Source organism: Candidatus Kryptobacter tengchongensis (assembly GCF_001458555.1).
Classification (GTDB): Bacteria; Bacteroidota; Ignavibacteria; order Kryptoniales; family Kryptoniaceae; genus Kryptonium; species Kryptonium tengchongense.
Genome location: NZ_CZVH01000043.1, coordinates 1 through 50,875 on the forward strand (window position 1 = coordinate 1; position 50,875 = coordinate 50,875).

Annotated in this window: 48 protein-coding genes, 3 tRNA genes and 1 pseudogene; 11 read left to right on the forward strand and 41 right to left on the reverse strand. The window is 35.7% G+C overall.

Annotated elements, in window-relative coordinates; all coding sequences use genetic code 11:
• The 7 genes from AT685_RS03935 to truA form a co-directional block, all read right to left on the reverse strand.
• The coding region (locus AT685_RS03935; RefSeq protein WP_143713114.1) for an AAA family ATPase at positions 1–847 on the reverse strand (847 nt) is incomplete at its 3' end.
• Positions 848–876: 29 nt separating this feature from the next.
• Positions 877–1,440, reverse strand: coding sequence for an ATP-dependent protease subunit HslV (gene hslV, locus AT685_RS03940; RefSeq protein WP_320409068.1), 564 nt, complete (start codon positions 1,438–1,440; stop codon positions 877–879).
• The gene (gene rpoN, locus AT685_RS03945) at positions 1,433–2,920 is read right to left on the reverse strand and encodes an RNA polymerase factor sigma-54 (protein WP_072151645.1); all 1,488 of its coding nucleotides are present in this window, start codon (positions 2,918–2,920) and stop codon (positions 1,433–1,435) included. Before rpoN ends, hslV begins: the two co-directional genes overlap by 8 nt.
• A 6-nt stretch (positions 2,921–2,926) precedes the next feature.
• A complete protein-coding gene (locus tag AT685_RS03950) occupies positions 2,927–3,523 on the reverse strand; it encodes a DUF3109 family protein (RefSeq protein ID WP_072151646.1) in 597 nt (198 codons plus the stop codon).
• Between the two features lie 112 nt (positions 3,524–3,635).
• Positions 3,636–5,378 (reverse strand): glycoside hydrolase family 57 protein, encoded by a 1,743-nt coding sequence (locus tag AT685_RS03955; protein ID WP_072151647.1) that lies wholly within the window; start codon positions 5,376–5,378, stop codon positions 3,636–3,638.
• Between the two features lie 9 nt (positions 5,379–5,387).
• Positions 5,388–5,687 (reverse strand): DUF3467 domain-containing protein, encoded by a 300-nt coding sequence (locus AT685_RS03960; protein WP_072151681.1) that lies wholly within the window; start codon positions 5,685–5,687, stop codon positions 5,388–5,390.
• A gap of 37 nt (positions 5,688–5,724) precedes the next feature.
• Entirely contained in the window at positions 5,725–6,462 is a 738-nt protein-coding gene (truA, locus tag AT685_RS03965) for a tRNA pseudouridine(38-40) synthase TruA (RefSeq protein WP_072151648.1), read from the reverse strand.
• A 113-nt stretch (positions 6,463–6,575) separates the two neighbouring features.
• Here truA and AT685_RS03970 point away from each other — a divergent pair, with 113 nt between their 5' ends.
• Genes AT685_RS03970 through AT685_RS04010 form a run of 9 tightly spaced genes read left to right on the forward strand, consistent with a single transcriptional unit; the run spans position 6,576 to position 16,728 of the window.
• On the forward strand, positions 6,576–7,976 hold the full coding sequence (locus tag AT685_RS03970) for a cation diffusion facilitator family transporter (protein ID WP_072151649.1): 1,401 nt from the start codon (positions 6,576–6,578) through the stop codon (positions 7,974–7,976).
• The gene (locus AT685_RS03975) at positions 7,973–8,860 is read left to right on the forward strand and encodes a DUF4905 domain-containing protein (RefSeq protein ID WP_072151650.1); all 888 of its coding nucleotides are present in this window, start codon (positions 7,973–7,975) and stop codon (positions 8,858–8,860) included. The genes AT685_RS03970 and AT685_RS03975 overlap by 4 nt, the downstream gene beginning before the upstream one ends.
• Positions 8,841–9,260: a secondary thiamine-phosphate synthase enzyme YjbQ gene (locus AT685_RS03980; protein ID WP_072151651.1), complete on the forward strand. Its 420-nt coding sequence runs from the start codon at positions 8,841–8,843 to the stop codon at positions 9,258–9,260. The genes AT685_RS03975 and AT685_RS03980 overlap by 20 nt, the downstream gene beginning before the upstream one ends.
• Positions 9,261–9,262: 2 nt before the next feature.
• Positions 9,263–10,327, forward strand: a complete 1,065-nt coding sequence (thiL, locus tag AT685_RS03985) for a thiamine-phosphate kinase (RefSeq protein ID WP_072151652.1) — start codon at positions 9,263–9,265, stop codon at positions 10,325–10,327.
• Positions 10,328–10,329: 2 nt separating this feature from the next.
• A complete protein-coding gene (locus AT685_RS03990; RefSeq protein ID WP_072151653.1) occupies positions 10,330–12,222 on the forward strand; it encodes a S8 family peptidase in 1,893 nt (630 codons plus the stop codon).
• Complete coding sequence (locus AT685_RS03995; protein WP_072151654.1) at positions 12,219–14,234, forward strand: GAF domain-containing SpoIIE family protein phosphatase; 2,016 nt, start codon at positions 12,219–12,221, stop codon at positions 14,232–14,234. The genes AT685_RS03990 and AT685_RS03995 overlap by 4 nt, the downstream gene beginning before the upstream one ends.
• Before the next feature lie 23 nt (positions 14,235–14,257).
• A complete protein-coding gene (locus AT685_RS04000; protein ID WP_072151682.1) occupies positions 14,258–14,644 on the forward strand; it encodes an STAS domain-containing protein in 387 nt (128 codons plus the stop codon).
• The gene (locus AT685_RS04005) at positions 14,622–15,092 is read left to right on the forward strand and encodes an ATP-binding protein (protein ID WP_072151655.1); all 471 of its coding nucleotides are present in this window, start codon (positions 14,622–14,624) and stop codon (positions 15,090–15,092) included. The genes AT685_RS04000 and AT685_RS04005 overlap by 23 nt, the downstream gene beginning before the upstream one ends.
• Positions 15,061–16,728, forward strand: a complete 1,668-nt coding sequence (locus AT685_RS04010; protein WP_072151656.1) for a PP2C family protein-serine/threonine phosphatase — start codon at positions 15,061–15,063, stop codon at positions 16,726–16,728. Before AT685_RS04005 ends, AT685_RS04010 begins: the two co-directional genes overlap by 32 nt.
• A gap of 76 nt (positions 16,729–16,804) precedes the next feature.
• Here the strand turns inward: AT685_RS04010 and AT685_RS04015 are convergent, their stop codons facing one another.
• The gene (locus tag AT685_RS04015) at positions 16,805–17,935 is read right to left on the reverse strand and encodes a PQQ-dependent sugar dehydrogenase (protein WP_072151657.1); all 1,131 of its coding nucleotides are present in this window, start codon (positions 17,933–17,935) and stop codon (positions 16,805–16,807) included.
• A 191-nt stretch (positions 17,936–18,126) separates the two neighbouring features.
• Between AT685_RS04015 and AT685_RS04020 the strand changes: the two genes are divergently transcribed.
• Positions 18,127–18,200, forward strand: a tRNA-Asp gene (locus AT685_RS04020).
• Between the two features lie 55 nt (positions 18,201–18,255).
• Here AT685_RS04020 and AT685_RS04025 read toward each other — a convergent pair.
• From AT685_RS04025 to rsgA, 5 genes are all read right to left on the reverse strand, one after another.
• Positions 18,256–20,106 carry a T9SS type A sorting domain-containing protein gene (locus AT685_RS04025; protein WP_072151658.1) on the reverse strand — a complete coding sequence of 617 codons (1,851 nt, stop codon included), beginning with the start codon at positions 20,104–20,106 and terminating at the stop codon, positions 18,256–18,258.
• Between the two features lie 144 nt (positions 20,107–20,250).
• Positions 20,251–21,270, reverse strand: a complete 1,020-nt coding sequence (locus AT685_RS04030; RefSeq protein WP_072151659.1) for a lysylphosphatidylglycerol synthase transmembrane domain-containing protein — start codon at positions 21,268–21,270, stop codon at positions 20,251–20,253.
• 19 nt (positions 21,271–21,289) lie between these two features.
• Positions 21,290–21,922 carry an outer membrane lipoprotein periplasmic chaperone LolA1 gene (gene lolA1, locus AT685_RS04035; RefSeq protein ID WP_072151660.1) on the reverse strand — a complete coding sequence of 211 codons (633 nt, stop codon included), beginning with the start codon at positions 21,920–21,922 and terminating at the stop codon, positions 21,290–21,292.
• Between the two features lie 5 nt (positions 21,923–21,927).
• Positions 21,928–24,294: an FtsK/SpoIIIE family DNA translocase gene (locus AT685_RS04040; protein WP_234696232.1), complete on the reverse strand. Its 2,367-nt coding sequence runs from the start codon at positions 24,292–24,294 to the stop codon at positions 21,928–21,930.
• 65 nt (positions 24,295–24,359) lie between these two features.
• The gene (rsgA, locus tag AT685_RS04045) at positions 24,360–25,313 is read right to left on the reverse strand and encodes a ribosome small subunit-dependent GTPase A (RefSeq protein ID WP_234696233.1); all 954 of its coding nucleotides are present in this window, start codon (positions 25,311–25,313) and stop codon (positions 24,360–24,362) included.
• 247 nt (positions 25,314–25,560) lie between these two features.
• On the opposite strand from rsgA, the gene AT685_RS04050 reads away from it, so the two are divergent.
• Complete coding sequence (locus AT685_RS04050) at positions 25,561–26,673, forward strand: T9SS type A sorting domain-containing protein (RefSeq protein WP_072151662.1); 1,113 nt, start codon at positions 25,561–25,563, stop codon at positions 26,671–26,673.
• Between the two features lie 32 nt (positions 26,674–26,705).
• On the opposite strand, the pseudogene AT685_RS04055 reads toward AT685_RS04050, so the two are convergent.
• From AT685_RS04055 to AT685_RS04190, 28 genes and pseudogenes are all read right to left on the reverse strand, one after another.
• Positions 26,706–27,179, reverse strand: a pseudogene (locus AT685_RS04055) (hypothetical protein); the annotation flags it as partial.
• A gap of 18 nt (positions 27,180–27,197) precedes the next feature.
• Positions 27,198–28,289: a caspase family protein gene (locus tag AT685_RS04060; RefSeq protein WP_143713115.1), complete on the reverse strand. Its 1,092-nt coding sequence runs from the start codon at positions 28,287–28,289 to the stop codon at positions 27,198–27,200.
• Positions 28,290–28,322: 33 nt separating this feature from the next.
• Positions 28,323–30,278 (reverse strand): DUF4384 domain-containing protein, encoded by a 1,956-nt coding sequence (locus AT685_RS04065; RefSeq protein ID WP_072151665.1) that lies wholly within the window; start codon positions 30,276–30,278, stop codon positions 28,323–28,325.
• Between the two features lie 2 nt (positions 30,279–30,280).
• On the reverse strand, positions 30,281–31,186 hold the full coding sequence (locus AT685_RS04070; protein ID WP_081040575.1) for a CsgG/HfaB family protein: 906 nt from the start codon (positions 31,184–31,186) through the stop codon (positions 30,281–30,283).
• Positions 31,183–32,160: an LPP20 family lipoprotein gene (locus tag AT685_RS04075; RefSeq protein ID WP_072151667.1), complete on the reverse strand. Its 978-nt coding sequence runs from the start codon at positions 32,158–32,160 to the stop codon at positions 31,183–31,185. The genes AT685_RS04070 and AT685_RS04075 overlap by 4 nt, the downstream gene beginning before the upstream one ends.
• Positions 32,157–32,528 (reverse strand): YbaN family protein, encoded by a 372-nt coding sequence (locus AT685_RS04080; protein ID WP_072150783.1) that lies wholly within the window; start codon positions 32,526–32,528, stop codon positions 32,157–32,159. Before AT685_RS04080 ends, AT685_RS04075 begins: the two co-directional genes overlap by 4 nt.
• 175 nt (positions 32,529–32,703) lie before the next feature.
• Positions 32,704–33,276, reverse strand: a complete 573-nt coding sequence (locus tag AT685_RS04085; RefSeq protein WP_072150784.1) for an LPP20 family lipoprotein — start codon at positions 33,274–33,276, stop codon at positions 32,704–32,706.
• 50 nt (positions 33,277–33,326) lie between these two features.
• Positions 33,327–34,670 (reverse strand): LPP20 family lipoprotein, encoded by a 1,344-nt coding sequence (locus tag AT685_RS04090; protein WP_072151669.1) that lies wholly within the window; start codon positions 34,668–34,670, stop codon positions 33,327–33,329.
• A 22-nt stretch (positions 34,671–34,692) separates the two neighbouring features.
• Complete coding sequence (locus AT685_RS04095) at positions 34,693–35,928, reverse strand: DUF6175 family protein (protein ID WP_072151670.1); 1,236 nt, start codon at positions 35,926–35,928, stop codon at positions 34,693–34,695.
• A 73-nt stretch (positions 35,929–36,001) separates the two neighbouring features.
• Positions 36,002–37,591 carry a hypothetical protein gene (locus AT685_RS04100; protein ID WP_072151671.1) on the reverse strand — a complete coding sequence of 530 codons (1,590 nt, stop codon included), beginning with the start codon at positions 37,589–37,591 and terminating at the stop codon, positions 36,002–36,004.
• A gap of 186 nt (positions 37,592–37,777) precedes the next feature.
• Positions 37,778–37,851, reverse strand: a tRNA-Glu gene (locus AT685_RS04105).
• Positions 37,852–37,865: 14 nt separating this feature from the next.
• Positions 37,866–37,938: transfer RNA gene (locus AT685_RS04110), tRNA-Gly, on the reverse strand.
• A gap of 49 nt (positions 37,939–37,987) precedes the next feature.
• A complete protein-coding gene (locus AT685_RS04115) occupies positions 37,988–38,599 on the reverse strand; it encodes a thioredoxin family protein (RefSeq protein ID WP_072151672.1) in 612 nt (203 codons plus the stop codon).
• Positions 38,600–38,613: 14 nt separating this feature from the next.
• Positions 38,614–39,351, reverse strand: coding sequence for a protein-disulfide reductase DsbD domain-containing protein (locus tag AT685_RS04120; protein WP_072151673.1), 738 nt, complete (start codon positions 39,349–39,351; stop codon positions 38,614–38,616).
• Between the two features lie 34 nt (positions 39,352–39,385).
• Positions 39,386–41,206, reverse strand: coding sequence for an AMP-dependent synthetase/ligase (locus AT685_RS04125; protein WP_072151674.1), 1,821 nt, complete (start codon positions 41,204–41,206; stop codon positions 39,386–39,388).
• A gap of 24 nt (positions 41,207–41,230) precedes the next feature.
• Positions 41,231–41,602, reverse strand: a complete 372-nt coding sequence (gene acpS / locus AT685_RS04130) for a holo-ACP synthase (protein WP_072150202.1) — start codon at positions 41,600–41,602, stop codon at positions 41,231–41,233.
• Positions 41,599–42,291 (reverse strand): TIGR02253 family HAD-type hydrolase, encoded by a 693-nt coding sequence (locus AT685_RS04135; RefSeq protein WP_072151675.1) that lies wholly within the window; start codon positions 42,289–42,291, stop codon positions 41,599–41,601. Before AT685_RS04135 ends, acpS begins: the two co-directional genes overlap by 4 nt.
• Complete coding sequence (gene aroQ, locus AT685_RS04140) at positions 42,288–42,728, reverse strand: type II 3-dehydroquinate dehydratase (protein WP_072150200.1); 441 nt, start codon at positions 42,726–42,728, stop codon at positions 42,288–42,290. The genes AT685_RS04135 and aroQ overlap by 4 nt, the downstream gene beginning before the upstream one ends.
• Positions 42,725–43,006 (reverse strand): hypothetical protein, encoded by a 282-nt coding sequence (locus AT685_RS04145; RefSeq protein ID WP_072150199.1) that lies wholly within the window; start codon positions 43,004–43,006, stop codon positions 42,725–42,727. The genes aroQ and AT685_RS04145 overlap by 4 nt, the downstream gene beginning before the upstream one ends.
• Before the next feature lie 11 nt (positions 43,007–43,017).
• A complete protein-coding gene (locus AT685_RS04150) occupies positions 43,018–44,250 on the reverse strand; it encodes an exo-beta-N-acetylmuramidase NamZ family protein (RefSeq protein ID WP_234696234.1) in 1,233 nt (410 codons plus the stop codon).
• Positions 44,251–44,308: 58 nt separating this feature from the next.
• Positions 44,309–44,737 (reverse strand): nucleoside-diphosphate kinase, encoded by a 429-nt coding sequence (ndk, locus tag AT685_RS04155; RefSeq protein ID WP_072150197.1) that lies wholly within the window; start codon positions 44,735–44,737, stop codon positions 44,309–44,311.
• Positions 44,738–44,747: 10 nt separating this feature from the next.
• Entirely contained in the window at positions 44,748–45,737 is a 990-nt protein-coding gene (sucD, locus tag AT685_RS04160; protein ID WP_072151677.1) for a succinate--CoA ligase subunit alpha, read from the reverse strand.
• Between the two features lie 19 nt (positions 45,738–45,756).
• Entirely contained in the window at positions 45,757–46,662 is a 906-nt protein-coding gene (locus AT685_RS04165) for a DNA-methyltransferase (RefSeq protein ID WP_072151684.1), read from the reverse strand.
• Positions 46,663–46,684: 22 nt separating this feature from the next.
• Entirely contained in the window at positions 46,685–48,130 is a 1,446-nt protein-coding gene (gene gatA, locus AT685_RS04170) for an Asp-tRNA(Asn)/Glu-tRNA(Gln) amidotransferase subunit GatA (RefSeq protein WP_072150194.1), read from the reverse strand.
• Positions 48,127–48,537 (reverse strand): Sec-independent protein translocase subunit TatA/TatB, encoded by a 411-nt coding sequence (locus AT685_RS04175; protein WP_072150193.1) that lies wholly within the window; start codon positions 48,535–48,537, stop codon positions 48,127–48,129. The genes gatA and AT685_RS04175 overlap by 4 nt, the downstream gene beginning before the upstream one ends.
• Positions 48,538–48,570: 33 nt before the next feature.
• Positions 48,571–48,765 carry a twin-arginine translocase TatA/TatE family subunit gene (gene tatA, locus AT685_RS04180; protein ID WP_072150192.1) on the reverse strand — a complete coding sequence of 65 codons (195 nt, stop codon included), beginning with the start codon at positions 48,763–48,765 and terminating at the stop codon, positions 48,571–48,573.
• Between the two features lie 81 nt (positions 48,766–48,846).
• Complete coding sequence (gene purQ, locus AT685_RS04185) at positions 48,847–49,572, reverse strand: phosphoribosylformylglycinamidine synthase subunit PurQ (RefSeq protein WP_072151678.1); 726 nt, start codon at positions 49,570–49,572, stop codon at positions 48,847–48,849.
• Positions 49,573–49,718: 146 nt separating this feature from the next.
• Positions 49,719–50,875 (reverse strand): L-aspartate oxidase (locus AT685_RS04190; protein WP_081040577.1); only part of this gene is annotated, 1,157 nt, incomplete at its 5' end.

The window sequence follows — 50,875 nt, forward strand, 5'->3', positions numbered from 1 at the left end:
CAATTTCATCAATAAATACAATTCCAAGATTTTCAACTCTTTTTATAGCTTCTTTTATTACTGATTCCATGTCAATTAATTTTTGAGCCTCCTCCTGAATTAAATAATTTCTCGCTTCGGCTATCGTCATTCTCCTCTTTTTGTAGCGCTTTGGTATAACTGTCTCAATAAAATCCTGCATTGTCATAGCGAGATCATCCACAGGGATGGGACCGAAAACCTGCATCCCAGGCAATGGCTGTGTTGAAACCTCAATTTCTATCGTCCTTGAATCAAGCTTCCCTTCCTGCAACTGCTTTCTTAATTTTTCCCTTGTCCTCATCATTTCGTCATTTTCATATTCATCAAAAGATCCTTCGTCCTCATCAGGTTTTCTTCTTTTCTTCCTTGGCAAGAGTATATCAAGCAATCTCTCTTCGGCGAGTTCTTTTGCACGGTCTTTAATTTCTTCCATTTTTTCCATTTTGACCATATTCACCGCAATATCAACGAGTTCTCTTATCATTGATTCCACATCTCTTCCAACATATCCAACTTCGGTGAACTTTGATGCTTCAACTTTAACAAATGGTGCATTCGCAAGCTTTGCAAGTCTGCGCGCAATTTCAGTTTTTCCAACCCCTGTTGGACCGATTAAAATTATATTGTTTGGTGTGATTTCCTCCCGCAGATCAGGCGGAACCTGTTGTCTTCTCCACCTGTTGCGAAGCGCAATTGCAACAGCTCTTTTCGCTTGATCTTGACCTATGATATACTTATCAAGTTCTTTAACTATCTCCTCAGGCGTCAAATCTTTTAGATCTTTCCGATGTTTTATTTCAATTTCGTTTTGATCCTTATTTCTCATCTCAACCCTGTGAGCTTTTAATTTTTAAATTAAAGTTCCTCAATGACGATATTATGATTTGTGTAGATGCAAATATCTGCAGCAACTTTTAATGCCTCCTCAACTATTTCCCGCGCAGAAAGGTTTGAATGTTTTACAAGAACCCTTGCAGCAGCAAGGGCATAACTACCTCCTGAACCAATCGCAACTATCTTATCATCTGGCTCAATCACATCACCAGTTCCTGAAATTATAAGAGCGTTTTCTTTATCCATAACTGCAAGTAATGCGTTAAGCTGACGAAGATACTTATCCATTCTCCAATCTTTCGCAAGTTCAGTCGCAGCACGAAGTAGATTTCCTTTGTACTGCTCAAGTTTAGATTCAAATCTCTCCATAAGCGCGAGGGCATCTGCTGAAGCTCCAGCGAAACCAACAAGTATTTTATTGTTATATATTTTTCTCACTTTTCTTGCGCCATGCTTCATTATCGTATCTGATAAAGTCACCTGACCATCTCCACCCATTACATCTTGCCCATTATGAATTAAGCCAAGTATGGTTGTAGATTTTATAAATTTTTCCACAGCTGAATTTAATTTGTTTTTATTCAATTTTTTTCCTCAATCTCGCCGGTAGAATCCCGAGCTGGTCCCTATATTTTGCAACGGTTCGCCTTGCGATATTTATACCCTGGCTCCGTAAGATTTCAGCAATCTGATCATCACTTAAGGGCTTTCGGGGATCTTCTTGGGAAATTATTTCTTTTATTCTTTCTTTTATTTCTTTGTTTGAAACCTCGTTTCCATCAGCAGTGTTAATCTTCTCACTAAAAAGATCTCTAAGTTTGTAAATCCCATAATCTGTTTGAACATATTTTTGATTTACCGCTCTGCTCACCGTTGAGATATCAACCCCTGCTTTTTCAGCAACATCTTTGTAAATCATCGGTTTCAAACCTTCCCCAGTTTCAAAAAATTCCCTTTGCAATTCAACTATAGCTCTCATAATCCTCAAAAGAGTCTCCCTTCGCTGATAGATTGAAGCAATAAACCATTTCGCCCTTGAAAATTGTTTCTTTATCTCCTCTTTTAATTCTGGGTTTAATTTCCTTTGCTTTTTTAAAAGATCGTAATAACTTCTATTTAAACGAATCATTGGAATTGTTTTCTCATTCAGGCTAACAACAAATTCATCCCCAACTCTTTCAACTATAAAATCAGGCACAATGTATTCTTGGATGATGTTTTTTCCCTCACCTGGCTTTGGGTTTAATCTCTGGATAATTTTAAATACTTCCATTAATTTATGCTCGCTTAATCCAAATTTCTTCATCAACTCTGAATATCTTTTTTTCATAAAATCATCATACGCTTCTTTCAATATCCGCATTGCAAGTTCTTTTTTATCTTCCGGTAAATCGCTAACCTCAAGTTGAACAAGAAAACATTCTTTTAAATCCCTTGCTCCTATCCCTGGTGGATCAAGTCGTTGAATTTTTTTAAGAACATTTTCAACCTCTTCTGCAGTAACATCCATTTTCTCACCAAGTCGCAAATCTTCTGCTATTTCTTCAACACTTCTCGTAAGATAGCCATCATCGTCAACATTGCCAAGTATCTCTTCTGCTATTCTTATTTCCTTATCATTTTCGGTTACCTCCATAAATTGATTCATAAGCCTCTCAGAAAGTGATTCAATAGCTGGGGGTTGCCATGGGATCTCATCTTCAAGTTCTTCCCCAATTATATCTTTTTGCTTGGGGACAAACATATCTTCCTCCTGGCTTTTAATGAAATCTTCAAGTGTATATTCTTCGTCCGATTTTGGAAGTTTATCTTCTGTGACCTCCTCATATTCCTCATTAAGTTCTTGCTTTATCACCTGCTCAAGCTCTTCGTTTTCCGATAGCTCAAGTTCAAGCATTTCATCAATGGATGTCTCAAGCCCTTCTTCAAGAAACGGATTTTGTTCAAGTTCCTCTTTGATTTTTTGTTCAAGTTGAATTACTGGAATTTGAAGAAGTTTCAGGTACTGAATTTGCTGTGGGGTTAACTTTGTTTCTATTGTTTGATGTTGTCCATATTTTAACACTTCTTCTCACCTCCAATTGTTTAAAGATTTGAGTTTTTCAAGCATTTTATTATACCAGTTTTGCCCAAAATATCTTATCAATGCTGGTTTCAAGAATTCATAAAGTTTTACATTTTCCTCTTTTCCTTTTTTAATCGCAGGTCTACACTCGTTTATCTTAACATATTTTAAAACTTCGCCCCCGACAAATGATCCATTTATCCCATAATTTCTCAAAGGGAAAAGATGGCATGAGATAGGTTTTCTAAAATTAGTTTCACCTTTTAAAAAAGCTTTTTCAAATGAACATCTGGCAACTCCATTTTCCCAAAAAACAAAGACGCATTCCCTCCTGTCAATGCACAAGGTTGCAAAACCAGTATCGCTTTTCTCATAAAAACCATATTTCTCAATGAACTTAACATTTTTCTCCGGAAGATATTTTTTTACAACGGGAAGAAGGCTCTGAATTGTTTCAATTTCCTCTTTAAGAAGAGGAGCTCCGAAATCACCTTCCATAAAACAACAAGCCCCCTTACATTTCTCAAGATCACACATAAAATATGAATTTGCGATCTCCGGGTCAACATAGATACCGTCTATAAATATCGCTCTTAAACTCATAACATAATGTAAATCAATTTTAAATTAAACTCTTCCTCCCCTAAAACTCGGGGAGGGATAAAAAATCTCTTACAATTTTTGTGCCAAAATTAAATTAATAAAAAAAATCAAATTACAGAAATTCAACATCAGCCCACCATTTAATATCAATTTCATCAAAAATGTTGTCCCTTTCAGCGCACTCAACCACAAAATTCCATTCCTCAAAACTCAATTCCCCAGTGCTTGCATATCTTTCAATCATATCAGCTATTTTTGTAAAGTTCTCATTGTGAAAAACAAATCTCATCTCAGCATAGTCCCTGGCCGATATCGTTGAGATTAAAAATTGCCAATCAGAGGCTTGTAGAAGTAAAAGTTCCCTTGCAAGCTGTTTCAGCATAAAAATTAATTTTTCATCACTTGAGTCCGCAAATTTTCTCGCAAGTTCACGCATTCTCAACTCATTAGCATAAATATGTCTCCAAGTCCACTCGGTATCTTTGTTTAGCCAAATGTAATGATAACCGCCCTCGCCCCATGAACCTTCTGGAAGGGAAATCACAACCGAAGGGTTAAGTTTTTCAATCGCTTCTGAAGCCGTTGCTGGTTTTACGAACCCTGAGCGATTTAGCTTTTGAAATACTTTCTTTAAAAACCGTGGACCTTCAAACCACCAGTGCCCAAAAAGCTCCGTATCGTATGGAGCTGTCAGTACACCTACATTCCCTGTTTGTTCAAAATGTTCTTTTAATGTCATTGTTATCAACTCAACAAAATGTGAAGAGTTTTCTTCAAGCCGAGATTCAACTTTTTCAATTTCATATTCAAGTTTATCCGCAAGGTCAGCTTTTGAATTTGTCACTCGCCAATATCTTAAACCACTTGGAAATTTTTTCTTGTGAAAATCAAGATACCATCCATCCCCTGGATAACCCCATTCACCGCTCCAAACCTGCAATCCTGTCTTTGGGTCTCTTGTTAGGACAGCAACTGGTTTTTTCTCAGGTTTTCCAGAACTTACAAGATAAATTTCATAGGGTGATTTTTCCTCCTCAGGTCTATATTTCACCTGTGATTCAAATTGCTCCCAAAGTTTTCTTAACCCCTCAAATCTTTCAAGATAAACCCCTATGGTTTTCCCACCTTTTAAAGTCGCTGTGTCAATTATAAAAAATTCAATTCCATTTTCAGACAAAAATTCTTCAATCCCCTTCCTCTCATATTCAATAACCTCAGATCCATCCTCAGGTTGAACTGGCATCTTCCATCTATATCCAGGTCTATAGGCACATTCAGGAAGCCATATCCCCTTTGGTTTTCTTCCAAAGTATTTTTCATAAACTTTAACTCCAAGCTTTACCTGCGCTTGAATACTTGTATCAAGAGCAAGTAGCGGAAGATAACCATGAGTTGCTGCACATGTTATTATCTCAACATTCCCAGAATCTTGAAGCTCACGAAAAGCAGAGATTAAATTCTGATTATACCTATTGGTAAAGCTTTCCAAGATGTTTTGATAATACTCCTTCCAAAATTTGGCAACCTTTACGAGATTTTTTCTGCCAGTCCTTGTGAATTCAATTTCATCCCCTTCGGCAAGCCTTATCCTCATTTGAAGATACTGTAAAAATTCTTCAATAAATTCCCTGCTCGCAAGTTGTTCCGCAAGCACAGGAGAAATGTTAATCGTTACTTTAAAATTTACCCCTTCATTTTTCAAATCGTTAAAAGTGTTAAGCAACGGTATATAGCACTCGCTTGCAGCTTCACTTAACCAATCCATCCCATGTGGCCACCTCCCATGCCCTATTACATAAGGAAGGTGCGTGTGAAGAACAAGAACAAAATAACCATACATATAAAATTCCTCCATTTTTGATTTTTATGGCTTAAATCCAAGGGTTCTTTGATCAACTTCACCAAAAATCTTTATCTCACCAAATGTTGCTTCATATTTTCTGATGTTTTCATCAAGAGCTTTGAGCAAAAGTTTCGCATGTTGTGGTGTCATTATAATTCGTGCAAACACCCTCGCTTTTGGAACACCAGGAAGAATTCTTGTGAAATCAATGACAAATTCAGCAGGCGAATGAGTGATAATTGCAAGATTTGAATAAATTCCCTCCGCTTCTTTTTCCCCAAGCTCAATGTTAATTTGCTGTGGAATTGGCTGTTCGTTCATGTTTTTATTTTTAATATAAGTTTTTTTGATCTTGTCTTCAAATGTTACCATATTCAACCCTTTCAAGAACCAAACCACATGCTGGAGCGTGCATTATTTCAATATCCCTGAACTTTTCAAAAAGAATTTTCTGAAAAATCTCAAAGTCAAACCTACCTCTTGCAACATCAATCATAGCCCCAACAAGACCTCTGACCATGCCATAAAGAAACCTATTTGCCGTGATTTCAAAAATTAGCCTTCCGCCCTCATTTTGCCATTCCGCTTTTTTAACATAACAAATATAATTTTTTACATTTGTTCCCTTTTTAGAAAAAATTTCAAAATCGTGCTCCCCAATTATAAGTTCTGCGCATTTCTTCAGTTTTTCAAAATCAACATCATACTTGACAAACCAAAAATAATTTCTACCAATTGCGATCTTATTTCTTGTGATAAAATATCTATAAGTTTTCTCAACCGCATCATATCTTGCGTGAAAGTCCAAGCCAACTTCTTCAATCAGGTGAATCACGATGTCATCTGGGAGAATTGAATTCAAAGCTTTTTTCAAACTTTCGGTTGAGATTTTGCTTTTACATTTAAAGTTTGCAACTTGACCTCTCGCGTGAACCCCAGCATCGGTTCTGCTTGCGCCGATTAGATTTACTTCCTCATTTATTATTTTCTTTATAGCATTCTTAATTTCACCTTGTACACTTCTCCCATTTGGTTGAACTTGCCAGCCTACAAAATTCGTCCCATCATATTCAATTAAAAGTTTAAGATTGCGCATTTATTAATAACTCGTTAATTTTTTAAATCTAATTTCAAAGTTTGCAATTGCACTTTTTCCTGAATAAATTTAAAAAAGTAATTTTAAAGTTTTTAAAGTAAATTCAAAGCGTGATGCAGACCCAAGCAACAGCTGAGAAACAAAAAGCAGCCTTAAGTTCGGTTTTAGCAGCTGTTTTTTTAACTGGAATTAAACTGATCGTTGGTTTAATGACAGGGAGCTTGGGAATCCTCTCCGAAGCTGCACACAGTGGACTTGACCTTGTAGCAGCAGGAATGACTTACCTTGCCGTTAAAATCGCCGATAAACCTGCAGATAGAGAGCATACGTACGGACATGGAAAATTTGAAAATTTATCAGCTCTTTTTGAAACTTTACTTCTTCTTGCCACATGCGCCTGGATTATATACGAAGCCATTGAAAGAATTTTCTTCCATGAGGTTCATATAGAAGTAAATTTCTGGAGTTTCGCCGTTATTATAACTGCGATTATCGTTGATTATTCCCGTTCAAGAATTTTGTTTAAAACAGCCAAAAAATATAACAGTCAGGCACTTGAAGCCGATGCCTTACATTTCAGCACAGATATTTTAAGCTCTATGGTAGTAATAATTGGCTTAATTGGTGCTGGATTTGGATTTCACAAAGCGGATGCCTTCTCAGCACTTGTTGTATCAGGCATAGTTATATGGATAAGCTTACGACTCGGAAAGAGAACAATTGATATGTTAACAGATAGAATTCCCGATGTTAACCTCGTTGAGATGATAAAAAATAAAATCATTCAAATTGAAGGAGTTGTCAATTGCAGAAATATAAGAATTAGACAATCTGGTGCAAAATCATTCGTTGATATGGTCGTTGATATAAAAAGGACGATACCATTTGAACACGCACATCAAATTATGAACTTAATTGAGGAAAAAATCAAAGAAATAATCCCAAATGTTGATATCGTGATCCACTCTGAACCTGTTGAAACAAGCGATGAAACCATCATTGACAAGGTCAGAATGCTCCTGATAGGCTCTGGTATGTCTGCACATAACATTGAAGTTCAAAAAATAAACGATAAATACTTTGTTGACCTCCACCTTGAGGTTGGGGCAACTCAAACACTTGAGCAAGCCCACGAAATTGCAAATAAAATTGAAGAAAAAATAAAAGAGAAAATCCCAAATGTTGAAAAGGTTTTAATTCACATTGATGAAGATAGCGATATGATAAAAGAAACTAAAATTGTAAATGATAGATGCGATGAAATGATCAAAAAGATCAACCAAATTGCGAAATCTCAGAAAGGTGTGGTTGACTGTAAAGATATAACCATAATGGAAATAGACGGGAAATATAAAGTTACGATGAACTGTCTGCTTGATAGTTCTCTTTCGCTTTCAGAGGCACATGAGATCGCAACGACAATTGAAAATAAAATCTATCTTGATATAAAGGAGGTATCAAAGGTGATAGTTCATGCAGAGCCAGAAATGAAATTTAGAAAAGCTATAAAATGAAACCCTTCCTCTCACGAAAAAAATTAAAACCGTTTTGGATTTTCAAATCACCAGAAAAATTCAGGATATGGAAAATCTTCCCGACAAGATTTGATAAAATTTTATGCGAGTTAAGGGACCTTGAAAAAAGACTTGTTAAATTCATTTGCCTTTCCACTAAAAATGGTGAGCGTGTTTGGGAAAATTTAAACATTGATGAAATGTGGTGGGTGCAAATATCTGATTCAGACGAGGATTTGTTTTTTCTCTGCGAATTCAAACGACCTGATTTCCCAATACAGGGTAAAATTTACGCTGTTGATTCTGAAACTGGAAAAATTCTATGGGAAAATAGTGAATACAATTTTCTTTTTGCCCTAAATGGAAAAGTTTACACCGTTAAAAATTTAATTGAGCAAAGATTTTTCTTTGAACTTGACTCAAGAACTGGAGAGGTGATTCAGGAATTTGGAGAAAGCCCAGAGTTTATAAACGAACTAAGGGAATTGAAATCGGAAAGCATGAATTTCATAGAAACATCACTGCCTTTTGATGAATATCATCCAGATTACAACCACCTTTCAGAAAATATAAAACCATTTATTGAAAACGCAGATTTAAGGTTTCCTCCAGAAATTTTAACCAAAAGAAACTTCGCGATTATAAACTATCACACACTTAACAAATCAAAACTTCCACTTGAAGCCGAAAAATTTTCAAGCATTTTGAAAATAATAAACCTTAATGAAAACAAACTTATCTATGAAGATGTTCTTTACAGTGATCTTTCATCTTTTATTCCAGACGCTTTCTTTTGTAAAGATGATTTAGTTTTCTATGTGAAAAATCAAAGTGAATTAATCGCAATAAAATTACCCATAAGCTATGAAGATCATAACGGATAAATTAACGGTTTCAACAAAAGGATTTAACGACATAATTGACATTACGGAGCAAGTTCAGTCAATTTTGAGAAAACATCAAGTTAAAAATGGAAATGTGACAATTTTCGTTTCTGGTTCAACTGCGGGTGTAACCACAATTGAATATGAATCAGGTTTATTGAAAGATTTGCCAGAAGCATTTGAAAGAATCGCCCCCATGGACAAACGATATCACCACGATTCAAGATGGGGTGATGATAACGGTTATGCTCATGTAAGAGCCTCAATCCTCGGGGCATCATTAACAGTTCCATTTGCGGATGGAAAACTTCTCGTTGGAACATGGCAGCAGATCGTCCTCGTTGATTTTGACAATCGCCCAAGAACGAGAAATATAGTTATTCAAATAATAGGAGAATAATTATGGGCGAAACTTTCACTGAAATTTCGCAAGTTGGTGAATTTGGCTTAATTGCACGATTGAGTGAAATAGTTCAACCATATCGTGATTCCTTCATAGTCAAGGGCATTGGAGATGACGCAGCGGTTTATAAACCTACAGAAGGTAAAGTTCAAGTCGTTACAACCGACGCCTTGATTGAAGGTGTTCATTTTGACCTTACATTCGTCCCAATGCGAAATTTGGGATGGAAAGCCATGGTCGTTAATTTAAGTGACCTTGCAGCAATGCTTGCAACCCCAAGATATGCCTTGATAACAGTTGCCATCCCAAGGAAGATCTCTGTTGAAATGATGGAAAATTTATATTTTGGAATAAAATCAGCATGTAATGAGTTCAACTTTTCACTCATCGGTGGGGATACAACAACCACATTTGGAAATATGGCGATTTCCGTCACTATGATTGGTGAGGCTGATAAAGATATGATTCCATATCGCAGTGGCGCAAGGGTCGGAGATTATATCTGTGTAACTGGAACGCTTGGTTTATCGTATGCAGGATTAAAAATACTTCTTCGTGAAAAAAGAAAATTTGTGGAAGCAGAAGACAAACAAAATTTTAAACCAAACTTTGAACCATTTTTAAAAGCAATTGAAAAACATCTTAAACCCATGCCACGACTTGATGTAGCGTATAAACTCAAAGATTTAAAAGTAAAAGTTAATTCAATGATTGATATAAGCGATGGGCTCTCATCTGATTTGAAACATATTTGTAGACAAAGCAATGTTGGAGCGGAGATATATGAAACCAGTTTGCCCATTGATGACCTTGTCAAAAAAATTGCAAAAGATGAATTTAATGAAGATTATCTAATGTATGCTCTACACGGTGGAGAAGATTATGAACTTTTATTTACCGTATCAGAAAGCGAACTCGGGAAATTGAACGAACTTCACGCCGATGTTAAAATTATTGGAAGAATTCTTGATCGTGAACAAGGGATCAAACTGATAAAGGAAGACAAAAGCGAAATTGATATTGAATCTGGTGGATGGGATCATTTCAAAATTAAAATGTCATAAAAATGAGAAAAATTTTTCTGTTTGTTTTACTTTTTTCCATTCTATTCTCACAGGAGAAACAAAAATATTGGATTGTCTTCAAAGATAAAGGAATTTATGAGAATATCTCGCTTGCGAAAGGTAGCGCATTTTATGAAAATTTGAAACTTTCAATCTCAAAAAGATCATACGAGAGAAGATTGAAAACCGTCAAAGATGAGGGAAAAGTTTTTGATTATCATGACCTCCCTGTTTATGATGGATATATTGAACAAATTAAATCACTTGGGGTTAGAATTAATGTTGTCTCAAAATGGCTTAACTCCGTAAGTGCATATCTTGACAGTGAGCAGGTAAATAAAGTTAAATCTCTCCCATTTGTTCTTGAAGTTAAACCAGTTGCAAAATCAGCAAAAACTTTTTACGATGATCTTAAAATAGAAAACCCACTTGTTGAATATAATTATGGAAATTCTGAACTTCAGGTAAGGTTTTCAGGAGTTAAAGAACTTCACAGGATGAACATTATAGGAAAAGATGTCATTGTGGGTATGATGGATACTGGATTCAGGCTAACACATGAAGCGCTCGCCGAGGTTGAAGTTATCGCCGAATATGATTTCATTTTTAATGATTCAACTACAGCAAATGAGCCGATAGATTCTCCCAGTCAGGATTTCCACGGAACGCTTACCCTTTCTGTGCTTGGCGGAAAAAAGGATGGAAAAATTTATGGGATTGCCCCAGGAGCTAAATTTGTCCTCGCAAAAACAGAAGATGTAAGAAGTGAAACACCAGTTGAAGAAGATAACTGGGTTAAAGCAATTGAGTGGATGGATTCACTTGGGGTTGATATCGTATCAAGTTCAGTTGGTTATCTTGATTGGTATACTTATCAAGATATGGATGGAAACACTGCAAAGATAACTAAAGCAGCAGATATAGCTTTTCAAAAAGGTATCGTCGTAGTAAATTCAGCAGGAAATGAAAGAAATACACCTTGGAGATATATCATCGCCCCAGCTGACGGAAAGTATGTCATAGCAGTCGGAGCTGTTGATTCGCTTGGTAGAGTTGCAAGTTTTAGCTCAATGGGTCCAACCTATGATGGTAGAATAAAACCAGATGTATGTGCCCTTGGTGTTTCGGTTTTTGGCGCATCAACGAGTTCAAAAAATAGCTATGTATATGCATCTGGAACATCGCTTTCTTGTCCAATAGTTGCTGGGATAGCTGCATTAATTCTTTCAACGCATCCAGAACTAAATTCGTTTGAAGTAAGAGATGCAATAAGAAATACCGCAAGTCGTTCAGAAAACCCAGATAATGACTACGGCTGGGGAATCGTCAATGGTCTCTCCGCTTGCCTTTACCACGGTCCAATCATAAGCAACTTCCCTGAAATAACGCAAAGCGTTGATGGATACGAAATCTCAATTTATGCGATGTCAAGAAGTGGAATTAAAGAAGTTTTTATAATGGCAAACAATCAAAAGGTCCCGATGAAGTTAATCTCTGAAAATAAATACTCTGCGACTCTTAATACCCTGCCCTCAACATTTTCAATCTTTGTAGTTGATAACGAAAATAAAACAAACTTTTTAACTAAATATCTTGATACAGAACCACCAAAAAGTTTTTATCTATCTCAAAACTTCCCAAACCCATTCAACACAAGCACAGTTTTTCTTCTTGATCTACCAGAACCATCGTATATTAACATTTCAATTTACAATTTATTAGGTCAGAAAGTTAAAACACTTATTGATAGATATTTCCCTCAACCCGTCAAAGGCTTTAGAATAATGTGGGATGGAAGTGATGACCACGGAATAAACTTGCCAAGCGGTGTTTATTTTTGTAAGCTTGAAACACCAAAATATAGAACCGTTCGCAAAGTTGTCCTTATGAGATGAATGAAAAAAATCAAAAAATATTTTCATTAGGTCAAATTTTACTTGCTTTTGGGCTCGCCTTTATCCTTCTTGCGATATCTCTTGTCAAAAAAATTTTCCCATTCCCAGTATTTGATGTTGCTTCAAACATCTTATTTTCAGCGTTGTTAATAACCTTAATTTTAATAGTTCAACCATTTGCACAAAAATTTGAGAGAAATCCAATTGATGGAATGAAATTCATTCTAATTTTTTTAATTCCACTTGTCGGGCTTTCATTTACCTTCAAAAACTTGATCCACACCCAAAAGGAAGGAGAAATTGTAACCTTAATTTCATACTCTGATATCATCGCAAGCAACATTTACAATTTCGTTTATGCATTTTTGCTCTCAATAATCTTTTCAATTTTTCTCAAAATTTTATTCTACGAACGAGGGAAGGAAGTAAAGGCAAAGTTTATCATAACTCTTTTATATTTTGTCGCTGGCGAATTAATAAGAGAAATTTTAGATCTTTCGGGATTTTTGTCACAGTTGATGATGCTGTCACAGGTGATTTTATTTATGTGGATTTCTTTTAGAATCCCCTGGGTAATAAGTTTGAGTAAAAAAGACAAACATAAAGCATTGTTTTTCTCCTTTTTTTCAATTTTGTTTTTATTTTTGCTACAAAGCCCATTCATCACAGGTAACGCTGCGGAAGGAATGAGATTTTATTCTGTTTTTTTCTTCTCATTTACACATTTTTATCTGCAACCCTTTTTAATCATCTACTTTTTCTTTGTTTTCGGGAGCACAATTTTTCATCTTCCAACTGGCGAAATTTACGAGAGAAAAATTGCTGAGCTTTCAACTCTTCAAAATATCGGGAAACTCGTAGCGCAGGTTTTTGATGTGAGAGAATTTACTGAGACAGCCGTTAAAATTGCAATGGAGATAACAAATTCAGAATCTGCATGGGTTGAAATAAACATATCTGGAGCTGGTGATATCTATGCAAAATCAGGAATTATGGAAAGCGATATGCTAAAATTAATGGAAAAAGTATCACCAATCAAAGATAAATTTTTAAATCAAAATTCCGATTTTGGTTTTCATATTGAAAATTTTGACGATGGGACGATATTCATTGCACCACTTATTGCGCACGGCAAGATCTCGGGATTTCTCTATCTTTTGAAGGAAAGAGAAAGTTTTAACCAAGATGAGATAAATCTTGCGCTTACCTTTGCAGATCAGATTGCAATCGGTGCCGAAAATTCAAGACTAATTCAGGAGTCAATTGAGAAAGAACGACTTTCAAGAGAGTTCGAACTCGCAAGGCAAATGCAGAAAAAACTCCTTCCAAAAGATTTACCCAAATTAGAAAAATTTGAAATCGCAGCTTTGTCTATTCCAGCTTTTGAAGTTGGGGGTGATTATTATGATTTTGTCCTTCATGAAAATGGAAATATATCTTTGATCATTGCCGATGTTTCCGGGAAAGGTGTATCAGCGGCATTCTATATGGCTGAGATGAAAGGAATTTTTCAATCGCTTGCAAAAATTTATCCATTTCCTTTTGATTTCCTTATCAAAGTAAATGAAACAATTTATGGACATATTGACAAAAAATTTTTCATCACCCTCATTTACGCTTATCTTGATCTAAGAAAAAACTTGATCCACATTGCAAGAGCAGGTCATCCTCCTCCTGTCCTCGTAAAAAATGGAATTCTTAAATTTTTGAAAATTCCTGGCGTCGGAGTCGGTCTCATATCAAATAGTTCCTTTCAAAAATTTTTGAAACCACTTAAATTAAAACTTAAAAAGAGCGATATGCTCGTGTTTTATAGCGATGGAATAATTGAAGCAATGAACGAGGAAAACGAAGAATTTGGATATGAACGACTTGAAAAGGTTATAATTAACGGAATGGCAAAATCTTCCGATGATGTTGTCAAAATGATTTATGATGAGGTAATAAAACATCAGAATGAGGTGAAACAAGTTGACGATATAACAATCATTGCCTTAAAATGTAAAAAATAACGGAGAAAAAAATGGGAAAAGAGATGAAAGAAAAAAATTTTGACCTAAAAATTGAAGAAAGAGGTGAGGTTAAGATTTTAAAAATGAAAGGTTATCTTGACGCATATACCTCACTTCAATTTGAGGAAAAAATGAAAGAACTCGTTGAATCAGGAAATTATAAAATCGTTGTTAACATGAAAAACCTATCATATATAAGCAGTGCGGGGTTTGGTGTCTTTATGGCTTTTGTTGACGAAGTCAGGAAAAACGGCGGAGACATCAAATTTTGCTGTCTCCCCGAAAAAATAGATGAAATCTTTGAACTTCTTGGATTCAAACATATATTTGAAGTCTTGAACGATGAAAACAAAGCAATAGAATCGTTTGAAAAATTAGGGGTTAAAAATGCCAAAAAGAGAAAAAAATAAAAAAATCACAATCACAAGCGATCTGAAAAATCTAAACCTTGTCCGTGAATTTGTAAGTAAAGAGGCGATAAACTTTGGATTTGATGAGATTGAGACCGAAAAGATAATCCTCGCCGTTGACGAGGTATGCACAAACTCAATTAAACATTCATATAAGAATAAACCTGACGGAAAAATAACAATTGAGTTGAAATCCCGCAAAGATAAATTCGTTGTAATCGTTTCATACGATGGGATACCTTTTGATCCCAAAAAGATCAAGGTTGAATCCCCACTTAAAAAATTTACACGGACTGGCAAAGTGAAGAGGGGAAAACTTGGGATGTTTATAATTTATCAATTCATGGATGAAGTAAATTACACAAGAAGGGGGAATAAAAATGTTGTTATATTAACAAAATTTTTAAAGCGTAAAAATGAAAGCCTTAGAAGCAATTTTTACGCTTGAATCAATTTTTAACCTTGGGAAAGCGTTCGGCGATGCGATAAAGCCTGAAGAAATTTTAAAGGTTTCAATTTTATCTATTATGGGGAAGTTAAAACTTAACAAAGTCGCCGGATTTATCTTTTCAGGCGATAAATTTAAACAGGTTTATTCAAACGGCATTGAGATTGACAACGAATTTAGTCTGAACCGTTTTGAAGTGCCATTAAAATTGGTAAGGTTAAAACCACGCACAATTGAAAAATTTCCTCAAAAATTACAACGCTTCATCAGAAAGAACAGTTTTGATTATATCCTCCCTATAAATTGGATTCCACCTCAAAAAAAGCAAAACAACTATGCTCTCGGCGTAATTTTCATCAAAGCAGGTTGTAAAAATTTTACGAAGGCAGAACTTGATTATATTAATTTTGTTTTAAACTTTACAGCAATCTCTCTTAAAAATATCCTCTCACTTGCTGAACTAAAGAAAAATGTCTATAACTTAACTATTCTCAACGAATTTATGTTGAGCGTTCTATTGAAAAAAAGCGAGGAGGAAATTTTCAACTCCCTTGCGTTGATTTTAATGGGACATTTCAGGATTAAAAATGTGGGGATTGTTAAGGTTGAAAACGGGATGATAAAAACCTTTTCCCTGCCCCAAAATCAAACTTTTCCAACTAAATCCATCAAAAAAATTTTAAAATTGAAAACCTCAACAATTTCGCCGTCAAAAATAAACATTAAAAATTTTTCTCTCGCCATCGTCCAAAGTTCGGTAGATGGTGAAAGAAATTATGTATTGTTAATTGGTGGGAAAGGAAAAAAACAATTTAAAACAGAGGAAATAGACTTAATCAGGTCATTTCTCGCATCATCTATAAATGCAGTAGAAAATCTTAAAATGTTAAGTCTTGAGTATGACATGAAACTTGCGTACGAGATACAGAAAAATCTTCTCCCGACTACACTGCCAAAAGATGAAAGAATTGACATATACGCTGTGACGATACCTTCAAAACTTGTAAGCGGTGATTATTACGATGTTATTAAGATAAATAATGACGAGTTTATAATCGTCATAGCAGACGTATGCGGGAAAGGCGTGTCTGCCTCACTTTTGATGTCAAATCTCCAAGCCTCGCTCAAAAGCATCTTGCTTTTCACAGATGACCTTAAAAAAGTGGTTAATCTACTAAACAAAATTGTTTTACTTAATACGCCAATTGAACAATTTATAACATTTTTTATATGCAAGTTAAATTTAAAAAACTTTGTTTTAGAATATGTCAATGCGGGACACAATCCGCCTGTCTTGTTAAGTGGCGACAAGGTTAAATTTCTTGAAGAGGGTGGAACTGTGCTCGGGGTATTTGAAAGCAAATATAAATCTAAAAAAGTTAAAATTAATCCCGGGGATTTACTCTTCCTTTACACAGATGGAGTTACAGAAGCTGTGAACATGTCTGGAGTTGAACTTGGAATTGACAAAATTATCAAAGTAATTAAAGCGCATAGAACTTTGAGTGCAAATAAAATTATTGATGAAATCAACAAGTTAATCAGCAACTATGCATACAGTATAGAACAACTTGATGATATTACAATGGTTATTGTGAAGTTTTTGATTAGACAAACCAAAGAGAAAACAAAATGAAGTCAAAGTTAAAAATCCCAATATAATTGATTTTGAAGAATAGCATTTAAATATCTGCTTGCGAGAAGATAGAAATTTACTTTTTAAAGATGATTTTATAGATTTTATCATCCCCTGGCTGTGGATTTCCACGACCATCCCTGTTGCTTGTTAAGATATACAAATTGCCATCTGGTCCTTCTACAACATCTCTTAACCTTCCAAACTTTCCCCTCCTATTGTCAAACGCGAACCATCTTTCAATCCTCATGACTTTATATGATTTTCCTAATTTTTGCAATTTAATTTTTATTAACGCTTGACTTCTCAAAGTTGCAACAAATAGATCACCCCTATAAAAAGTCATTCCAGATGGTGGCGTAGCATCTTTCCAAACAATGATAGGATCTATATAATCCTTTTCACCTGCAGCACCAATTACCCTGGGCCAACCATAATTTCCACCCTTGATAATCACATTAATCTCATCGTGCCCAAAACGACCATATTCACCTGATGGTCCGTGTTCGGATTCAAATAAATCTCCCGTCTCAGGATGCCAGGCTAATCCTTGTGGATTTCTGTGACCATAGGAGTAAATTGGAGAGTTGGTAAATGGGTTATCGTTAGGTATCTCTCCATCAGGCGTTAATCTCAAAATTTTACCATTAAATGAATTTAAATCTTGTGCGAGCTCCCCCTTAAAGATTTCACCTGTTGTGATGTAAAGCATTTTATCAGGACCAAACTTTATCCTTCCACCATTATGAAACCTTGCCCCAAGGATGCTGTCAATTATAACCTTGTCAAAAATTCCATTCTCTCCATTGTCTTTGATTCTAATGACCCTGTTAAATATCTTACCATCTTTTGTTTCATATGTATACATTGCGTAAATATACGGCTTTTGGGGAAAATCCGGATGAACTGCAAGTCCCATTAGTCCACCTTCACCTATATGCTTTACATCAATTGTCATATATGGTTCAGAAAGCAACTTCCCATTTTTAATAAGCCGAATTCTACCGGGTCTTTCGCTTACCAAAGCTCTTCCATCGGGAAGGAAAACAAGCGACCAAGGAATTTCAAGATTATCAATCCATACACTTACGCTGACATTATCACCATCGGGGAGGTAAATATCTTCAACTTGCTGCGGTTTTTGTCCAACAATTTGAAAACATGAAATAAAGAAAATTAAGCTTAAGCTGTAGATAACTAATTTCATTGGAGTTGCTTTTTTAAGAAGTTAAATAAACATAGTTAAAAAATCAAAATTGAAAATCTTGAACTATCGTGGGTATGAAAAAGCGCAGCGAAGATTTTTTTAGAAACCAAGGCTTATTGTTAACTTTTTTAAAGCTTTGAAAAACTTGCTTTTTTTAGATTAGTTAATTATATTTATAACTGGTTTTTATTGGAGCCGTGGTGCAATTGGTTAGCACGCCAGCCTGTCACGCTGGAAGTTGCGGGTTCGAGCCCCGTCGGCTCCGCAAAAATAAAAAGGGCGGGTTGAAAACCCGCCCTTGTTCTTATTAAGTCAATCCCTTATCTTACAAGCACCATCTTCTTTGTAGCAACAAAATCCCCAGCCTCTAATCTATAGAAATAAATGCCACTTGAAACATATTCACCGTAATCATTTTTACCATTCCATTCCACTCTATATAAACCAGCCTCATACTCTTGTCCATCAATCAATGTTTTAACCACTTTTCCAGTTAAATCATAAATTACAAGTTTGACATTAACTCTCTTCGGAATCGCAAACCCAATCGTTGTCGTTGGGTTAAACGGATTTGGATAATTTTGAAATACTTCAAATTTAGAAACAACGCTTGCAATTTGCTCAACTTTCGTCGGCCACCACATTCTGAAATAAAACCACAAAGAATCAGCCAATTGAATATCAGTTGCCTCCGTCCAATCAGTTAAATTTGCATCCGTTGGTACACCAAAGTTTGGTATGTTACCTGTTGGATTCCTATGACAGCTTGCAGCGCAAGAATTTAACATGCCCTTCGTTGGAGTTGTAACCGTTCTATAATCAAGTGTTTTCTTTGGTGAAATCACTTCAAATGTATGACTATGTATGTCATAAGCCTTAGCTGTTGTCGCTGTTTTCGCCATATGGCATTTTGAACACCTGCTTGTGCCCCCAGTATTGTTTCTATTCTCAGGGTCATAGGAATGATGCGTATGCCTGCTTACAACAGAGGCAATTGTATCTCTGTTAGCAACTGGATCCATAATCATAGCCCTTGTTAAACCAGCAAATGGACCATATCCAGCGTGGCAAGCTAAACAAAGCGTGTTATCATTATTCTTTGTTTTTATCCAAATATAGTTCCCACTTTGATCACGAACATACAACGAATCAACTACTTGATGTGGATTGCTTGTAACTTTGTGGGGATTGTGACATTCAAAACAAGTAACTTTATGATATGGATTTGAATAATGCTTTGACTTTAAAAGATCATTATATTGCTGGTGATGCTGCCTTGAAGTATAATTATCTGGCCAAAGCCCTGGATTATGAATTATATAAAGTCCAAGGCTATCCCCAGGAATGTAACCTTTATTGTTTGTTTCATCCCATGGGTATTCATGAGTACGATTATTACTTGAGCCTCTGAAATGGCATTGACCACAAACTTCAAGCTGCCTTTCATATGATAAATTTTTAGGATTGATTATTTTTGTTTTGTCCCCGGTAGAAGCATGATCAGACCCTGGACCATGGCAACTTTCACACCCAATTATCATATCATTGATACTATTGTTATTAGCCCACTTTGCAATCCAAAATGTATCGGCTTGAGAGCTTACATATTTTGTTATATTAAGTCCAGTTACATGACAACCCGCACAATTTTTATCATATGACTTAGCTCTAAAAGAATTAGTTTTTGTTGACTTTAATGTTCCGTCACTATTAAACCAATTACCTGGGTTATAACTAGTCCAGTTGCCCGTTGAATTATCAAGATATCCCTTCAAATTCCATTGAATTGGGAGCATATAATAACTGCTATCAATTTTTACAAGATATCTTTGCTTCCACCCAAAACCATACACATAGGCAATTTCATACTCAACTGAGTCACCAGAGCTTGGCACAAGCTTCGCATACCATTTTGAACCATCGGTTCTTAAACGAACCAAAGCATTACCATAAGAAGAACCCATTGAAACAGTTTGAGTAAAGTCCCCACGAACAGTCTCGGAAGTGGGCAACAGATGAATCTTTGCATGAAGCGTTTGCTTATAATCCTTTGCGACTGGCTTAACATAAGCATGACAAGTTAAACACCTATCAGTTCCAACATAAGATTGTGAAAAAACTACCCCATAAATTATAGTTAATAAGCCCAGAATTAAAAGCACCCTATTCATTTTAACCTCTCTAATTTTGTTTTTACTTCAGGATTAAAAATCATCAAAAACAATGCCAGTGAAAAAATTGAAATTTTAATACGGTAAAATTAATTTATTTTGAGATTTGTGGCAATATACAACAAAATAAGTTAGATAATAAGTTCAAATTTTAGACAAAATTTGCTCCTGACTTTGTATAAATCTGACATGTTTTTTAAGCGCAAAATAAAAACCAAATAAACTATTTGTTATATACCCAACCCCATGTGTTAACACAGCATACCCTAATGCAATTTCATGCTGTATGCTGTAAAGTTTAATCAATGTCCCAGTTATAAATGAATGATAGCTTCCCATTCCCCCTGGAGTTGGAAGAATAAAACCAACCGTTGAGACGACGAAAATAACAAGGGCTGTAAAAAAACCAATTTTCTCCCTATCAATTTTAAAAGCAAATAGTGGAACATATGCTGCGAAAATATAACAAAGATAAATCAAGAAACTTAACACAATCACTTGCTTATAAACCCCTTTATGTCTTAAGGCTTCAAAGCCAGAGATGAAGTTTCCAAATGTATTTTCAAACTTTTCAGCTAATTTTTTACTGAAAATTCTAATAAATTTACCTAACAGAGAAGCAAATTTTCTTTGCCATATTAAAAGAATAAAAATTAAAATGATAAGCAATCCTATAATTAAGGCGCTGAACAAAGCCACTTGACCAAGCCATGGATAATGCTTTTCAAAAATTTTTTTGTTCCATAACATTGCTACACCAAAAAAGAAAAGTGAAAAAATTATATCAAGGACACGCTCAAGTAAAACGCTTGCTAAACCTGATGCTTTTGAGATTCTCTCATCACTGCTTAAAGTATATGCCTTCACTATTTCCCCTGCACGAGGGAATATATTATTCGCAAAATAACCGATCATCGTCGCTTCAAAAAAATGAAGAAAAGATGTATCAGATTTAACAGGTTTTAAAAGATATTTCCACCTCAATGCTCTGAATAAATGCGACATCAAAAGTATAATGAACATTATAAAAATATACAGATAATTAACATTTGCGAAGACATTTAAAAATTCCGTCCAATTAATCCCCTTAAAAGCAAAGTAAATAAAAATAACCGCAATCAACACACTAAAAGCAAACTTCAAAAACCTTGCGAAATTTAACATCAAATAACTCAATTTGTTTTTACCTTAAATCCACAACCTTTACATCTGATGGGATAGAAAATTTAAATAAGCTATCATCAACGCCGGAATTTATTTTTAAACTTTTCACGATGTATGTTGTGGTAGTGCCGTTTATATCAGTTACTTCAACCCTCGCTATGCTCAAATCTCCCTCAACTACCCACATCTTTGCTGATTCAATTGGCGAGTCGTCATTTTTGGGAGTCAACTTGAGAATGGTAATTCTTTTATCATTAACTTTTTCAGTTTTTAAAACAAGTGGGATATATTCATCTGAAATTGAAAGAAGGAATTTATCTGGTGATAAAGCATTTCGGTCTTCTTTATATTTATCAATTATCACCTGTTTATTAACTTTTGAATAGAGCCAACTTGTATTTCCATCTGTTACGATAATTTGCTGCTCTGTTTCAATTCTGTACTTGTTTGATCTTTTGAAATAAAGAGTCCCTGAAAAGGTTTGTTCAAACTTTGACATGCCATACTTAACTATTTGCTCAAATTTCACAACAGCATCATTTATTCCCGAATACCTTTTCTTCAACTGATCAACGATTTCTTTTCCTGATTGTGAAAACAAAATTCCATTAAATAAAACCAAAAGAATGAAATTTTTAAAGCAAAATTTCATAACCTTTATCTACTTTTTATTTGTTTTAAAATCTCCTCAAGTTCAATTTCACTTTCAACTAAAACTTCCCTTGCTTTATTTCCTTCCATAGGCGGACCAACTATTCCCTCTCTTTCAAGCTGATCAACAATACGTGCTGCTCTTGCATAACCTATCTTTAACTTTCTTTGCAACAAAGAGGTTGAAGCTTGCTTATACCTTACGACAATTTTCGCAGCCTCCTCAAAAAATTCATCAAATTCACCCCCAGCACTGATTTCAATTCTCTGTTTTTCTAACACCGATGGAAGCTCATAAGGTTTATCATACCCAGGCTGAGAAGCTATATAATCAACGATCCTTTCAACTTCTTCAGCGGAGACAAAAGCGTTTTGAATTCTTATAGGTTTCGTTGCACCAGCTGGAAGATAAAGCATATCCCCACTTCCGATTAATTGTTCGGCTCCATTCATGTCAAGAATTGTCCTTGAGTCAACCTTTGAAGCAACCTGATAAGCAATTCTGGTTGGGAAGTTTGCCTTGATTAACCCAGTTATAACATCAACCGAAGGTCTCTGTGTTGCAATCACCAGATGGATACCCACACCTCTTGCAAGTTGCGCAAGTCGTGTGATCGGTTCCTCAACATCTCCCGCTGCAACAAGCATCAAATCGGCAAGCTCATCAATTATAACTACAATATAAGGCAGCTCATAATGTTGAGTTTCTTCGGTGCTTTTAATTTTCCCTTGCCTTACCTTATCGTTGTAATCTTGAATGTTCCTTACACCAGCTTTTGAAAACTTATCATACCTCTCGTTCATCTCAAGAACTAAACTTTTCAAAGCAAGGACAGCGTTTTCAGGCGTAGTTATTATCTCCTCATCAACATCAGGACAAACAGCGAGATAATGATTGACAAGTTTACGATAGTTTACAAGTTCAACTTTTTTGGGATCTATGATCACAAATTTTATCTCAGAAGGTAAAAGTTTATAAAGCAAACTTACAATAATTGTATTTATCCCAACGCTTTTACCCGAACCAGTTGCTCCACCAATAAGAAGATGTGGCATCTTTGCAAGATCATCACAATAAATCTCACCAGTTATCGTTTTCCCCATTGCTATAGGAAGAACGCCGTTGAAATTTTTAAACTCCGGAGAATCAATAACATTTCTAATTTTAACAATTGAAGGTTTACGATTTGGAATTTCAATTCCAACTGTTCCTTTCCCTGGCATTGGAGCAATAACCCTTATTCCACGAGCTGCAAGCGCAAGAGCTATGTCATCAGCAAGTGAAACAATCTCTCTCACTTTAACATCAGCTGCTGGAACTATCTCATAAAGAGTGACAACTGGTCCAGGCGTTATGCTTATCCTTTCAATTTCAATGTCAAAGTTTGCAAGTTTATTCCTCAAAAGCTCTGCATTCATGCTGAGTTCCTCCTCATCAGCAACCATCTCGTTATCTCCAGGGTCAAGTAATTCAACAGGAGGGAGTTTAAAGTCAAGTTTCTTGCTTTGTTGCTTTCTTGAGGCTTCTCTTTCCTCAACTTTATCCCTCTTTTTCTCTTCGGTCTCTTCAATTTTCTCTTTCGGCTTTTCTTCAACCTCTAGCTCAAGAGCTTTTGTTTCAGGTGTGGAAATCACAACTTCGGTTTGCTTTTGAACTTGAGTAATTTCAGGTTTTAAAACCTTAACATCTGATGGCTTTTTCTTCTTCGGTTTCAAATTCAAAAAGAAAGCCGAAATCTTTTCCCCAATACTTATTGCGACATCATAAAAGTTAACTTCCACAATAAAACCAAGAAAAATCAAAAAAGAAACAAGTGTTATAAACATGCTTCCAAGCCCCCCGAAAAGCTTTATCATAACATCAGCTACATAAAGTCCAACAATCCCGCAAATTTCGCTTTTAAATTCTTCAGTTCCAAAGATAAGTTTCAAATTTCCAAGAAATAGTGACGAAAGAAAAGAGAAGAATAAAAGATAAAATGTCCATTTTACAAGTTTGCCTCTATCTTTATTAAAAAACAAAAATAAACCCCACAAAATTAAAATGAAACCTAACAGAATTGAGCTATATCCAAATGTATAATTTATCAAAAAGTAGGAAACTTTTGCTCCAACGAAACCAAGCCAGTTATGAGTCCGCTCAAGTTTTTCCCTTACCTGTTCATCTCCTGTTAATATCTTCCCAATTTCTGAAATTGAAACAAGATTCGCTTGATCCTTCGGAGTGTATGAAAGGATGCTTAAAATTAAAACAAAACCAAGAGTAAAAATCAAAATTGAAAAACCTATCCTGTGCTTTGTTAAAAAACTTTCACCTTTTGAGTGATTCTTCCGTCTCTTATACTCAATATTTTTTGACTGTAAAGCCATCATCTAAAAACCAAATTCTTTAAAATTCTCTTTAAAAAATTACTCAAAAAACTTCTTTATTGCAACACTCAATCTTCACCAAGCGAATTCAATATATTAACATAGCTCATATACCTTCGCTTATCAATTTTTCCAGAGTGAACCGCTTCTTTAACAACACAATCAGGCTCATGCGTATGCGTGCAATTTGAGAATTTACATTCATCAATAAATTTCCTAAATTCAGGAAAGTAAAAACCAAGTTCATTTTTTTCTATCCCCGCTAAACCAAATTCTTTAATTCCAGGGGTATCCGCTATGAAACCACCAAATGATAGGTGATGAAGCTCAGTGTGAGTTGTAGTATGCCGTCCTTTCCCAGTTTTCTCGCTTACCTCTGTAGTTCTAACGTTTAAACCGGGCTCAATTGCATTTATTAATGCCGACTTCCCAACACCAGATTGACCTACGAAAACACTTGTCTTATCTTTGAGGATCTTTTTTAAAGTGTCAAGTCCTTCACCTGTTTCCGCACTTGTTTTTATGATTTCGTATCCAGCTTTCTTACCATAAACCTTGATGAATTCATTGACCTCCCTCCAGTCCTCAATTAGATCAATTTTATTGATGCAAATTATCGGCTTTATGTTGTTTCTTTCACTTGCAATAAGCAATCTATCAACAAACCCCCATGGAACATGGGGCATGTTAAACGATGTAACAACTATTGCCTGATCAATGTTTGCAACTATCACATGCTCAAGCTCCCCTTTACCAACTGCTCTCCTATAAAGTTTATTAAATCTCTCAAAAACTTCCTCAATCACACCAGTCCCATCTTCAAGAACTTTAATTTTCACATTATCCCCAGCCACAACTGGGCTTGTGCTTGTCTTATCTTTAAGTCGCATTTTCCCCCTCAGCTTGCACTGTATAAGTTTATCTCCAACCTGAACATTAAATATGGCTCCATGCGCACTTATAACCTTCCCAGTTAAAATTTCATCGTTCATACCACTTGCTTTTTCTTTATAAAATAACACATCTAAGCCCAAATTCCAAAATTAAACTCCCAAATAAACTCTAAACCATCCGAGAGCTATTTCAAAATTACACAAAAATTTTTGTAAAAATTACAAAGTTATATGCTTTTGTCTTCTCTTATGAATTGAAGGCATAGTTTAAGTATTGATAATCAATAGTTTTTCCAAAAGGAGTTTTGTTAAAATAATTGGCATATTCATTGAGGTAACTAAGTTGTGAAAATAAAATAAAACATCAGCTCGCAAAATGTTGCAAAGAATCTTCAAAATATTCATAGCGATAGCAGTAATTGTAAATCTAATAAATTCCCAAAACCTTTTATATCTTGAAGGAAATGAAAAAATAAATACATCAACCGTTGAAGTAAATCTTATCTTATCAAACACCGATACAGTTAAAGGAATACAAGCAACGTTAAAACTTGACAAACCATTTCTAAAGCTTGACACAATTATTGCTTTCTCAAACAATTTCCTGTTTAGATATTACGCACCCGATAGCGTTACAATAAACTTTGTAATGCTTGCAAGCTCAGGCTATGAACTTAAACCTGGGAAAACCACATTAGCAAAAATAAAATTTAATGTTTTAAAATTTAACACTAGCGATAGCGTAAATATAAGATTTGAAAATCTACTTATGATAGCTCCAAAGGCTCAGAAACTAAATGCGACAGCAAACGGAATAACGCTCAAATTTACGGCAATGGAAAATGAACTTGAGTTAAAGTTTAACATCAATTATTCTTCAATCGTTGCATGGTTAAAAAACAGTGAAAAAGTAAGAAAACTCAACATTGAACTTAAAATTAAAAATGGTTCAACTGCCGAATTTGTCTCCCTAATGCCAAGAAGCGCAGGATTTATGAAACTTAACTACGAGATAAAAGATAACATGGTCAAAATCAACTTGATTTCAAGAGATGAAAATGGGCTTGAATCAGGTGAAGGTGAGATATTTTTTGTAACAGGAAAATTTAACAATGCAGATGATGTTGAAATATCAAAACTTGAAGTCATCAATTCAAATGGAACTATAGCAACACCAAACTTCAAACTTATAACAACAAGCATTTATCCTGTAAATTTCAAACTGGAACAAAATTATCCGAATCCATTTAACCCAGCCACAACTATTAAATTCACGATTCCAAAAGATACAAGAGTTCAAATCGCCGTGTTTGATATAAATGGAAGATTGGTTAAAATTCTCGTTGATAAGATACTACCAGCAGGTGAACATATAACAGTTTGGGATGGAACAGATGAGAACGGCTCAAGCGTAAGTTCAGGAGTGTATTTATACAGGATGTATGCTGATGGATTTGTGAACTCAAAAAAGATGTTACTTATAAAATAAAAATGGGCAGGATAAACCTGCCCACCATTTTATTAAAAGCCATACCTTGCGCCAATTAGAAATTGCAAAGATGATACTTTCCATTCACTATCTTTAGCAACTTTTGTTAAGCCAAGGTCATACCTTGCTTCAATGAAAATTTTAAAGCCACCTAATTTAAAATCATACCCTGCGCCAATAGGTAAAGCAAATCTCGTTTTCGTATCTTCAATTTTATTCTCTTCTTCAATAGTTCCACCCTCTATAAAATTCCCATTAATATCCCTGACTATATAACCCGATGTAAACTTTATCTTTTTATCTAATACAAAACCAAGCGCCAAGCCTGCGCCAAAGTAAAAACCACCTGATTTTGCTTTCATCATAGGATTTAATGTCAAATATGAAAGTTTTGCATCCATATTCACATCTGGACCAAATTCAATTATAAAATTATCTGATAGAATTGAAAACGGCTTTATTTTAAAACTTCCACTTTTTTCATCATAAAATAAATTCAAAGTAAGTGTAAATTTAGGATCAACTTAATATTCAAATCCAAATCCAACAACACCGCCAGACCCTTCTAATTTTTCAAAGGTGAGCTCATCATTTTTAATTGAATGATTATTGCTATTAAATCCAATAAAACCGTAGCCCCAATACCTTGATAACTTCGTCTGAGGTGTGAACACCTTTTCCTTTTCTTTTTCCTTTTCGTCTCGGACAATTCTTCTTGGTTGAGGTTTTGATTCTTCTTTTGGTTGGACAACTATTACCTGTGGTTGCTTTTGCTCAATTGCAACTTCCCTTGACTTAATAAATATAAATTCACCATCCTCATCGCCCGGTAATTTCCCATACTGTGGATTTTGCGGAGCTCTAAACCTGACATTTTTAGACACATAATCTGCAAGTTCACTTGAAGTTATAATTCCATCACGATTAACATCTGCATCGCCATCAAGCCCACGCATAAAGTAAAAAGCAAAAATACTAACACCTTGATCTGCAAGGTCCATAACCTGCTCATCTTTACCCCCAGCAGTTATCGCAACCCTTGCTTTTTTAGCCGTAAACCGCGCAATTGCTTCAGACTTTGAACTGAAAAATTCTTCCCTGAGTCCAATTCCTCGTGTAAAAATTGTCCCACTATAACAAGCATCCATTGCAAAGAAAACATGCTTTGCTGGTATAGCCTCTTGAAACTCGTGAAGTTGGTCTGTTGAAATAGCTGTGCTTGCAAACTTTTCCATAACGCCATCAACAGGCATGATATAACCTTTGTCTTTTCCAGCCATCGTCCTTGTAACGCCATGACCTGCAAAGTAAACAAAAACCCTGTCGTCTTTTCCAACCCTCTTTGAATCCATTAATTTGTCAAACGCTTTTAATATATTTTCCCTCGTCGCTTGATCATCGTAAAGTTCAATCACATTTTCTGGTTCAAATCCAAACTCACGAACAAGTTTTTCACGGATTAACTTTGCGCTTTTTGCTGCCCCGCTTAACATAGGCAAACTTTGATATTCGTTAATTCCAATGATCAAAGCCCAGCTTTTTCTATATCCCTCTTGCTGGGCAAAGCAAAAAGATAAAACCAAAGTAATAATGCTAAAAATAAAAAGTTTTCTCATGGCTTTATGCACCTCCTTTTATTTTTATTATTTTTATTTTTTCAAAGTTGTGATTACAACACTACTTTCAGCATAATCTTCAGATTTCAACCCAAGTCCACGGACATTTGACAAGTATACACTCGGGTTTTCAATTAAGATCAAACCTGAGCGTTCTTTTCCTTTAGGTAAAGGAAACGGATTTTCACTTGCAAACGCTTTCAATATCTCCCTTCCAAATGGTGGTTCAATCACAAAATTGCCAGGAACTCTGTAAATTTTATTCGCTTCTATTTTGTTATTCCACTCCTTCTTATGTGGAAAAACAAGAATTGCATTGCCCTGTGCATCATAATAAACAAGTTGAACATAACAATCTCTATTTGATCTAACAAAAATTTCAATTGTATCGCCTTCATAATAGATTCCATCAGGTCTATCAACCCAAAGTTCAACCTTTAACTCTTCACCCTTCCTTTCAGATTTTATCAGTTCATCATCTACCTTGGGATTATAATTTTCAGGTGCAAGTGGGATATTTGGCAAAAATGACTTCGGGATGTTAACATTTGCTGTAGATAATACAATCTTCTTCATGGCATCCGTTGCTTTAAGATTTAAGTCAATTACATCTCCGCTTTCCCAATAGCTTCCTGTTATTACAACCTTGCTTCCCGCGAATCTTCCAAAACTTTCAGGGGCTCCTAATTCATCTGAAGAATATCCAAGATTGGCGTATTTCACACTCACCATTTTAATTTGCTCATCACTTATCAATGAAAATTTTGTATATCGCTCTATAGCTAATTCAATTTTCTGCTTCAAATATGAAGCCATAGGTCCAGGAAGTTTGTCTTGATAGTAAATTCGTAAAATGGAAATCGTCTCAAGCTCCGGTGGAATTTTTGAAACAAGATTTAAGACAAGATCACGAATTTTATCATCCAATGTCGTAACTGTTTTTTTCAAAGTGAAAATTGTTTCACTTTCATTCCTTCGCAAAAACTCATTCCATTCGGCATATTCATCATACCGACCAAAGATATTGAATTCCGAAAGGTCAATTTTTACAAATATAACATAGTAATTTTCTTGATGAGGTTTTAACTCAAATATCTCACATTTTACAATTCCAGAATTATCCGATATGCCAACTTCAGAAATTTTTCCAGCGCCAGTTTGAAATGAGAACTTAAATTTAATTCCGCTGACAGGATAAGTTTTCTCACCATCAATGTAAACAATTTTAAGCAGAAGCGGTTTTAAAGGCTGATTAAATTTTATCTCCTGCTCTTCACCTTCTACTTTTTCAACTTTTACCCTTGAAAATAAGTCTTGCGCAATTGATTTAATCTCTGAAATTAACAATGCATCGTTAGCTTTCCATTCGTTATCAATGCTTGCCTCGGCAAGTGGTCTTGTGATAAATCTGTAAAGTGGAAGTAAGTCGTTATAGAGCGGTATGTTTTTATAAGCCTCAACGAGACCCAACATCGCTTGATAAATATTCCCTTTTAAGATGTTGTTTTTTGCAAACTCAAGGTTTTTAGAATATGCGTTATAATATTGATTAAGTTTGTCTTTAAGTTCTTTCCCAGCGGTTTCCCTTTCAAGGACGGCAAGTGAATAGTAAATGTCATCGTCGTCATCAAAATAAGTTTCAACAATTTTTAATCCCCCAATTTTAAGTTCACTTGTGACTTGAAGCTCAGCTGATGCACGTTCAGCGGATTCAACTTTTTTGCCCGATATAATTTCCAATTGTTCAACAACTGTTTTTGATTCAACAGTAACTCTTATTTGCTTTACGATATCTGCAAATGCTTCATTGTTTGCCTTTTGAATATCTTCAATTTTATTTTTTGTCTTTTTTGCTGCACCAACTCCAAGAATGTAAAGTCGCTCGGGATACCTTGGGTGTTTTTTTGTTGTTATCCAAGCTGGTTTTTCACCTGCGTAAATTGAAGTTGAGAAAATAAACAAAATCGCAATCAGAATAATCCTTTTCATACTCATTTCACCTCCACTGTAAATGTTAATTTACCAACATTGTGATAAAGATCCGTAGCAACAATTTCAACTGTGTTTCTTCCTTTTTTAAGTTTTATCTTTTTATAAAAATTCATCCCAGCAAGCCCAAGTTTAACATCAGCTGCTTCACCATTTACCTTGATTGAAATTATACCGCTTTCATCAGTAACAATTCCACCAAGTTCAAAATCACGATTGCTGACCCTCAAATACCCATTATTTTTCACAGATGGGTAATAAAGCTCAATTTTCGGAGGATCAATGTCTTTAAACGGGTCTTTTGCTATGTTAAACTCCTTATAAAGATCCCCAAATATATCCTCTTCTTCGGTCTCTTCCTCCACAACTTCTTCAACCTTTTGTTTCTTTTCCTGTTCTTGTTTTCCTTCTTGTTCAACTTTCAAAGCGACATGTTTCTCTGAGGGATTTTCAGCAAGTTTATAAGCAAGTTGTTCCATAACCTTCAACAATCCAGATATTTTACCCTCATAATCAGCGCTTGCAGTTTGAACTATTTCTGATGTTTCAACGCTTATCCTTCTAACATTTACAGTGTAAAGTTCTTCAACTTTACCAATATCACCAGTTATAATCTCCTTTACCCCAAGAATTTTTCCAATCTGTACATTATCCCCAACTCCCTCTGCAATTTCGCTCTGTTGCAAATTTTGCTCCATTAATATCTCTTTGATCTTCTCCCTTTCAAGCACATTAAATTTACCCGTTGAGTTCAATGCGACTCTAAACCTTGAAACGAGAACATCAATTTGGGCAGGTTCAAATCCCTTAGCGTCAAACTTTAAAACGGCGACATTTATTTTTTTATCCTGAGAAAAAAGCAACGATATAGCTAAAATTAAACTCAGAAAGAGTTTAAAGATTTTCATTTTAATTCCCCCTTACTTTTGTTTAGTTTTTCAAGTTCTTTATCAAGTTGATTTAATGCCTCATTTAGAATCTCTTCTATAGGTTTATCCTGGTTTGTGAGTTTTTCAGGTGGGTTTTGTTTTATCGCGTTTATTGCGACTTGTTTTATTTGATAGATCAAGTTTTTCTTATACATTCGTGCAAGGGCATAATTTGCACCTGTTTTCGGATCAATCCAGAAGCCAACTATCTGTGAGCCTGTTAATTTTGCGTTTGAAATCGTTCTTGATATCCTTCGCGAATAGCTTAATTCAAAAGCTTTATTCCCCTCTGACCAATTATCAAGTAATGTCTGAATTTTCAAATTTATAATTCTTGAAAGCTCGGACCGTGCATTTTGAATTGCTCGTTTTCTTGTCTCAGCTGGATCAAAATATCTATCAGACGCGCCAACAGCGTAAATCGCAACATCAGAAACAGGAATTTTATAAATCCATTTAGGTTGTTTTCTTGAAGAAACACTTAACCCTGCAAGTGCGGGATCGTAAACAAATTCATCGGGAATTGAATAAACTGTATCAGTTGAAATAGCTTTTACAGGGATACGAAGCAAAACATATAAAATTTTTGATTTCGGATCATGCCATTGTGAAACAAGTTCATAATTTGACTTTATAAGATTAAAAAGCGTCGTATCAATTTCTTCTTCATATTCTTCCTCAAAATGTGAAAGTCCAGAAAAAAGACTTCCTGTGTCCTCAAACCAATTTATTTGCTTTACCTTAACACCAACTTCAATTGTTCTGGCGAGTTCAAAGATAGCGTCTTCAATTGCTTTTGCTTTTGTAGTTTCTGGGTAAAAATATGGAGACGACGCGCCAACAGCATAAAGATATTCCTTTGATTGAGGAAGCACAGAAAGCCACGAGGGTTGCTGACCGCAAACTTTTGAAAATGTTAACAAAGTTAAAATTGTAAAAATAAGTTTCTTCATTTTATCGTTTTAAGGGAAAGAATATGTTTAGTAACTCCAAGCCCAATTAGAATTATGATTATGCTAACAAGTATATTTGAAACTGCGAAAAATGCCGTATATCCCATGACAAGCCACATGACTGAAAGTGATATAATTTTACCACGCAGTGTTATAGCCCTTTGTTCACGATAGTTTTTTATGTAAGAGCCAAAAACTTTATGATTTAAAAGCCAATTATAAAATTTTTTTGAACTCCTTGCAAAGCAAGCAGCAGCCAAAAGAAGAAAAGGCGTTGTCGGAAGAACTGGAAGAAATGCGCCAAGAATCCCAAGACCCACAAAAATAAATCCAAGACCAATCAAAGCAAATCTATATAGTTCACTCATCGCTTCAAAACTTAACCATTTTTCTTTAAATTTATTTTAAACACATCAAAAATCAAAAATACTCTCCCCAGACTAAAAGTTTTCAAAAACTGCTTACAGGTTTTAAATTTTAGGTTTGTAGTTTTTCAAATAACTAAAAAAGGTCGGGGGTTACCCCGACCTTTCACAAAAATTTTCACTTGCTCAAGTCCCACTTTTCAAGTTCTTTGTCAAGAAGTTTAAGTGCCTCATCTGCTTTCATTTCAACAAATGCCGTCTTTTTCTGACGTTGGGCTTCGGTCATTGAGCGCATTATTTCATTCACAATGTCATTCTTTCTTAAAACAGCAAGTGCATAATATATCTTGTTGTCTTTATCATAATAAAATTCCACAATTTGAGAACCTGCAAGTGTTGCCTGGCTTACTGACCTGCTCACGCTTCTTGAGAATTCTTCAGATGTTATCGTCCCCTGGTTGTTTACAAATTCCTGATGCTCCTGCATAAAATTATCAAGCAAGCTTTTAACCTTTATTTGAATAATTCTGCCAAGTTCCTGTCTTGCAGCATCCGCTGCTTTATTTCTCGCAAGCACAGGATTTGCTCCAACATTTGCTGCGCCAACTCCATAAATTGCATCAACAGCTGTTGGTGGATTATTTACCCAAGCTGGGGCTGGAGATTCAGGAACTGCAACTCGTTCCTTACCCCCACAACCGACCATAAATAATACAACCGCAAAAACTAACACTAAAGAAATATACCGCATGATTTTTACCTCCTTTTTGATTTTGTTTTTAAAAAGATAATTTTTGTTTTTCATTCTTCAATTTTCGCATTTGATAACATCTCAACAAGCTCTTTGTTTGAAAATTTCATTCCTTTTAACGCCTTCTCGTAAGCATCTCTCTCACTTTTCCCTACAGCTCTTGACTTAACGCTCATGCTCCCAATTATTTGACCACTTTCTAAATCCTTAAGAAATAAATTCAACTCTGCTTCAACAGTGTAAAGCATACCACCAACCCCTTGAACTGACGAGACAACTCTTGAACCTATATCACCACCCACAACAAATCTTGCTTCATCTTCAACCTTGTATCCATTTTTTTCAATTGCTTGAGTTAATTTTTTCATAACATCAAATATCAACTTATCTTCTTTTGCGCCCTTTAAAGACACGGTAACACTTGGGGTCATTTCTGCACTTGTCGTATAAGTAAATTCAGCCTTAATTTGTGAAATTATCCGCGCATATTCACTTGGTAACCCAGGAATTGAAAAACTCGCAATTATCTGGTTTGCCCTTTTACCCATTGCAATTGCTTTGATACTCGCGATGCCCTGTTCATTTGTTGTAGTTCTTTCTATCACTTCGCCAGTTTTATATGTAAAAACCACATTTGCATTTACAATCGGTACCAAAACATTTCCTTGATAAAACACTTTAACAACAAGCTCTTCTGGAAGCTCTTCACCAATTCTACCAACCTGATTATCCCCTGAAACCTTCTCAATTTTAATCCTTGAAATTAAATCTCTTATCTCAGATTCAATTCCGCTTGCTGTTAAATCAACATCTGGTTTATAGGGAATTTTTGAAAGGGCGTTATAAAAAACCTGTTTTGAATAAATATCATAAATTTTTTGCTGTGCATCCTTTAAATTCTGAATTGCCTGTAAAACTTTTCCCGCACCTATAAATGATTGAGCATCTTCATAAAGCTTCTTAATTTGCATCCATGCATTCTCAATCTCATCTTCAAGTGAAGCCAAATACCGTTGCTTATCAAGAACCGCCAAAGCATACCATGTTTTAGCTTTTTTATCAAAATCCATTTCAACTATCTCACAACCTGTCAAAATCTCATCAACTATCGTTTTTGACTTTTGTTGAAATTCAGAGTAATAATCTGACTCTTTGTTTATGATTCTTTCTTTCTCCAAACTCGTAATTTCTGATTGAACTTGAACTTTTATCTGTGAAGCGACATCTGCAATTGCATTCTGCTTTGCTGTCTCTCTCGCATCTTCACCAACAGCTGCACCAATTCCAAGGATATAAAATTCTTTTGGATATTTTGGATGTGTCTGGGTTTTATACCAGTTCGGTTGGGAAAAGACATAAGATGAAAATAAAATTGTCAATAAAAGAAATCGCATAATTGTAACACCTGTTTTAATTTTACTCCGTTATCTCAAGAATTAAAAGTTTTCTATTTGCATTGATTCTTTTAACTTTAACAGGAACAGCGGTTTCAATTTGTTTTCTTATATCCCTGAATAAAGCAAGTGGAGAGTTGTACTTTTTAGGATCAACCCATACAATATAATCAATTGTTTGATCGGTTACGACATTTTGTTTCGTTCTATTGCACAATTTCTTTAATGCTGATTCAGTAGCCATTAAAATTTCGTCATGCGTGTCCTCATCAAAATTCCCAGTGATTCTGAAAAGAAGTTTAAACTGCAAACCTCTTGTTAAGTCATCTTTCCAGTAAGCCATGATCCTGCTCAAGACTTTGTCAATTGCATCGTTCATTGCTTCTTCAACAACCGCTTCTTCAGGAACTGCATATTCGCCACTATAACCTGTTTCAGTTCCAAGCAATCTTGCCGTCGTTGTCTCATAAGCTCTTGCCGCTACAATTGCTTTTCTATACTCAGTGGAGCCAATATATCTTTTTTCAACTTTAACATTATAAGTTATATAAACATCGCTTCCAATCGCAAGCGCAAGTTGATATGCGTAATCTTCCTCCACCCCCTTAAGACCAGCCTGCGCTTGTGCAAGCTCACTCAAAGTTTCCATTTGCTCAGGAACTTGGACATCGTATTTTCTCGCCGTAAGATATGACTCAATTACTTCAGCTCCCTTCTTCAACAATCTATCGCTTCTAAGCAAATCAACTGGGCTAACTCCCTTCGGTGTTTCTGGAACAACCATTATAAATGGCAAACCGATTGCCTCAGCTATCTCTTCCTTTGGTTTAATTATATTTCTCGCAACAAGATCATCGGTTAAAAGTTTTTTGTTAACACGATAATATTTTGTGATCTTAACACGCCCATCGGCAAGCTTAACTCTTGATTCATATTCCGTTGATTCAAAAGTTATATATTTTGCTATATTTCGCTCATCAAATATCTCATCTTGAATTGACTCAAAAGCTTTCCTTTCATCTGGCGTTTGCAAAATTGGGTCAGTTGCTCCAATTAGAACATAGTAAATTGCTGCCCTTCTCCCATCAATCTCAGCAACTTTATTATCTTTCCCAATCCCGGAAGCCTTTATAGTAACCTCGGTGGGTGAATAACTCTCAATAAATGTTGCCTCCCTTGAAACAGGTAGGTTCTTTTGAGAATAACCAGCCGAGAAACCTAAGAGCACAAGTAAAAACCCATAAATTAGCTTTTTCATATCTTATGCTTTTTTATTTTCTTTTTAAAATTAATTTAAACCAGATTTCCAAATTGTGCTTAAAATCACACCTTCACCAACCAACAGCACCTTTAACAGCTGCAATTGGGTCAAATCCAAGTTTGGGTAATGAATAATTAAAGTAAAGCGAAAACATAACTCCAGAGTGATTTCCAGCTAAACCTGGAACAGTTCCTGACCAATTTTCAGAAGACCATTCTTCACTTTCAGAGAAAATTCTATATCCTAAATTAAAGCCAAAGTTAATATCGGGTGTTACAACATATTCAATCCCAAGTCCAACTCCAAATCCAAATCCAGAATGTATAAGTTTGCTCTCATCTTTTGAAAACCTTATACTTTCAAAAATCAATTCAGCTTTTCCAGTTGCAGCGAATCTTTTATAATAAAATTTTTTTATCATGATACCATTTAAACCCCATATTCCGACATCTGGTTTTCCTCCAAAGATATTCATATTCCTCATTGCTTGAAGGTTTTCTGCATCTCCACCCCCAAGAAAAACTCCAACTCCAGCCCAGAGCTGAGAAACATTGATATTCCTTCCGAAATTATAAATCAATTCAGCATGAATTGAATAACCAATCATTTTTTCTGTATTCTGTTCACCAAACCAGTTGGTGTATTTTACCGTAAATGGATTATTTATCAATTTAACAACAACATCAATTGGTAATCTTGGTCTTTCAGAAACATAAACGCCAGGTTCAATTCCACTACCAATTATAATTTGAGCCCTTGAAAAAGCTCTTGGATTGGTTGTATTGTCTTCAACCTTAATTACTCTTACAAAACCCACTTTTTTCTGAGCGACGCTACCACTTGGGTCTTCTTGCAATTCCACGAGATCAAAGCCATCATCAATTTTTATCCCTTCTCTTTTTCCCATTGGAAAGCTCACAGCATTTGAATAAACCTCCATTACTTGTGAACCCAACCGAAACTCTGGGATGTCTCTTGTTGCAACTTGAATATCGCGAGCAAGAGCTATAACAGCGGTTCTAAATGCGTATTCTTTATAATTAACTCTTTCACCTTCGTGTTTAAGCGTTTTTCCTATTCCAGCAGTCCCGATACCCTTTGTCTCTTTTCTAACAATAAGTTTCAAATCCCCTTCGCCATTTTCCTTGTAAATGACCCGATACCAAATAGCTCCTGCATTTAACTCCGTTGTATTAAGTTGGTTTACATTATCAACATAAACATTATATTTGCTTATAACTGGAACATATATAAACGCTGAGTTCATAATTTTCATCGCTTGTTCAGCGGTTATTCCAAATGCTTTGGCTTTTGTTGCAATAAAACTATTTCTCTGCTCTTCTGTTAACAAATTTTGAGCTCTTATCTCCTTTTCAATGTCAAGAATCTCAATAATCTTTGGGACGAATTTCTCTTTCAAAATTTCAACAATTTCATCAAGTGAGATATTGGAACCCCGTGACTCAACTTCTTCTCTAAAATCTTCAAGAAGCTCAGCTGGTATTGGGTTATAATCAAATCTTGGCATTTCAATATATTCACGAAGCTTTTTAATGATATACTCTGCTTCCTTTTGTTCAATTTTTATAGATGGGTCTGAAACAATTAAAACATTGGCATAAGAAATTGATTTTCTTTCATACTTTAAATCTTGAGCCATTAACCCCAAATTCAAAAAAAGAGATAGGAGAATAAGTAAACCCATTTTCATTTTCAGCACCCTACTGAATTTGTTTGCAAAACTTCAGTTTAATATAAGTAATCTTTCACTATTTGTCAAGCGTTAAAGGGGAAAATGTTTTAAGAGCGGTTTTCAAACTATCAGGTAGGTTATTAATAGTTGAAGTAGCGCGTGCGGGATTCGAACCCGCGATCTCCGCCTTGAGAGGGCGGTGTCCTAGACCACTAGACGAACGCGCCATTAAAATTTAAAGAGCGCGAGACGGGACTCGAACCCGCGACACCCAGCTTGGGAAGCTGGTGTTCTACCACCTGAACTACTCGCGCTCTTTTTCATAAATAAATATAAATTTTCAAACTCAAAAAATCAAGTTTCTCACTGCTCCGCATATTTAACAGAGCAACCGTATGGCTTAGTAATTGATACGCTTACTGGTTTACCAGCAAGGATTTCGTTTAACGCATTTCTTACATAATTAATTTTCTCTTTCTTTTCTCCTCTCGGATCATCATCTATCGCACCATTGTAAACAAGCTTTCCATTTTTATCTATGATAAACATATGTGGCGTCGTTTTAGCGTCAAACATTCTGCCAACTTTTCCATCTGGATCCATTAAATAAGCAGTATAAACCGCGCCCCATTCGCTATAAATTTTTTGTAACTCCTTTGGTTCTCTGTAATCTCTATGTTTTGGATTAGTAGAGTTTATAATGATCCAAACGATTCCTTTTTGTGTAAATTCCTTCTGAACAGTTGTCATTATTTTTTCTTTATAAACACGTTGAACAAACGGACAATTTGGATTGCTCCATTCAAGGACTACGATTTTATCCTTAAAATCAGATAGCTTTACAACTTTACCGTTTAAATCAACTAAACTAAAATCAGGGACAACATTGCCAACCTCAACTTTTTTATCTTCACCAGGTAAAAGTGGAAGAGCAAACACCAACAAAAGCATTCCTGTGATTTGTATTATGTTCATTTCAAATCCTCCTATTACTTTTGTTTTAAATTTAACTCATAACCTTCTCCATTTATGACGACGATGCCACTTAAAAAGTTCACTTTAGCGTTCGCAACAGTTGGGGTAATCAGCATCTCAATTTTTCCATCCCTAACCTTTATACTTTTTAAATCAATCAGAAAGTTATCCATAAAATCAGGATAGAAATCTTGAACCCTATCCAAATTTTTTCCCGAAAGCTCAATTTTTACCAAATTTGAATTTCCTTTTTTCTCAACATTAAAATTTTTAATCGTTAAACCTGAACTTTCAAATTTCTTCGGCAACATATCTTTATATTTTTTGATTAACCTTTTTTCAACATCACTTGTTTTTTTCAATTTATATTCCACTGTTGCATTCCCAGGGATGCAACTTTCGCTACATACAAGCCAATTAAGGTGAACCTTTATATTGCTTTGTCTTTTTACCGCTTCATTTGAAACAACCTGAATTGGAATCAGCAAAACGACTTCATTATAATAACCAAATGACACAATATCACCGTGAACAATTTTCACTGGAATTGGAAACTGGATTTCCCCGGATTTAAGCGAAGGCGGAAGGATTAACTTTATTTCAGGAGCAAGTCCAGCATCACCTGGATTTCGCCAGTAAATATACCAACCTGGCGAAATTGTAAATCTAACACCAAGATAAAACTTATCTGAAGCACCATCCCAATCAGAAATGATGTTAACTTTGACAAGCTCTTTATCTTGGTAAATCATATGATTTTGACTCATTAGTGTTAGGATGATTAAACTAAACACCAAGTTCCTCATACATCTGCTCAATTAGATGTTTATATTTTTGCTCAACGACTTTTCTTTTAACTTTCAATGTTGGGGTCAATTCCCCATCTTCAATTGTAAATGGTTTTTCAAGCAGGCGAAAGTTTCTTATATGCTCGTGCTGTGCAAGCTCCTTGTTTATTCTTTTAAGTTCTCTTTCAAATAATCTATAAATTTCATCCCTGTGAATTAACTCCTTCTCATCATGAAATGGTATTCCCTGCTGTTTTGCATAATCTTTTATCGCTTCAAAATCTGGAACGATCAAAGCTGTTAAAAATGGTTTACCCTCACCGATCACAACTGCCTGGTCAATATAATTTGATTGAATCAATAAACTTTCAATCGGCTGTGGCGCGATATTTTTCCCACCAGAGCTAACGAAGATATGCTTCTTTCTGTCCGTTATAACAAGGAAACCATCTTCATCAAAATAACCAATATCACCCGTATGGAACCATCCATCTTTGTCAATCACCTCAGCTGTTGCTTCTGGGTTATTGTAATAACCAAGCATCACATTCGGACCACGTGCAAGAATTTCACCATCTTCAGCAATTTTTATTTCAACTCCTGGAATCGGCTTCCCAACAGTTCCAAATTTATAATCATCAAGGCGATTTACGGTTAAAACTGGCGATGTTTCTGTAAGTCCATATCCTTCAATGATTTTAATTCCAAGTGCTTCAAAAAATTCACCAAGTTCCTTTGCAAGTGCAGCTCCTCCAGAAACAAAGAATTTTATCCTTCCCCCAGTTCTTTCTTTCAATTTTGAAAATACAAGTTTATCTGCAAGAGCATATTGAGATTTAAGCCATGCTGGAACTTTTCCCCTTTTACTTGCTTGGACATATTTTTTCCCAACATCAAGAGCCCAATAGAAAATTTTCCTTCTAATTGCTGGTCCAGCCTCAACCCCCTTTATTATCCTATTATAGAGTCGCTCAAACAATCTCGGGACAGAGGTCATAACAGTAGGTTTCACTTCAAGTAAATTTTGTGCAATTGTGTCTATGCTTTCGGCGAGCGCAACTGTTCCACCACAAGCAAACGCTGCATAAAATCCCGCCATTCTTTCAAACGAATGAGAAAACGGAAGATAAGAAAGGAATGTATCTTCTGGGGTCATCGGGACAACTTGCGTAGCACTTAAGATATTTGATACAAGATTTTTATGCGTAAGGACAACCCCCTTCGGTTCCCCAGTTGTGCCAGAAGTGTAAATTATCGTCAAAATATCCTCTGGTTTTATCTCCTTTATCATATTTATCCAGTAATCAGGATTTTTCTCCTTGAAATCTCTTCCAAGTTCCATCAATTCCTTCAAACTCAAAAGATAATCGGGGGCTGCAATTCCCTTCTCTGTAAAGATTATAACTTTATCAAGTGTCTTAACTTGATCATAAATTTTTTCAACTTTAGAAAATTGAACTTGATTTGACACAAAAGTTGCCTTAACACCGGCGTTGTTAAAAATATATTCAATCTGCTTTGCGGTCAAAGTTGGATAAACAGGCACATCAATTATGCCTGTCGTCGTCATGGCAAAATCAACAATTATCCATTCAATTCTATTTTCCGATATAATTCCAACTTTATCACCTTTTTTCAATCCAAGCGCAGCAAGCCCACATGCCGTAAGTTCAACCATTTCCCTTAATTCCTTATATGAGAGCGGTTTATAAACCCCAGCAACTTTGTAAAGATACGCTGGTTTGTCTGAATCAATAAAGTGACGAGTTATAACATCAAACATTTCTGCAATTGTGGAAAATGGTTTTACAACAGGCATATTAGATCTCCTTTTTGGTTTGGATTAATTTTTTTCAACCACAGCGAAAGCAACTGCATAATTTAGAGAATGCGAGATTGAAATGTAAAATGAGCAGGAACTAAACTGTTCTTTAATTTGATTGTGAAGTATGACCTCTGGTTTACCGTTTTCGTCATTTAAAATTTCAACATCTTTCCACCTGAAAATCCCACTCCATCCAGTTGAGATCGCCTTGCTTATTGCCTCCTTTGCTGCAAATCTTCCAGCGAGGTGCTGATAAATGTTATTTTTTGAAAAGCAATAATCTATTTCACGTTGTGTAAATACTTTATTCAAAAAGTGCTCACCCCATTTTTCTGTTAAATTTTTAAATCTATCTATCTCAACTATGTCAACTCCAATTCCAACTATCATTGCCAGCCATTTTCTTTTTTGATTATATCTATCAACTCAATTATATCATTTAATTCATAATCTGCTTCAGGGTTTTGCGTGTTAAATGTATCACCGTATCTTGCGAATGCAGTTTTCATTCCGACTTTCTTTGCCCCAACAACATCTCTCTCCGCCCAATCTCCGACCATAATTGCTTCATGGGGTTCAACACCCAAAAGCTCAAGGGCTTTGAGAAATGGCACAGGACTTGGTTTCCTTTCACCGGTATCATCAAAAGTAATTACATGATCAAAAATATGATGAAAATTCAAATAACATAACCTCAACCAAGCCTCACGAGCAGGCGCATCAGAAATAACGGCAAGCTTCAAGCCCATCTTTAAAAGTGTTGTTAAAGTCATATAAACATGAGGATAAGGAACAAGAGCAGCTTCTCGTGCTCTCCTGTATGCGACAATCCCAGCAGATAAAATTTTATAATCAATCCTTCCATAAATTTCCCTCAAAAAATCATCAAAAACTTGTTGATATTCTATCCCCTTTTCTGCGTATATTCTTTCAATTCTCTGCTTTGCTTCCTCAGGTGGAATTTTTAACCCAGCGTCAATCATTGCACTTATAGCTGCTTCTATTGCTTGTTTCTTCATCGTCATAAAATCAACAAGCGTATTATCAAGATCAAATATAACTGCTTTGATCATTTTCATTTTTTGGTTAATTTCAAAATCGCTTCTACACCTAAAATATAACTCAAATGTCCAAAACCTGCAATATACCCACTGCAAACTGGGGCTATCACGCTTTTTTGTCTAAACTTTTCCCTCTCCCCCCTTGTATATAAATTTGATAAATGAACTTCAACTACCGGTATTTTTAAGGCGGAGATCGCATCCCTTATGGCATAGGAATAATGCGTAAATGCCCCTGGATTTATAACAACGCCATCAAAATCTGAATCAATAAGTGAATTTAATTTGTTAACAATTTCACCTTCAATATTTGATTGGAAGAATTCAAATTCAACATCTTGAAAATTTTCCGCCAAAATTTTGTTGATCTCCTCAAGCGTCAATACTCCGTAAATTTCCGGCTCTCTCTTACCAAGTATCGCCAAATTTGGACCATGGATAACAAGAATTTTCATTTTTCACCTATTTTTAACTTAGCCAGTTCATCCTCAATTATGCTTTTAATGTCTTCATTTATTAAACTTTCATCAATTCCCATCTCCATAATGCTTTGTGAAAGCAATGAGATTCTTTTCTGTGTGTTTGCAAGTTTATTTATAATTATCATTTTTTGTTCCCTCAAAACGCAATATCCACCTTCAAAATCTCCACGTTCATATCTTAAGGTTATTCCTAAGCTCCTGACAAATTTTTCAAGTTCTTCAAGTATCGTTTCCGGTTTGCGCTTTCTCATAGGTTGTGATATTAGTTGTAAAGCAAGTATTTTTCCCGGATTTTTAAGAATTTTTTCAATTCACTTTCCCACGACTTTATTATCTCTTCGGGTTTTTTACCCTCATCAATCATCAATCTGATCCTGTCGGTGCCCCATAACCTGTCCTGTCCTGATGTTCTCCATTTGAAATAATTTGGATACATTTTTTTCAAAGTGTAAAGGATATAAACAGCAGTTTTAACTGGCTCAAATTTTTCACGGTCATAAACATTTAAATAAACACCTGCACACTTTTGACCCTCATATTTTGGGTCAATTGTAACCCTTTCAATATCAACTGGAGTGAATTCAATCGGTTCAAACTTTACACCCGGGAGGTTATAAGAATTAAGTTCGCTTGCGAAGTTTTCTGCATCTATCCACGGTGCCCCGATCCACTCAAACGGATGCTCCGTTCCTCTTCCTTCTGATACATTTGTTCCCTCAATAAAACATGTTGCAGTATAAACAATAGCAGTCTTAAGTGAGATCATATTTGGGGATGGTTTAACCCAGGGAAGCCCAGTTTGGTCAAACCACATTTTTCTTGAGTAATTTTCCATTTTTATTACAGTTAAATCAGCTTTTACTCCATTTTCAAGCCATCCTTCTTCATTAAACATCTTCGCAAGCTCCCCAACCGTCATACCATGTGCAACTGGGATAGGATGAAGTCCAACAAAGGATCTAAATTTCGGCTCAAGAACAGGACCATCAATATAAACACCACGAATTGGGTTTGGTTTATCAAGGACGATAAACTTTTTCCCAAGCTCTGCGCAGGCTTCCATACAATAGCTCATAGTTGAAATGTAAGTATAAAATCTTGCTCCAACATCTTGAATGTCAAAAATTAAAATATCAATATCTTTGAGCATTTCGGGTGTTGGTTTTTTAACTTCACCATAAAGAGAATAAACTTTGATCCCAGTTTTTGTATCAACGCCGTGAGAAATACTTTTACCATCCGGGACCTCTCCTCTTATCCCATGCTCAGGTCCAAAGAGCGCAACAACTTTAACATCTTGCATTGAGTTTAAAACATCAACGATATGTCTTCCATCTGGCAAAACCCCCGTGTGATTCGTAACAATTCCGATTTTTTTCCCTTTTACAATTTCAAGATACCTCTCAAGGAAAACCTCCGCTCCAGTTTTAACTCTGGTGGTTTGGGAGAAAGCTAGATTTAAAAGCAAGGTAGTTAGCATAATTAATTTTTTCATTTTTCTCATAGATTTATTATTAAAAAACCCACGGGGTTAAAACCCGCGGGCAGCTGATTTACATTTGATTTGCAATTAACTCGCTCTCTGGGAAGAAAAACGAAATTTCAATTTTCGCATTTTCGGGTGAATCAGAACCATGAACGATGTTTTCCTGCTTATTATCCGCATATAGTTTTCTTATCGTCCCCTCCTTTGCCTCTTTCGGGTCAGTTGCACCAATGAGTTCCCTGAAATCGTTAACGGCGTTTTCCTTCTCAAGCACCATTACAACAACTTTATCAGATGTCATAAAATTGACAAGATCACTGTAAAATGGTTTTTCCCTATGAACATAATAAAATGCTTTCGCTTGTTCGGGGGTTAATTTAAGCATTTTCAAGGCAACGATTTTAAATCCTGCTTCCTCAATATGAGAGATGACTTTACCAATTAAATTTTTCCTTATGCAATCGGGCTTTAGAATGGCAAGCGTTCTTTCAAGCAAATTTCATTCCTTATTTTGTTTTTGATACATTCTTTTTGCGATAATTTGATTTCTTTACTTTGTTGCTTTTTTGAACCTTTTTCACTTTCCTTGAAGAAGATAAGATAAAAACTTTTTTCTTTGGTTTTTCACCCAGAACTCTTTTCACTGTCTCTCCAATTACAGCTGGATTTTCTATCACATGAATTCCAGCTTCACTAAGAGCTTTCATCTTCTCTTGCGCTGTTCCTTTTCCACCTGAAATAATTGCGCCAGCATGACCCATTCTCCGTCCTGGCGGAGCTGTTCTGCCAGCAATAAATCCAAAAACCGGCTTATCAACATAATTCTTCACGAATTCGGCTGCTTCTTCTTCTGCCGTGCCACCGATTTCGCCTATCATCACGATTGCTTCCGTTTCCGGGTCCTCGTTAAAAAGTTTGATTATATCCGTAAACTTTGACCCAATTACAGGATCCCCGCCAATGCCAACACATGTAGATTGACCGAAGCCAAGTTCTGTTAGTTGCTTCACCGCTTCATAAGTCAATGTCCCACTTCTTGAAACAACACCAATTGTTCCCTCCTTGTGAATAAATCCAGGCATTATTCCAACTTTGGCTTTACCCGGTGAGATGACACCGGGGCAATTTGGTCCAATAAGCCGTGAATTCGTGTGCTTGAGATATTCATAAACCTGAATCATATCTTTTGCAGGTATACCTTCGGTTATGCAGACAATAAGTTTTATCCCGGCGTCAGCAGCTTCAATTATCGCATCAGGGGCAAATGGCGCTGGAACAAAAATAATTGAAGTGTTGGCTCCTTCTTTTTCAACCGCTTCACGTACCGTGTTAAAAATTGGAATTTTGTCATCAAAAAATGTTCCGCCCTTACCCGGGACAACACCGGCAACAACATTTGTTCCATACTCAATCATCTGCCTTGTGTGGAATGAACCCTCACCACCAGTTATCCCTTGAACCACAAGACGGGTGCTTTTGTCAACAAGTATTGCCATTTCTTAATCCCAAATTTTTTTATAATAACTTTTGCTGAAAAGATAAAGAAAAACTTTTTAACCTTCGTTCCGAAAGTTTCACATAATCTTTATTGATTTCATAGCCAACATAATATCTATTTGTCATTACGCTTGCAATTGCGGTTGTTCCACTCCCCATAAAAGGGTCAAGGACAACTTCCCCTTCATAAGTGTAAAGTTGAATTAAACGATAAGGTAGTTCAACAGGAAAAGGCGCTGGATGTCCAACTTTTGTTGCCAACTCTGCTGGAAAATTCCAAACACTTTTTGTAAACTCAAGAAATTCTTCCCTTGTGATGGTGCTTTTTCTTTTGTGTGGGTTTTCACGAGTAAAAGTGTCTTTTGAAAAGACAAGTATATATTCGTGCTGGTCCCTAAGAGTTGGGTTCCTTGCCGATAACCAACTTCCCCATGCAGTTGAAGGACTACCTCCACCACTTTTGTTCCATATTATTTCACCTCTCATTAAAAATCCAAGTTCAAGCATGTCTTCAATTATAAAAGCATGTAAGGGCAAATATGGCTTTCTTCCAAGATTTGCTATATTTATACAGGCACGACCACCAGGAACCAAAACCCTTTTGACTTCTTTCCAGACTCTCTTTAAAAATTCCCTATATTCTTCAAGCGTTAAATCTTCATCGTATTCCTTCCCAACATTATAAGGCGGAGATGTTACCATAAGATGAACACTGCAATCAGGAAGTTCGCTCATATTCTCACTTGATTTGCAAAAAATTTTATTCAAATTTTCAGGTGAAATTTTATTCTCAACATAAATCGTTTTTTCCTCCTTGGGCAAACTTGCATATAATCTACTTGAATAAAATGGAGTTGAGTCATGATTGACTCTTCCACGAGTTCCAAATGAACTTGTGATAGTTTTCCTTAATTTTCGCTCCATATATCCAACCACTTTCTATAGCTTAGACTTTGTAATTTCTCTCCAAAAAATCCGAAACTCTTAAGATCGTTCCTTCATCAAATTGTCGTCCTATTATCTGCATTCCTATAGGCAAACCTTTGCTATCAAAACCGACTGGAACATTTATCGCTGGGACACCCGCAAGATTTACAGAAACAGTGTAAATATCAGAAAGATACATTTTTAAAGGGTCATCGGTTTTTTCGCCGATTTTGAAAGCTGTGGTTGGGGATGTTGGAGTAATTATAACATCAACATTTTCAAAAGCCCTATCAAAATCTTCCTTTATTAACCTTCTTACTTTTTGAGCTTTGCGATAGTATGCCTCATAATATCCAGCGGATAAAACATAAGTGCCAAGCATGATTCTCCTTTTAACCTCTGGACCAAAGCCTTCGCTCCTTGACTTGACATACATTTCATATAAACTTTTAGCATTTGGGGAGCGATATCCATATCTTGCGCCGTCATAGCGTGCGAGGTTTGATGAGGCTTCAGCTGTGACAAGTATATAATAGGTTGGGATGTTGTATTCGGTATGCGGTAATGAAATTTTTTCAATGATTGCTCCATTTTCTCTCAAAAAGTCAATTTGCTTTTCAATTGCTTCCTTTATCTCATCTTCCAAACCCTCCGAGAAATATTCAACAGGGATTCCAACACGCAAACCTTTAACATCTTTATCAAGATAGCTTAAATAATCAGGCACGGGCATATTTGCTGAAGTTGAATCGTTTTCATCATGTCCAGCTATCACTTGCAAAACAAGCGCTACATCTTTTGTTGAATTCCCAAACGGACCAATTACATCAAATGAAGAAGCAAAAGCCACAAGCCCGAATCTTGACACCCTTCCATAAGTTGGTTTTAAACCATAAACGCCACAAAACGCTGCTGGTTGTCTTATTGAACCACCAGTATCAGATCCGAGAGCAGTTGTTGAAAGCCCAGCTGCAACAGCAACCGCACTTCCACCACTTGACCCACCTGGCACTCTTTCCTCATCATATGGATTTAAAGTTGGTCCAAAATATGAATTTTCAGTTGATGACCCCATAGCAAATTCATCAAGATTAGTCTTCCCTATGATAATTGCATCCTCTTTAAGAAGTCGCTCAACAGCAGTTGCATTGTAAAGCGAGATAAAATTTTCAAGTATTTTTGAGGCACAGGTGCATCTTTCATCTTTAACACAGATGTTATCTTTGATTGCGATAACCATCCCAGCAAGTTTTCCTGCTGTTCCAGATTTAATTTTTTCATCTATTTCAACCGCTTTTTTGATTGCTTTTTCTTCAAAAACGCTTAAGAAAGCATTTAGATTTTGATATTTTTTAATTTTTTCAAGGTATTTTTTAACGATTGATTCACAGGTTGTTTCCCCCGACAGAAGTTTTTCCCTTATTTGATCGTAGGTTAAAACATCAAATTTTTTTACTTTGCTCATCTTCTCTTTGATTTTGTTTTCATCCGTATACCGCTTTTCTTTTTTCTACTTGTTCTCCTGTCCTTTTTCTTCGGATAGATTTTATCTCGGTCATTTTTAGCTGTCTCAATGCTTGCAATTTGATTTGTTTCAGCAGGTTGAGCATCTTTTACAAATTTCAAATCATCTATCGTTGTCTCATTAACAGACTTAACTTCGCTTTGTGGAGATGTTAAATTTAGGTCGGAATTTAGGTCAATACCCGTGACACTTTGGATTTCACTTTGAACATCTTGCATTGCCTTTTTAAATTCACGAACCGCTTTTCCCAAACTTCTTGCTATATCAGGTATTTTTTTAGGACCGAAAAAAATTAAAATAAACAAAGCAATTACCAGCAGTTCTCCAAACCCAATATTGTCAAACATAAAAGCACCCCCAACATCGCTTTAATTTTAGGATCACTCCTTCTTTTCGGTTTTCTGTTCAATTTCTTTGGGTTTTTCATTCTGCGGTTCCTCTTCACGCAGGGCTTTTTTAAATTCCTTTATGCCACTACCAAGCCCACGCGCAAGCTCGGGAAGTCGCTTGCCTCCAAAAAGTATTAAAAGGACAATCAAAATTAAAAGTAATTCCTGCCACCCAAGCCCAAACATGACAATTCACCTTTTTTTATTTTTTTGAACTCATATCTTTCAAACTTACTTTTCAGTGGTTTTTGTAAGTTTATCAAAAAATTATTTGCTCAAAAATTCCTCCGCAAGTGATAATGAATAAATCAAAGAATTAAAGATCTTCGCACCATCCGTGCAACCAAGCACTGGTTCAGAACATCTCTCAGGATGTGGCATCATTCCAAGAACATTTCCTTCCTCATTTATTATCCCAGCGATATTATAAACAGAACCATTTGGATTTGCTTCATCTATGACATTACCATTTTTATCACAATATCTGAAAACTACCTGACCGTTATCTATTAACTTCTTCAATGTTTCATCATCAACATAATAATTCCCATCTCCGTGCGCAATCGGAAGTTTCAAAACCTCGCCATTTTCGCACAACGATGTAAATAATGTGTTGTTATTTTCAACACGGACATAGACAAATTTGCAAACGAACCTTAACGATGCATTTCTTAACAAAGCTCCTGGCAAAAGCCCGGCTTCAACTAGAACCTGAAAACCGTTACAAATCCCCATAACTTTACCACCACGCTTTGCAAATCTTTTCACATCATTCATCACTGGAGAAAATCTCGCAATCGCACCAGGTCTTAAATAATCACCGTAGGAAAATCCACCTGGTAATATCACAACATCAACATCGCCAACTGAAGATTCTTTATGCCAGATAAACTTAACATCCTGTGCAAAAACCTTCTTCAAAACATAATAAGTATCGTGGTCACAATTTGAACCTGGGAAAACGATGACTCCAAATTTAACTTTTGAACTCATAAGATTTATCGTTCATCTCTTTAAATTATAAATATTCAACAGGCTGTTAGTTTCTATTTGCACACAAGCGGGCACTATTGAAAAAAATTGTTTTTTATCTTCGTTCAAATTTAACAAAAAATGGAAACAAAATAAAAATTTTTCGTTCATATCCGAATGTCTTGAATTATCGTATCTTTAAGCCAGTTCTCATCGTCACGGTATGGATAATCTGTAGTATAATGCAGTCCTCGGCTTTCTTTCCTCATCAGCGCAGAACGAATTATTAAAAGCGCAACGGTAGCAAGATTTCGTAATTCAACAATATCTGCTGTTACTTTTGTCTTTTTATAAAACTCCTCAATTTCATTTGCAATTAATTCAACTCTTCTTTTTGCTCGCTCAAGTCGTAAAGTTGAACGGACAATTCCAACATAATCCCACATCAACTGTTGAATTTCTCTTTTATCGTGTGAAATTAAAATCCATTCCTCCATATTGAATACACCTGTATCAACCCAGTCTGGTATATCAGGAAACTTGAAAAAGTTTTCCTTAACAAATCTAATTGAATCAATTGCTGCTCTATCCGAAAAGACAAGCGCCTCAAGAAGTGAATTGCTCGCAAGACGATTCGCTCCATGAACTCCTGTCATTGCAGTTTCTCCAGCTGCATAAAGTCCAACTATTGATGTTCTCCCCCACAAATCAGTGACAACTCCACCACATGAATAGTGTGCTGCTGGAACAACTGGGATCGGTTCTTTTGTGATGTCAATTTTAAACTCAAGGCATTTCTCATAAATATGCGGAAATCTATCTTTAACTTTGTCGGGGTCAAGATGAGTTAAATCAAGATAGACAAATTCATCGCCCGATTTCTTAAGCTCTGTATCAATCGCTCTTGCAACTATATCTCGTGGTGCAAGTGAACCCCGAGGGTCATATTTTTTCATAAAATCTTCACCCCTTTTTGTCCTCAAAACTCCACCAAATCCTCGCACAGCTTCTGATATTAAAAAAGCTGGTGAGCCTGAATTATAAAGCGTCGTTGGATGAAACTGAATAAATTCCATATTTCCTATTTTAGCTCCAGCTCTATAAGCCATTGCAACGCCATCACCGGTTGCTATAGCAGGGTTTGTTGTATGAAGATAAACTTGTCCAAGCCCACCCGTTGCAAGAATTGTAACTTTTGAAAGAAACTTTTTCACTTGCCCAGTTTTTACATCAAGAGCGTAAACTCCCCAACAATGTATGTTATCAAGTTTTTTGCTTTTATCAATTCCAACCAAGTGATGTTCCGTAATTAAATCAATCGCCA

Bases quoted from the DNA above. Each gene is read 5' to 3' on its own strand.
- AT685_RS03950 (WP_072151646.1), bottom strand. From the start codon at position 3,523: ATGAGTTTAAGAGCGATATTTATAGACGGTATCTATGTTGACCCGGAG.
- AT685_RS03955 (WP_072151647.1), bottom strand. From the start codon at position 5,378: ATGGAGGAATTTTATATGTATGGTTATTTTGTTCTTGTTCTTCACACG.
- AT685_RS03960 (WP_072151681.1), bottom strand. From the start codon at position 5,687: ATGAACGAACAGCCAATTCCACAGCAAATTAACATTGAGCTTGGGGAA.
- truA (WP_072151648.1), bottom strand. From the start codon at position 6,462: ATGCGCAATCTTAAACTTTTAATTGAATATGATGGGACGAATTTTGTA.
- AT685_RS03970 (WP_072151649.1), top strand. From the start codon at position 6,576: ATGCAGACCCAAGCAACAGCTGAGAAACAAAAAGCAGCCTTAAGTTCG.
- AT685_RS03975 (WP_072151650.1), top strand. From the start codon at position 7,973: ATGAAACCCTTCCTCTCACGAAAAAAATTAAAACCGTTTTGGATTTTC.
- AT685_RS03980 (WP_072151651.1), top strand. From the start codon at position 8,841: ATGAAGATCATAACGGATAAATTAACGGTTTCAACAAAAGGATTTAAC.
- thiL (WP_072151652.1), top strand. From the start codon at position 9,263: ATGGGCGAAACTTTCACTGAAATTTCGCAAGTTGGTGAATTTGGCTTA.
- AT685_RS03990 (WP_072151653.1), top strand. From the start codon at position 10,330: ATGAGAAAAATTTTTCTGTTTGTTTTACTTTTTTCCATTCTATTCTCA.
- AT685_RS03995 (WP_072151654.1), top strand. From the start codon at position 12,219: ATGAATGAAAAAAATCAAAAAATATTTTCATTAGGTCAAATTTTACTT.
- AT685_RS04000 (WP_072151682.1), top strand. From the start codon at position 14,258: ATGAAAGAAAAAAATTTTGACCTAAAAATTGAAGAAAGAGGTGAGGTT.
- AT685_RS04005 (WP_072151655.1), top strand. From the start codon at position 14,622: ATGCCAAAAAGAGAAAAAAATAAAAAAATCACAATCACAAGCGATCTG.
- AT685_RS04010 (WP_072151656.1), top strand. From the start codon at position 15,061: ATGAAAGCCTTAGAAGCAATTTTTACGCTTGAATCAATTTTTAACCTT.
- AT685_RS04015 (WP_072151657.1), bottom strand. From the start codon at position 17,935: ATGAAATTAGTTATCTACAGCTTAAGCTTAATTTTCTTTATTTCATGT.
- AT685_RS04025 (WP_072151658.1), bottom strand. From the start codon at position 20,106: ATGAATAGGGTGCTTTTAATTCTGGGCTTATTAACTATAATTTATGGG.
- AT685_RS04030 (WP_072151659.1), bottom strand. From the start codon at position 21,270: ATGTTAAATTTCGCAAGGTTTTTGAAGTTTGCTTTTAGTGTGTTGATT.
- lolA1 (WP_072151660.1), bottom strand. From the start codon at position 21,922: ATGAAATTTTGCTTTAAAAATTTCATTCTTTTGGTTTTATTTAATGGA.
- AT685_RS04040 (WP_234696232.1), bottom strand. From the start codon at position 24,294: ATGATGGCTTTACAGTCAAAAAATATTGAGTATAAGAGACGGAAGAAT.
- AT685_RS04050 (WP_072151662.1), top strand. From the start codon at position 25,561: ATGTTGCAAAGAATCTTCAAAATATTCATAGCGATAGCAGTAATTGTA.
- AT685_RS04060 (WP_143713115.1), bottom strand. From the start codon at position 28,289: ATGAGAAAACTTTTTATTTTTAGCATTATTACTTTGGTTTTATCTTTT.
- AT685_RS04065 (WP_072151665.1), bottom strand. From the start codon at position 30,278: ATGAAAAGGATTATTCTGATTGCGATTTTGTTTATTTTCTCAACTTCA.
- AT685_RS04070 (WP_081040575.1), bottom strand. From the start codon at position 31,186: ATGAAAATCTTTAAACTCTTTCTGAGTTTAATTTTAGCTATATCGTTG.
- AT685_RS04075 (WP_072151667.1), bottom strand. From the start codon at position 32,160: ATGAAGAAACTTATTTTTACAATTTTAACTTTGTTAACATTTTCAAAA.
- AT685_RS04080 (WP_072150783.1), bottom strand. From the start codon at position 32,528: ATGAGTGAACTATATAGATTTGCTTTGATTGGTCTTGGATTTATTTTT.
- AT685_RS04085 (WP_072150784.1), bottom strand. From the start codon at position 33,276: ATGCGGTATATTTCTTTAGTGTTAGTTTTTGCGGTTGTATTATTTATG.
- AT685_RS04090 (WP_072151669.1), bottom strand. From the start codon at position 34,670: ATGCGATTTCTTTTATTGACAATTTTATTTTCATCTTATGTCTTTTCC.
- AT685_RS04095 (WP_072151670.1), bottom strand. From the start codon at position 35,928: ATGAAAAAGCTAATTTATGGGTTTTTACTTGTGCTCTTAGGTTTCTCG.
- AT685_RS04100 (WP_072151671.1), bottom strand. From the start codon at position 37,591: ATGGCTCAAGATTTAAAGTATGAAAGAAAATCAATTTCTTATGCCAAT.
- AT685_RS04115 (WP_072151672.1), bottom strand. From the start codon at position 38,599: ATGAACATAATACAAATCACAGGAATGCTTTTGTTGGTGTTTGCTCTT.
- AT685_RS04120 (WP_072151673.1), bottom strand. From the start codon at position 39,351: ATGATTTACCAAGATAAAGAGCTTGTCAAAGTTAACATCATTTCTGAT.
- AT685_RS04125 (WP_072151674.1), bottom strand. From the start codon at position 41,206: ATGCCTGTTGTAAAACCATTTTCCACAATTGCAGAAATGTTTGATGTT.
- acpS (WP_072150202.1), bottom strand. From the start codon at position 41,602: ATGATAGTTGGAATTGGAGTTGACATAGTTGAGATAGATAGATTTAAA.
- AT685_RS04135 (WP_072151675.1), bottom strand. From the start codon at position 42,291: ATGAAAATGATCAAAGCAGTTATATTTGATCTTGATAATACGCTTGTT.
- aroQ (WP_072150200.1), bottom strand. From the start codon at position 42,728: ATGAAAATTCTTGTTATCCATGGTCCAAATTTGGCGATACTTGGTAAG.
- AT685_RS04145 (WP_072150199.1), bottom strand. From the start codon at position 43,006: ATGAGAAAGCGCAAACCGGAAACGATACTTGAAGAACTTGAAAAATTT.
- AT685_RS04150 (WP_234696234.1), bottom strand. From the start codon at position 44,250: ATGAAAAAATTAATTATGCTAACTACCTTGCTTTTAAATCTAGCTTTC.
- sucD (WP_072151677.1), bottom strand. From the start codon at position 45,737: ATGGCAATACTTGTTGACAAAAGCACCCGTCTTGTGGTTCAAGGGATA.
- AT685_RS04165 (WP_072151684.1), bottom strand. From the start codon at position 46,662: ATGGAGCGAAAATTAAGGAAAACTATCACAAGTTCATTTGGAACTCGT.
- gatA (WP_072150194.1), bottom strand. From the start codon at position 48,130: ATGAGCAAAGTAAAAAAATTTGATGTTTTAACCTACGATCAAATAAGG.
- AT685_RS04175 (WP_072150193.1), bottom strand. From the start codon at position 48,537: ATGTTTGACAATATTGGGTTTGGAGAACTGCTGGTAATTGCTTTGTTT.
- tatA (WP_072150192.1), bottom strand. From the start codon at position 48,765: ATGTTTGGGCTTGGGTGGCAGGAATTACTTTTAATTTTGATTGTCCTT.
- purQ (WP_072151678.1), bottom strand. From the start codon at position 49,572: ATGAGTTCAAAAGTTAAATTTGGAGTCATCGTTTTCCCAGGTTCAAAT.